Raw genomic sequence first — 55,000 nt, 5'->3', positions numbered from 1 at the left:
AAATGAGGAATTGATTACTCCCATGCAGAATTAAGTAAACATTTTTTGGAAGATTATGTTTATGGACAAGCCCGTCGCAGCGTGCAGCGCAGCTGACGGGTTCTATTTTTGCATCACTTCCTTCAGAACTTTGCTGTAAGTTTGAAACTGAAGGGGATTAAGCATTTATGACAGATTGATTTTGTATTTTTCTTCTATTGGTGAAGAAGCCTTATTCGGTGCAAGGTGTCCTATCTGAAATACTTTTTCAATGAATTCAATACTTTGATCCACTGAAGTGTTTTCATTTTTTAAATGGCTGGCAAAATGGTTTGTTAATTTTTGAATAATTCTTGAACTGATTAAATCCATCTGTGCATCATCAAAATGGGCTGTTTTCTTTTTTTGAAAAGCAAATTCTGCCGATACAATATCATTTAGCTTGGATTTTAAGGCATGGATAGTTGGAGCACATTTTCGGCCGTTCACCCAGGTATTCAGTTCTAATTTCAGATCATCAATAATGGCTTCTGCAGCAGGAATATGCTGTTTTCTCTTTTCCAGCGTGTCATCAGTAATTTGAGATAAATCATCCAGTTGTATTAAAGTTACGCCGGGTATTTCTTCTACATTGGTATCTACATTGCGCGGGATGGATAAATCCAGAATCAATAAGGGTTTCTGTAAAGCAAGAGATGTTTTGTCAATAGTGGGATTTTGTGCTCCTGTAGCTACAACAAGCACATCGGCCTGCTGCAGTTCCTGTTTTAAATCAGCATAATCTTTTACAATAACATTCAGCTTGCCAGCCAGTAATTCGGCTTTGTTTTTTGTTCTGTTTATAAGGGCAATATGGCTGTTTTTAGTATGTTTTACTAAGTTTTCGCACGTATTTCTTCCTATTTTCCCTGTTCCGAATAACAAAATATTTTTGTTTCCAATATCCGCCACATTTTGGATAATATACTGCACTGATGCAAAAGAAACTGACGTAGCACCAGAAGAAATTTTCGTCTCCGTTTTAACTTTTTTGCTCGCCTGAATAACTGTATTGACCAGCCGGTCCAGAAATGTATTGACCAAACCTTCCCGTTTACTATTGCTAAAGGCGGTTTTAATCTGGCTGATGATTTCAAAATCACCCAAAATCTGACTGTCTAAACCTGTCCCTACCCGGAACATATGGCTGACAGCTTCTTCATTCTTATATATATAAGCAGCCTGCTGAAATTCTTCTACAGAGCCATTGCTGTTCTCGCAAAGCAGTTTGATCAGTTGATAAGGATGATGGGCAAAACCATAAATTTCAGTTCTATTGCAGGTAGAAGTAACAACCAATGATTCTATGCCTTCTGCCTTAGCCTGCAGCAATAAATCAGATTGTGCCTGGGCATCTAAACTAAATTTTCCTCTTATAACTGCATCTGCTTTCTTGTAGCTTAGCCCTAATGCGTAAAAAGTAGTGGATCCGGACATAGTAAAATTTTCCATATTTATGGTTTCCTTAAAAAGTTCAAAAATTAGTAACTGCAGATTTATATAACAGCGCCGGAAGTGCTTTTTAGATCACTGTGGAATAAATGGATTTAAACTGCGGTTTTATATAATTTACTTATATTATAAAGCTGACAGATTTTGAAAAATATTTATGTACTTCAAACAGTATTGAAATATAAAACGCTGCCTGAAAAAGGCAGCGTTTTTGAGAATAAACTTATTTTTGAACTATAGGGGTTCTCAATGATTCCAAAACAGCAACTATATCAGTATAAAGTTCTGTATTTGAAGCAACGCCATTCGCATTGGCAGCAGCTCCAACATATCCTTCAAATTTTGTATAATCTGCATTGCTGGATTTTGTTCCCATACGAGGATTTTTTGCAGGATCATGAGCTGCAACCATGTTCAAACCAGAATATGTATTTACAGCATTTGTTCCTCCCGTATTAAACGAAAAGAAATCAGTCAGATTATCTGATAATTTAGCAATATTGGTAGACTGGGTAGTTCCCGTTTCTGCCAGTAAAGGAGCAAAATGTGCCTGCAGATTGCCTGATGCGTTCGATTGGATATCAGCAACAATCAATCCGATAGTTGAATTTACCACTTTGCGGAAACTCAAACGTCCCTGTTCAATCATCTGGCCGGAATTATCAGGATCAGAAACCATTTTAGTTCCGCCTAATCGCTCATAGATAGAAGCCTTAACCGGTGCAGGGCTTTCATCGTCATTACTGCTGCAGGAAATCATAGCTGCCGATGCAGCAATTAGTACACTAAGTGTAAGTTTTGAATAAACTTTCATAAATTTAAAGTATTAAAGGGTTAATTAAAAAAACGATTTATTTTTTGAGACAGTCTATAGCTCAAACTATTTTGATTCATTGGGCATACTTCTTTGTCTGCTAAATTTGCCGGCAGTATATAACGCTGCGCATCATAACTTCCTTTAGCCATCAGCTCATTGAAAACTTTCTCCGAGTTTGTAATTTTATTATTATGGAAGTACACCACAACATTTCTTTTAACAATGATAGAGTCTGATGTCAGACCTTTTATGCTTCTCAGGTCGGCACAGATTTTTCTGGCCTGCAGAGAATCGATGTCTGATTTAAAATCGATTCTGCTTACCTGAAGATTTGGGGTGTCATAAACTGGGGGTTTGGCCGTTATAATGTGAAAAAGCAAAATCGCGGCAAACAGTACAAATATTCCGCTGAGAATTAAAAGTCCTTTTTTGATTATTTTATTAGTTTTCATAATTTTTATGGTTTTAAAATTATCTACGTGCACTTCATCGCTGCGGTTTTAGAAATAATAGAAAAACAATCAATTTAGAATCATTTTAAATACAGAAATTACCTAATAATTTAATTATAAAGAAGATACTAGAAAACCCTGGCAAGATTAAATCCAAAAAATATATCTCCTTTTGTCCAGTCGCCAGTGGTTCTTCCCAGATACCCAGCCTCATCAATTGCCTGTGAACTGGTAAAATGCATTTGGAAAACATGTCCGCCGGTTTCTAAATCAAAACCTATAGACAGCGGATTTTTATAAAGTGAATTTGGCGCTCTGTTTAAATGCGCCGCATAATCCATATTTAAGGACCAGCGCTTAGCGAATTTATATCTTCCTCCAAATCCTATGGCATATTGGGAATTGCTTTGGTCTACATCATCAACAAAGTTTTGATGAAAGAATGACGGCACAATTTCTAAAGACAGCTTTTCAGAAAATTTTCTGGAAATTAACAGCTGTGCTACATAAGTCAGCCTGTCTTTAAATTGAAGCTTCGGATAAAGGCTTTCTTTTAATGTGTTATTAATAGACAAACTATTAAATCCGGCAATAGTAACAGGAAAGCCGTCTTTTATTTGAGGAAACAGCATATATTTTGTTGCAAAGTCATAAGCAAATTCACTTCGGGCTGCACTTACATTAAGTCCATTTGTTACACCGTAAATAAATTTAATCTGCGTATTGGCATTATCGAGTCCATAAAAACCTTCAAAACCATCTTTAATAGAGCCGAATCGGTGTGCAACAACAAAATACAAATCGCCTTTTGCGGCCAATTTTGTAGATTCGAGATTAACGATTTTTAAGGCTTTGAATGCAGATGTCACTTTTTCTTTTGCAAAAGGAGTTTCTACTCCAGACAATAAATCGGTTTGGGAGAAGGTTAACAGCGGAAATAAAAAAAATAATAGAATAAAGTTTTTCATGAGGTTAGTTTTAAATTGTTATTTGTATTAGTGTACAACTGAAGATTGGTCTATTTTAAATTCCTGGAGCAATTCGTCATATCCTAAAAAACGCCCTTTAATTTTTAGGGTTTTTCCAGATATAATATTTTGCGGCAAACATTTTTTGAATGTCACAAATACTTTTTCGCTCATAACAATTCCATTACTGGCTTTATCAATACTTGTTACTCGTGCACATAGTTCAATTGTTTTGTCCTGATATTTGATGTAAGCCAGCCTGTCGTTTGAAGTAAACTCTCTTTCCAGTTCGTTAACGGTTACAACATAATCGGCAGTTTCTGATTCTATATTTCTATGCCCTTTGTAGATGTAGAGGTACGCTGAAATTCCGATTATTATAAAAAGGAAAATTGTAATTAGTATTTTTTTTCTCATAACTGGTTTTTAGTATTTCAAATTATCTACGTTAAAAAATACCTATTGGATTTAAATCATTAAATATGCCTCTTGCCAAATCTGTATTATTCTTTTCAACGTATATAATTTTGAAATGCCTGATGATCCTTAAAAAAATCATGCATTTATTTATAACTAAAAACCAATCTTATGAATTTAAAAACCCTTCTGGCCATCTCATCATTAGCTTCAATTTTTGTAAGCTGTGCCAACGATGATCCAAGTACTTTAATTGACTCTACACCAATTAATGGTTTGGCAACATACAACCAAAATGTAAAATCTATTATTGATAATAACTGTGTTGTATGCCATGCGGCAGTTCCTAAAAATGGAGCGCCGATGTCTTTAGTTACTTATGAACAGGTTAAAAATGCAGTTTTAAATCGTGGACTGCTTACACGAATTTCTTTAGAAAATGGAGATAGTTCCTTAATGCCGCAAGGTGGCCCAAGATTGCCTCAAGCGACTATTGACATTATAAATAAATGGAATCAGGATGGATTATTAGAAAAATAATCTATAACAGCAACATGAAGAAAATCATAATAATGCCAATGCTATTGGCTTCTTTTATTGTTTTTTCACAAGAAAAAATAGTAACCAAATCTGCAACAATAACTCTGGAAGCTTCAGTACCTTCTTTTCAGCCGGTTGCAGGAACTAACAGCAATGTAACTTTTGTTTTGAATCCCGCAACTGGAGAAGTAGCAAGTCTGGCTTTAATGAAAGGATTTGAATTTGAAATGGCATTAATGGAAGAACATTTTAATGAAAATTACATGGAAACCGATAAATATCCGAAAGCTATTTTTAGAGGGCAAATAGAAGGATTCGATATTAAAAGTCTTACAGAAGATTATAAAGATTACACCGTAAAAGGAAAGTTAGAAGTGCATGGAAAATCCAAGGATATAAGTGCCGATGCAAAAATTACAAGATCGGGTTCCCGAGTCACCTTTATATCTGATTTTGAAGTAAATGCGAGTGATTTTAACATTCCAATTCCAGCGCTTATTAAATATAAACTGGATAATAAAGTCAAAATTCAAATTATTGCAGTTTTAAAATAAGACTGCATAAAACAGAATGATTTTATAAAAAAATAAAGGCAAAATAATGAAAAAAACAATACTTATTGCAATGCTGTGTGTTTGCGCCATTGGCGTATCACAAGAAAAAATGATCAGTAAATCGGCAAAAGTCATTTTTGAAGCTTCCGTTCCTTCTTTTGAAGAAGTTAAAGCAGTAAATCAGAATGTTACTTTTGTTTTGAATCCAGCAACAGGAGAGATTGCAAGTTTAGCCCTGATGAAAGGTTTCCAGTTTAAGGTTGCTTTAATGGAAGAACACTTTAATGAAAATTATATCGAAAGTGACCAATATCCAAAAGCCGTATTTAAAGGAAAAATACAAGGGTTTGATCTTCAAAGCCTAACAGTAAATCCCAAAGATTTTATTATTAAAGGCAAATTAGAACTTCACGGTAAATCCAGGGATATAAATACTGCTGCAAAGATAAGCAGATCACCATCAGGTGTCAGCATTTCATGTAATTTCAGCGTAAATGCCAGTGATTTTAATATTGAAATCCCAAATTTGGTTAAAAGCAAGCTTTCCAATAAAATAAATATCCAGGTTGCCGCAGTCTTAGAAACCAATAGACAATAACCTCCTGAACACTATCTTGAAAAGTCAGTAATTTTTATATAAAAAAAATGGAGGAAGAAATACAAATTGAGGACGGCCTTACCCTTATCCGTTTCCAGAACGACAGTCCAGAATCTTTTTCTGCACAGCACGAAATAGGTGCCGGCCTGATACAGTTTCATTTCGGACTAAAAGGCAATGCATTTATTTTGTCCAGTCAGGATCATTGCACTTTAGAATTGAAAGAGGAAAAATCACTGATTTTGTGCAATCTGCAGCAGCAGTCATTGCTTAAGTTAAAACTTTCTCCAAATTCATGGGTTATTTCTGTTATTGTTTCGATTAATAAATTTCACTCGTTATTTTCCGTTCAGGCAGATTATATTTCTATTTTAAGCCCCGATAGGAAGAAAAAAAAGTATTATACCGAAGGGAACATCAGTCCTTCTATGGCTGTTGTTTTGAGCCAGCTGTTTCATTACAGCCTTCATCCTTCCCTAAAGAACCTTTATTATAAAGGAAAAGGATATGAATTATTGAGCTTGTATTTCAATAAAATGGAAGATCCAAACGCAGTGCAATGTCCTTTTTTGATTGATGAAGATAACGTTCTGAAAATCAAAAAAGCCAGAGAAATACTTATCGCCAATATGGCCGAACCGCCAAGACTACAGCAGTTGGCAGATGAAATTGGACTGAATATGAAAAAATTAAAAATAGGCTTCAAACAAATTTATGGTGATACGGTTTATGGTTTTCTCTTTGATTACAAAATGGATTTTGCCCTAAAACTATTGGACAGCGGTTCTTACAATGTAAATGAAGTCGGCCTGAAAATAGGATATAGCACCGGAAGCCACTTTATTGCGGGATTCAAGAAGAAATTTTCCACAACCCCAAAAAGATATCTGATGTCCATTAATACCCATCATAAAAACAGTATCGCTTTTATAGATTAGAGCATAAATAAAAATATATTAATTAATTTCTAAGAAGCGGCAAGCACTGAGTTTGAGGAAAAATTAGAACAAATCTTAAAACAAAAAAGATAATGAAAGGAGTATTATTAGTAAATTTAGGATCTCCCGAAAGTCCCGCGCCAAAAGATGTCAAACCGTATTTAGATGAATTTTTAATGGATAAATACGTGATCGATGTTCCGTATTTATTAAGAGCTTTACTAGTTCGCGGCATTATTTTAAGAAAAAGACCAGAAGAATCTGCGCACGCTTACGCAAAAATCTGGTGGGAAGAAGGTTCTCCATTAGTTGTTCTTTCAGAAAGAATGCAGCAAAAACTACAGCCTTTAGTAAATGTTCCCGTTTCCTTAGCAATGCGTTACGGAAGCATGACCATCGAAAAAGGACTTCAGGAATTGAGCGATAAAGGAGTTACAGATGTAATGCTTTTTCCACTATATCCACAATATGCGATGGCTTCGACTTTGACTATTTTGGTAAAGGCTGAGGAAATTCGCAAGAAGAAATTCCCGCACATGACATTTACTGATGTTCCAGCATTTTATAATAAACCAGATTACATCAAGAATTTGGCCGATTCAATTCAGAAACATGTAGTTGGTTTTGAATATGATCATTTGTTGTTCTCGTATCACGGAATTCCAGAACGTCATATCCGCAAAACCGACGTAACAAAATCGCATTGTAAAATTGACGGATCCTGCTGCACCACGCCATCTCCGGCGCACGAATTCTGCTATCGCCACCAATGTTATGAAACTACAAGACAAGTCGTTAAATTATTAGGTCTTTCCGAAGATCAATACAGTCTGACATTTCAATCGCGTTTAGCGGGAGATAAATGGTTAGAACCTTATACTGATGTTGAAATTGACAGCATGCCGGCAAAAGGAATCAAGAAATTGGCAGTTGTTACTCCGGCTTTTGTTTCAGACTGTTTAGAAACACTCGAAGAAATCGCTATGCGTGCCAAAGAAGATTTTGAAGCAAAAGGAGGAGAAGAGTTTTTGGCAATTCCATGTTTGAATGACGACGACCAATGGTGCCGGACAGTGAGTAAATGGATTAGGGACTGGTCTGAATAATCCTCAAAGGGCACTTCTATCAATCCATTAAATTAATCTGATGAGATTTGAAATATTTCTGATATGCTTTATACAACTGATTAATTCCTAAATCTATAAAAAATAAAGAGATCATATTACAAAATACAGACTGGAGCTGCCTTCAATTTTGCCACAAAAGATTAAAGCGGTTTTAAAGATATTTTACCATTCTAAGTTTTGTGGCAGAATTGTGGCACATAGCACTTTTGAAAACCAAATAGTCAACAAAACCAAAGATTAAGCTGTTTAGGTTCGAAACTTTTAGATAACACTGGTAAGAGCACTTAGGAGTCCCCGCGAGATATATTCTTTTCAGAAACAAAAAATAAATTTTTAACCGGACCCAATAAAGCTTTGGCCCAGTGCAGAAAGAAGACCTTCTTTAGTACCAGTACAAAGCCATTAAAAGAATTGGGCTTCTGGACATAGAGGTCCGCCCCCTTATTAAAGGTATCTTCAATATCTGCAGGATGATCCCAGGTGGACAGCATAACGGCAGGAATGTCCCGAAGCTCTTTATCTCCCTTTATTTCTTCCAGCGCCTGCTTTCCTCCTTTAACGGGCATATTGACATCGATAAAAATAATATCGGGATCGCTCTGGGATTCATCCCTGAGGGTATCGAGGAGCTCCTGCCCGTTTTCAACGGTCGTTACCTCAGAAGCAATCTGCGCTTCATCCAGGGCATCGATAAACAATTCCTGGTCGTCTTTATCATCCTCGGCCAGCAGAATTTTTACCGGCTCTTTTTCTTTTGGGCTTTCAGCATCCGGATTCTCAGCACTTATCATATCAAGCGGTTTTGTAATGTCCAAATGTACTAAAAATGTCCAAATGAAATTATATGCTGCAAAAGATGCTCCCAGGATCTCATTTTACAAACCCTTTTAAACTGCAGAATATTAAAAATAAGACTATACCAGTACAATTCCCTGCCGTAATACAGTCCGGTGCCAGCCCATGTTGTCCGCTGTATCCTTAAATTAGTTTTTTAAGCATTCCATCAAATATAAAACCATGGAATGGCAAGACAGAATACCAATATATTTTGCCCATAAGTCCGCGCGGCTTAAAAGTAGCAGCCTGATATAAGGTATTGTTGATTATTTTAAATTCCAGCCAGGCTTCACCCGGAAGTTTCATTTCGGCATATAAAATCAATTTACCTTCCTTTTTATTGGCGTATACAACCCTCCAGAAATCGAGTGCATCTCCTGCATGTATTTCCTTTTTATGTGTTCTTCCCCTTCTGGTCCCCACACCGCCAAAAATCTTATCGATGAACCCACGCAAATCCCAAAGCCAGTCGGCATAATACCATCCTGTTTCTCCGCCTATTGACCAAATTCTTGCAATTGTATATTCCCTGTTTATAATTGTTCTTTTTCTTCTGTCTATATAACAGCCTTTTTTAGGAACCTTTAAATATTGAGAAACATTTCCTTTGAATTGCCCGCTTACTTGTGAATCTTTCCAGCTTGAAATAATATCATCATCACTAATCTTTTTCAAAGCCCTTTCTAATGCCTGTCTGTAAGAGATAGGTGTAACTGCCAGTAAACTATTAATCCTGTTATCGCTGCAGACGACTTCCACTTTCATACTGCTGACCAACGCCGAGGCCAGCTTAAAAGAAGTTGACGTCACAAAATACAGCCAGTAAGACGATAATTTTGGAGTCATCACCGGTACTGTATAAATATATCTTTGGAGTTTTTTTGCTTTGGCAAACTCCAGCAGCATTTCTTTGTAGGTCAATATATCAGGTCCCCCGATATCAAAACTTTCATTATACGTTAATGGATTTAACAGTGATCGGATTAAAAATTCTAAAACATCGCTGATCGCAATCGGCTGGCATTTCGTATTGAGCCATTTTGGGGTAATCATAATGGGGAGTTTATCCACCAGATCGCGTATTATTTCAAAAGAAGCACTTCCTGATCCTACTATAATTCCCGCTCTGAGTACAGTTGATGGAACTGCTGCGGTTTTTAAAATTTCTTCTACAGCCTTTCTTGAGGATAAATGTTTGGATAATGATTGGTCATTTACAATTCCGCTCAGGTAAATAATTTGTTTTGCATTTGTCTGGTTTATTTTTTCAATGAAATAATTTGCAGAAATACTTTCCAGTTCATCATAATTAGAAGCTCCTGACATCGAGTGGATCAGGTAATAAGCGGCATCTATATCATTGGGAATATTCTTCAGACTTTCCGGATCCAGAAAATCAACTTCGATAACCTTTATTTTATTTTTAAACTGTTCAGGAAAACAAAACCTGTTTTTATCCCTGACACAGCAGATTACTTCATTTCCATGATCAAGTAACAAGGGCAAAAGCCTCTTGCCGATATAACCTGTAGCGCCTGTTAAAAGAATTTTCATTTTTGAGCTGTTTTACAATTTAAAGCTTACCAAACCATAATCCATTGAGAGAACCTGACCTGAAATTGATGCTGCATCTTCAGAGATAAGATATCCTGCCATACGGGCAACCTCATGGGGTTTGAGGTAATTTTTCAAAGGGTGTCGTTCGATCATATTTTCTTTCATCCGGTCGTTTCTTAAAATAGATCCGGACAAAGAAGTTTCTGTAATAGTCGGCGCAATACCATTGATTCGGATTAACGGGGCAAGTTCAGCGCCGAGTGATTTAACGAGTCCCTCAACGGCAGCTTTCGCTGTTGCTACACTGGCATGAAAAGGCATTCCTAATTTTGCCGCAACAGTACTGAATAAAACAATCGAAGGATTTTTTCCTTTCTTTAATGCAGGCAGATAATGCTGAATCACTTTGACGGCGCCCACCACATTAATTTCAAAATCATTTCTGAAATCATCAAGACTTAAGCTCAAAATGGGTTTCAGGTTTATGGACCCCGGACAATACACCAGGGCATCAATACTTTCAAATTCAGGCAAAGGATCCCGGAGCACATCAACTGAAAAATGAATTAAGTTTGGATGGGTAATATCGGGAGCTGCCCTGCTGATATTAATTACCTTATAATTTTCCAGCTGCTGCACTAAAACACCATTACCGATTCCTTTACTGCCGCCAACAATTACAATAGTTTTCATTTTTTAAAGATTAGAATTAAAGAACCGTTCTGATTGTTTCTGCTATGATTTTCAAGAAAATAAGATATTATTTATTAATTATCAAAAAAGCTAAAGGGGTATTTCATATAAGATGATATCTTAATGTTAAAGGTAATAATTGTTTAACTATTTTAAATAAATATTAAACAAAATAAAAATTATTTTATCTAAATTAGCTATGCTCTGCTTAATTCCCTATTGGGAATCCCTCAAAAAATACAATTATGAAAAAATTAAAACGGCAATTTCCCGATCGTGACCTGGACCGAATCATTGAAATGGCATGGGAAGACAGAACCCCTTTTGAGGCCATTGCATATCAGTTTGAGCTTCAGGAAGCTGATGTAAAAATTTTAATGAAGAAGGAACTCAAACCCGGCAGCTATATACTTTGGCGTAAAAGAGTAGAAAACTGTCAAACCAAACATAAGCGGAAACGCAGTGACGCAATTAAACGCTTTAAGTGCAGCGAGCAGCGGGTCATTTCCAATAACAAAAAATCGAAGCAGAAACAATAGAAACAATCAGCTGTATTATTGGAATTATGATACAAAATGCAGAATTCATGTAACCATAAACATTTAAAAGCCAATAGCTTCGCCATTAAAACTATACCAATCAAATCTAACGCTATGTACCGTAATCCAGGGCTTCTACAAAATATAATTGATGCTATCCCTCTTCCCGTCGGGGTGTATGTGGGAGATAATTTAGAAATTGCACTGGCCAATGATGCCATGATCAAAACATGGGGCAAAGGAAATGATGTACTTGGAAAAACCTATCTCAGTGTCGTTCCAGAAATTGAAAACCAGCAGATTCTCGATGAGGCGCTTGGCGTTCTTAAAACCGGAACTGCCTTTCATGCTGTAGGAAAAAAAGTAGATTTGGTCATGCAGGGGATTATGACCGAACATTACTTTAATTATAGTTTTATTCCGCTCTTTGACGAGCATGGAAAAGTCTATGGCGTGCTTAATACCGGCGCCGACATCACAGATCTGCACAAAGCAAAAGAAGAAACCCTGAAATCGAATGAAAAATTAACCATAGCCATAGAAAGCTCCGGGATAGGAAGTTATGAAATAGACCTTGAGACCAAAAAAATCAAGACTTCAGCAAATTTCAATACGATCTGTTCCATTGGAAGCGAAACAACCAATGACGATTTAATTGCAAAACTTCATCCAGAGGACCTCCCGGCGCGCGAAAAAGCACACCAGCAGGCTGAGGCAACCGGAAAAATATGCTATGAGGCGCGGATTTTAAATGATGACGGCTCCTACCGCTGGGCTAAAATCAATGGAAAGATTATCAAGGACAAGGACGGGTCTGCAAAGACCATCATCGGGATTGTTCAGGATATACACGAGCATAAGGAATTTCAGGAGGAACTAAAAAAGCAGGTCGCAAGCCGTACAAATGAGCTCACGCGTTCTAATAGCGATCTGATGCATTTTGCCAGTGTAGTGAGCCACGATCTTCGCGAACCGTTACGAAAAATTAAATTTTTCAATACCCTTTTACGAAATGATATTGAAGACAATGTTAATGACAAATCTAAAAAATACCTTCATAAAGTAAGCCAGTCTGCCCAGAGAATGGAAAACATTATAGAAGGAATTTTGAACTATTCGACCCTGGATAAAACTTTACAGCATATCGAAACCATAGATCTCAATGAGGTGATTGAAGATATAAAAATAGATCTAGAACTGATTATAAAGGAAAAAGGTGCTATTTTAGTTACTTCTGATCTTCCCGAGATTCAGGGAGCGCCGATTTTAATTAACCAGCTTTTCTATAACCTCCTGCAAAATGCCTTAAAATTTTCCAAAGCGGACCAGCCTCCAAGAGTTATAATAACAAGCAGTATCATCAATAGTAACGGCCATGATTTTGTACAGATAAAAATAAAGGATAATGGTATTGGAATTGATGCAGAATTTGCAGAAAAGATTTTTACGGCATTTGAAAGACTTCATTCCAAAGATGAGTATGAGGGAAACGGCCTTGGACTTGCCCTGTGCAGAAAGATTGCCGAAAGGCATAATGGTAAAATAACTGCAGCCGGGGAAAAGGACAACGGCGCTGAATTTACGGTTACCCTACCCTTAAGGCAAACAGAGGATACAATTTAAGAAACTTTCTTTGTATTTATTTTTCATTGTGCATTATTGCTAACTTCAGATGGAGTTTATAATGGTGATGGTCCAATATTGGTTAAGATGTGTTTCTACAAATTATGTAAAATAAATTTATTTAGCTTTACAGCTAATCACCTAACACCATTTTCATATATCAAAATATTAGGATCTTATAAGATACAACTGGCAGCATAGATCTGAGATGATCTTCTGCATTTTAAAGAAACCCTAAGCCATAGCTTGACGAAACCGGTAAACAGATCTTGAGCTCATCATAAAAGCAGAAAGGAGAAAACTAAAGCTCATCAGCAAATCTAAATGAGCAGTTAGATCCTTAGCTCTTTATAAATTACAATTTTGCCTATGACATCAAAATCTAATTTATAATCAACAGTAAATTGGTAATTTTTATACGTTAATACAATGTCCATAGCATTATAGATAATAAAGTCTAAATTTAAGACTGGTTCTTTAGACAAGATGAGATATAAAGGCAAAGAGTTTTTTTGGTAATTACTTATTAATTCGTATGCCAATATTTTCTGTATGACTTCTTTCCACAAATTGATTACTTGGAAAATTTATTGGTCTTTCAATTATATAGGATTGCTATTGATGTAGTTCTACCTTATCAAATGGAATTGCCTGAATAGTTAATTACGCTTCTGGAAGCTCAAAAAATGCTTAATGATGAAGGAATGAATGTGACATTTGAAGAAGCAACAGATATTTTGAAATTTCTTGCTAAAATAGCAGATGTAGCAGTACGAAAATTTTTAAATGAAAAAGAAGAAAATTTATAACCAATTTAGATTTTTAGCAATCTATTTTAATATTTAAAATCTTGATATTAGTAATATTCGTGAGGATCGGTCGAAATTTTATTAGCATAAAAAGTTCGTCAAGTTATTGCTTTAAGTTTTGTGGCAGAATCGTGGCACATTTGGATTTTAAAAAGTTAAAACTTCAGCAAAATAAGGCTCTAAAAAGCTTAGGTTCGAAACTGTATTAACATCCTATTGTCTTATATATTTCTTGTTGTTCAACCGATGCCAGAAATTGAGTTATTTCATGGCTTGTTTTTTTGAAACTATAATTATAAGGAAAAAAAGAATTAAATTTATAGTTTATGAAAAAGACAAGAAACAAGCACACCGGAATTTAAGATTCTCATATCCTCCTTGAGCATCATCCACCTTCAGACGAAACCCGCCAGTTCCCTCTTTTTTTCCTGATTAAAAAAGCTTTTTTTACCTTACGTACTATAGGACAAATTTACCCTAATGCTGCTTCGATTCCTAACAGTTTATGATTTTAAATTACATATTTTTTATATCCATCACACTGGCACTTCAAAACAGCATACAGTATCAGCTGCGGATCCGCACCCCGGTTAATTCTTTTTTGCCTCTCGCTGAAAGTCCCAGTTCCCGCATATAATTTCTAACCGTTTTACTAGATATCTTATGCCCGGCATGCCTTAGTTCCACAGCAATTCTTTCGCTCCCGTAACGTCTTTCAAATTTAAAGAAGAGTCTGGTTATTTCCTGATGCATCAAGATCTTTCTGCGCTTTGTTTCATTAAGCGGATTTTTTTTCCATTTATGATACCAGTACCTGCTGGCTCCTAAAACTTCGGTCATTAACCGGATGGAGTAGCGCTTTTCATTCTGCAGGATGAAATCATGAAGCACGTCTTTCTTCTTCGAAATGCAGCTGCCGGCATTTTTCAAGATTTCAAACTTCAGTTCTGCTTTTTTAATCTCTAGTTCCAGACTGGCAGCATAAAGGTCTGCAGCACTTATTTTATTGTCCTGCTTCATATTCTAATCCCTGTTTCTAAGTAATAATCGTTATTAAACTGCTCTATCGTTTTATTATTCAGAGAGGTGTGAATTCTCTTTGTATTATACCAGTTTTCAATAAATTCATATATTTCCTGTCTCATCTTTCTGCGGGTAAATAAGTTATTTCTCGGATCTATTAACTCTCTTTTCAGCGAACTGAAAAAGCTTTCCGATACAGCATTGTCACAGCTGCATCCCTTACGGCTCATGCTTTTTATAAACCTATAAGAAGCCAGCTCCTTAGAAAAGGCTCTGTTGGCGTACTGAACGCCCCTGTCAGAATGAAAGATAAGTCCCTCCGCAGCAGTCCGGTTTGCTGCAGCCATCTTCAGAGCCGGCAGAGTAGTGTTTTTGCCAGCGAGACTTGAGCCCAGGTTCCAGCCTATTATTTTTCGGTCATACAGATCAATAATAATGGTGAGATATAAAAAACCTTTTGTAGTCTGAAGATAGGTAATATCAGATGCCCATACCTGGGAGTGGGAATGCACCTGAAAGTTTCTGTCCAGGATATTTGGAGCTGTGTAATAAGTATGCTTAGAAGCTGTAGTAGGCTTAAATTTTCTTTTTTTAATGCGGCGCAGCCCTAACTCCCGCATGTAAAAAGAAACCCTTTCCTGACATATTACATAACCGAGTTTATGCAGTTCCTTTGTAATTTTATTGCGTCCGTAATATTCCTTAAAATGAAAAAAAATTGATTTAAGATCTTCCTTAAAAAGAGCTGTCCGCTGCTGTTTTAAAGAAATTCCGTTTTTCTTCCACCTGTGGTATCTGCCGTAACCCACATCCAAAATGCTGCACATTTTTAATATGGAATAACTGCGCTCATTTTCTCTTATGAACTCATAAATCATTAAATTTCCCTGATAAAGATATGGTGATGCTTTTTTTAAAATTTCATATCTCAGGGCCGCTTCATTTAATTTCTTTTTTAAATTAAAAACTTTATGATCATCGGGATGATACCTGTCATATCCTATACCTGGAAAACTTCCCTGTCCGAATTTTTGATATTCTTTTCTCCATCTGCACAGCATGCTGGATCTTATTCCAAGTTCATCTGCTGCTGCTTGCAATGTATTTTTTTCATCGATTAATCCAACAGCTCTCTCTTTAAAAATGCGGTCATATCTTTTATATATTTTTGCCATAACTTAAAAATTTTTATCTGATTTCCGGTCAGTTGAAAACTAAGTTACTAAAATACATCATACTTTATCTTGAGCTGCTTTTAATTTTGCCGCAACAAGCTAAGAGTTTTTTTTATTTGAATTTATTTAGACATTTTATACAATTTAAAAAAAAGGACAAAACAATCAATTTTATAAAAAATTACTTATATTTACAGCATAAAGAATTACAGTAGCAAAACAGCAGGACAAATCATTAAAAATCAAAACATTAGCAAAATAAATTAACAGTTTTATTTTTATGGCAAAATCGTGGCAACAACAGTTTTAAAATAAACATAACGCAGCAAATAAGCGGGATTCCAGACTTAAGTTCGAATCCTGCTCTCCCCACAAAACCTGTAAATCTTTTGATTTGCAGGTTTTTTTATGCTGTTTTTTATATTTTTTTAAGCCGCCCCAAATCTCTGTGGCAAAATTGTGTACTTTCAGAAAAACAATTCTTTCCTGTTGTATTTGAATTCGTATATTCGGCCTTTATTTTGAAAAAAGAGAATGATTGCAAAATTGAATGAAAAAAAATCCTACCCATGGATTGTTGTTGCCTTACTATGGTTTGTTGCTTTATTGAATTATTTAGACCGACAAATGCTCTCCACTATGAAATCAGCAATGATGGATGACATTCCTGAATTGGCTAAAGCTGAAAATTTTGGTCTTTTGATGGCTATTTTCCTTTGGATATATGCGTTTATGAGCCCTGTTTCCGGAGTTATAGCAGATCGGTTTAACCGAAAAAGAATAATTATAGGAAGTCTTTTTATTTGGTCAGGGGTGACTATGACAATGGGTTACGCCACAACTTTCAATCAGATTTATATTTTGCGTGGCATTATGGGTTTTAGCGAAGCTTTTTATATTCCAGCTGCATTATCCTTAATAGCAGATTACCACCAAGAAAAAACACGCTCTTTTGCAATTGCGATTCATACTACCGGAATTTATTTAGGACAGGCGCTAGGTGGTTTTGGAGCCACTATTTCTAAGCATTTTTCCTGGCATTTCAGCTTTCACTCTGTAGGTTTACTGGGTGTCGTTTATAGTTTACTTCTTATTTTTTTTTTAAGGGAAAAGAAAGCCTACTTTTTTGATCCTTCAAAAAAATCATCTGTTAACCATGAATTCAAGCAAATGTTTAAAGGATTGGGAATATTATTCGGTAATATCTCCTTTTGGGTTTTACTCTTTTATTTTGCTGCGCCAAGTTTACCGGGCTGGGCGGCCAAAAACTGGTTACCCACCTTATTTACTGAAACTTTACATTTAGACATGTCTCTTGCGGGACCAATTGCAACGATAACCATTTCTATGTCTTCTTTTTTTGGTGTTTTAATTGGTGGTGCTATTTCAGACAAATGGGTGATGAAACATCTTAAAGGACGAATTTACACCAGTGTTATTGGATTATTTCTTACCATTCCAGCATTGTTTTTATTTGGTTATTGCTGCAATATAGAGGCTATTATTTTTGGCGCTATCCTTTTTGGACTTGGATTTGGAATATACGATACAAACAATATGCCTATTCTTTGCCAATTTGTTGCACCTCGCTACAGGGCTACTGGATATGGAATTATGAATTTTGTAGGTATTTCGGCAGGAGCTGTTATCACCGAATTTTTAGGAAAAGCAGCTGATAATGGAGGAATGAGACAAGTTTTTGTACTACTCTTATTTGTAGTGGTTACTGCAATTGTTTTACAACTGGTGAGTCTACATCCAAAAACTGTAGATATGACTAAAGGCAATGAGGTTACAGAGAATTGAGATCATTGAAGAAAAGGAAAAAAAACATCTGTTATAATTTAAAGTATATACTAAAGAATTAATATATAATCTTCGTTGGCACATCAAAAAAAGTATCTAACATAAACGAATCGTTCTAAAATAATTTCAGATATAAATTAAACAATTACAATAAATCTACTTTCACGCTATTAATTTTTCCTTCAAATTTAAAAGGTGCTTTTTTATAATAACGGATAGAAACCGGCCCTCCTAAATCTTCACCAACATCAAAAGTTTCGCTGGCTGTAAAGGCAACTGGAACAGTACGTTTTACTTGTCCTTTTGCGTATTCTTTGCCGTCAACATTAATTACGATATCTGCGGGCGCTCCAGGTTTTGCAATAGTAGTTAAAACTTCGATTTTATGTTTACCTGCGGGAATTTTTGTTGATGATTCCACATTATAACGTTCAATAATCAGCATATTATATTCGTAAACTAATTTTCCGTTATCCATAAATAAAGTGACGCCTCCGCCAGAACCTCCAAGCGCATATAAAACTCCCGAAGCATTTTCTTTAATTTCGACATCAGCCACTACTTTGTTGCTTTTTTTACCTAAACCTGGTGCGCTGAATTCGGGCATACGTTTAGTGGTTTCATCAAAAGTCCATGAAGTATAAGGCGCTTTAATAACATCTTCTGGATGAATACGGAGCCAAATTCCTGCACCAATTGGATAATCTTTATTCTTTTTGGCTTCTTCATTAAAAACTTCCTGCAGTTCTTTTAGCTTCTGCGGATTTTTAGCAGCTAAATCATTATACTGCGTATAATCTTCTTTGATATTGTAGAGTTCCCAGACATCTTTATTTGAATCCCATTCAGCCAAACCCTTTTGGGCAGGAATCCAAGGATAAAGCGGTCCAAAGGTACAGGCATACCAGCCATCTTTGTAAACGCCTCGACTTCCGTTATTATCAAAAAACTGAACTTTAGATACTTCTTTAGCTTTGGCATCATTAAAAGTATATTTAAAACTCACTCCGTCAATTGGCATCTGCTCAAAACCATTTACCACTTTTGGCGCTTTGATATTCAAAATATCATAAATAGTGGGTACAATATCATTTATATGATGAAATTGACTTCGTGGTGTACTATCGGGTTTGATCATTTTTGGCCAGCGAACCACCATTGCATTTTGTGTTCCTCCAAAATGGGAAGCTACCAATTTAGTATGTTTAAAAGGCGTATTTCCAGCCCAAGCCCAAGCAGCGTTATAATTATTTTCTAAAAGAGGTCCGCCAATAGCATCTAATCCGCCGAGTTTGTCTAAGGCATCTAATTGTTGTTGAATAGTACTCGAAATTCCATTCTGAGCCAATAATTCACTTATAGAACCATTTTGCCCTTCGGCACTTGAACCATTGTCGCCCCAAATAAAAAACACGATGGTGTTATCTTTTTGTCCATTCGCTTCAAGCGCATCCAAAACACGTCCAACTTCATGATCGGCGTGCTCTACATATCCAGCAAATACTTCCATCATTCTAATTTGAAACGCTCTTTCAGATTGCGGAATACTTTCCCAAGAAGCCATTGTTTTGTCTCTTGCAGTCAGCATGGCATTTTTAGGAATCCAACCTAATTCTTTTTGACGTTTAAACACTTTTTCGCGATAAGTGTCCCAACCATCATCAAATTTTCCTTTGTATTTGTCTGCCCATTCTTTAAAAATATGATGTGGCGCATGACCAGCGCCTGGTGCAAAATAAAGCAAAAACGGTTTATCTGCGGCGTACGATTTATGTTGCTTCATCCATTCAATAGCATGATCTGCCAAATCAGTTGTAAGATGGTATTTTTCATCTTTTGGAGGTTCAACGGGTGTAAAATCGTTTATTAATCGTGGTTCATATTGCGAAGTTTCTCCAGCTAGAAATCCATAAAAATGCTGAAATCCGTAATTCACCGGCCAATAATCAAATGGTCCTGCAACGGTTGTTTGGTTTGCAGGCGTATTGTGCCATTTTCCAAATGCAGAGGTGCTGTAACCGTAATCTTTTAGAACTTCGGCAACTGTTGCAGCTTCTTTTGGAATAATTCCGGTATAGCCATCCCAATCAACAGCTCTTTCTGCAATAGTTCCGTTTCCAACATGTGTATGATTTCTTCCTGTCAATAAAGCAGCACGGCTTGGCGAACAGATTGATGTAGTGTGAAATTCATTATAAGCAATTCCCTCTTTAAATACTTTGGTCAAAGTTGGTGTATTGACACCTCCGCCAAAAGTGGAAGGCGTGCCAAAACCTAAATCATCCATTAAAATAATAATGATGTTTGGCGCATCTTTTGGCAAGTGATTCGGCTCTTCTCTTCGTTTGTGAGTACTTTCAGCCAGCGTTTCGTTAGCAACACTTGCAGTTGGAACTGGTGGGAAAGGCAACACATCCTGCGCATAGATTTTAAAATTGCTTCCTGAAACTAAAACAAACAATAAAAATATGCTGTTGCAATTGATTTTCATTAAATTATAAAATTCTCTCATGATACGCAGATTCTAAAGGTTTCAATACTTCTACACTTATATTTTATTTTGAATACGTAATTTTTGTTTTTCCAATTTTCCCATTAAATGAAAATGGCGCCTGATCAAAATAGTCTAAAGAAACAGGAGAATCTAAATCGGTTCCAATATCAAAAGTCGCATTTGATGTAAAATGAAGCGACATAGCCGTAGGAACTGTTCCATGCCCAACTGTTGCTCCATTTACTTTTAATGTCACATTCATAGCACCGCCAATTTTATCGACCAGTTTTGATTCGACTTCGATTTTTACTTTGCCTTTTGGCAGTTTATCTTTTGATTTTATTTTAGTTCGCTGTACTTCAAACAAATTAAATTCATAATTTAAATAACCTTCTTTCACATAACACGTAACGCCTCCTGAAAATCCTGCAAGCGCATACAATACTCCGTTTGCGTTTTCAGGCACTTCCACATCCATGCTTACGGTGCTGCTCACTTTTCCCAATTTTGGAGCTGCAGATTCCGGCATTCCTTTTATAGGCGAATCAAAAGTCCATTCTGTCAATGGCGAAGAAGGTGCGTCTTCAGGATGATAAAGCGCTGTTGACCATAATCCTCCACCAATTGGAAGATTCTTATTTTTTGCTGATTCGGTTAAAAATAAAGCTTTCATCTCTTCCAGTTTTTTGGGTTCTTTAGCTGCTAGATCAACTGCTTGCGACCAATCCTGATCCAGATTATATAACTGCCAAGTATCAGTAAGTGGTGACCATTGTTTAATGCCTTTCGGGATTCCTCCTACCCAAGGTTCTCTTGGGCCTCTGGCACTTGCAAACCAGCCGTCTTGATAAATTCCTCGGCTTGCCATAATATCAAAAAACTGCGTGTGTCGTGTACCTGGCGCTTTTGGATCAGTAAAAGTGTAGACCATGCTTACTCCGTCTAACTCATCTTGCGGAAAACCATTTACTACTTTTGGAACCGGAATTTTATCAATTTCATAGATCGTTGCGGCAATATCAATTACATGATGAAACTGCGGTCTTGGGGTTTTATCATGTTTGATTCCTTTTGGCCACGAAATAGCCATTGGCTGACGCGTTCCTCCAAAATAAGCACCCTGCAATTTTGTTCCCTGATATGGCGTACTTGTTGCCCAAGCCCATCCCGCATTAAACATATTATCGGTTTTTGGTCCGCCTAAAACGTCTAAACCTCCTAATTCATTTAAAGCCGTAATATGTTGTTCTATTTTAGTCGGAATTGCATTTTGAGCTAATTGTTCGCTGATTGTACCATTTAAACCTTCTGCAGATGAACCATTGTCTCCCCAGATATAAATGATAATCGTATTATCAAGTTCTCCCAGTTTTTCAATTTCGTCGATAACTCGTCCTGCATTAAAATCAGCATGTTCTGCAAAACCAGCCCAAATTTCCATAAGTCGTCGTTGAAAAGGTTTTTCTGATTCTGGTATATTTGCCCATGATGTCATCGATTCGGCTCTTGGCGTAAGCAAAGTATTCTGAGGAATCCATCCTTTTTCTTTCTGACGTTTGAATACTCTTTCGCGGTAAGCGTCCCAGCCATCATCAAATTTGCCTTTATACTTGTCTGCCCATTCTTTCATTACATGATGCGGGCCATGTGCAGCACCCGGTGCCCAATAGACAAAAAAAGGTTTTTCTGGTGCGTATGCTTTTTGTTCTGTCAGCCACAAAATCGCATCGTCAGCCAGATCTTCAGATAAATGATAATAATTGTGTCCGCCTGAAGTTTTTGGATGTTCTACGTAAGTAGTATTTCGTACTAAAGTAGGTTCATACTGCGAAGCTTCTCCTGCAAGGAAACCATAAAAATATTCGAATCCGTAACCTGTTGGCCAATAATCGAATGGACCTTTAGAAGTAATTTGCTCTTCGGGTGTATTGTGCCATTTTCCAAATGCTGCGGTATTATAACCGTAATCTTTTAATATCTCGGCTATTGTAGCAGAACTCTTTGGAATTGTGCCGCTAAAACCATCAAAATCATTTGCAATTGCCGCAATTTGACCGTTGCCAACACGAGTATGATTGCGTCCTGTAAGCAAAGAAGCGCGTGTAGGCGAACACATGGCTGTTGAATGAAAACGATTATATGAAATTCCTGTATTGGCTACCCTCGATAATGTTGGCGTATTTATTTCTCCACCATAAGTCGAAGGAGCGCCCGGCCCTGCATCATCCATTAATATTATCAAAATATTTGGTGCATTTGCAGGAAGATGTTTCGGCTCTGTTCTTTTTTTATAACTCGATGTTTCAATTGTAACTCCAGCTTGTGAAGCAGATGGAGCAGGCGGAAAAGGCAATACATCTTGCGCATTTACAATAAAAACGGATAAAACATTTATGCTAAAAAAGAAAAACAGCTTTACATATTTTTTAGTTTCCATAATACAGATTATATTATTTGAATCTATGTTTTAGAAATATTTTTTTTACACTATTTCAAGTCAATATCCACTTTATCAATTATTCCCGTAAACTTAAACGGAAGCTTGTACGAATTTGCTACTGGAGATCCCGTATCTTCACCAATTCCGAAAGTATCGATTCCAAAACGAGCTGCAACGGTTTTATCAATTCGTCCTTCACCGACTAACTTATCGTTAATGTACAGTTTTCCAGTTCCGCCTTTTCCGGTTCCGCCGCCATCATAAGCAAAATCAAATCGTACCGTGCTTTTTCCAATTGGAAGCGATTCTTTCGAAGTAATCACATAACGCGCATCATCAAAATAATTATAATGATACACTAGTTTTCCGTTTTGCACATACAATACAAATCCTGCCGAACTTCCTCCAGAAGCCACAATAACTCCGTTATCAATTTTCGATTTCAGCACAATTTCAGCTGTAATACTGTGCGATTTATTTTTGGTGTTTGGAGAAGCGGTTTCAGCCAATCTTACTGCTCCTGCGTAAAAAGTAAAATGTTTACGCTTAGGATCTGATGGAGTTGGTTTTGGCGAAATTAATCGTCCAGTTCCTCTGTCATCTAGTGGATACACATTATATTTTTTTGCTTCTTCATCAAATATCTTTTTAAGTTCTTCTAACTTTTCAGGATATTTTTTAGCCAAATCAACCGATTCGCTGTAATCATCGTCGATATTATACAATTCCCATTTGTCTTTATCCCAATTTCCTGGTGCATAATCCTGTCTCCAAGGGAAAGTGTGCTGTGTTGCCGCTACCCAACCGTTATCATAAATAGCTCGGTTACTGAAAACTTCAAAATATTGTCTAGTTCTAACTGGTTTGGCATTTTTATCGGTGAAAGTCGATAAGAATGAAACTCCGTCCATAGGTTTTTGCTCGACGCCGTCAACAGTTTTTGGAGCCGGCAAATGAGAAGCGTCTAAAACAGTAGGAAGTACATCAATTAAATGCACAAATTGGCTACGCATTCCTCCTTTATCTTTTATCACTTTTGGCCAGCTCACTACCATTGGGTTTCGGCTTCCGCCAAAGTGAGAAGCGACTTGTTTCACCCATTGAAAAGGAGCATTTCCTGCCCAAGCCCATCCAACAGGATAATGAGGCTCCGTATTAGGGCCTCCAATTTCGTCAAGATGTTTTAGGTTATCTGCCAAAGGAGTTGAAATACCGCTTAATGCTTTTATTTCGTTGACTGTTCCTTCCATTCCACCTTCAGAGCTTGCTCCGTTATCACCTACTATATAAAATATCAATGTATTATCAGCATCTGGAAGTTTGCTGATGGCTTCTAAAAGTCGTCCTGTTTCATGATCAGCAAACGAAAGATAACCAGCGTAATTCTCCATCAAACGCGCAAACAGTTTTTTCTGATCTGCCGAAAGTTTGTCCCAAGGTGTAACCCAATCAGGTCGTGGAGTCAATTTTGTTCCCGGAGGAATAATTCCCATTTTCAATTGGCGTTCGTAAGTTTCTTGTCGAACAACATCCCAGCCTTTATCAAACTGTCCTTTAAATTTATCTCTCCATTCTTTTGGTGCATGATGAGGTGCGTGCGCCGCTCCTGGAGCAAAATATAGCATAACTGGTTTTTGGGGCGCAACCGATTTGCTGTATTCCAGCCAATTAATTGCTCTATCCGTCATATCGGTCATAAAATGATAGCCTTGTTCTGGTGATTTATCTGGTTCTACAGCTTTGGTATTTTCAAAAAGAACTGGATAATATTGGTGTGTTTCTCCCGCATTAAATCCATAAAAATAATCAAACCCTAAACCTGTAGGCCAACGATCAAAAGGACCTGTAACAGAAGTTTCCCAGTCTGGAGTGTTGTGATTTTTTCCAAACCAGCTGGTACTGTATCCGTTTCCTTTTAATATTCTACCCGATGTTGCAGTAGTTTTAGGAATCATACAATTGTAACTTGGAAATCCAGTTGCCCATTCGGCTAAGAAACCTGAACCTGCATTGTGATGATTTCTTCCAGTTAATAATGCCGCACGAGAAGGTCCGCAGATTGCAGTAGTATGAAATCGGTTATATTTTAAACCGTTTGCTGCTAGTTTATCTAATTCAGGAGTTGGAACTGGGCCGCCAAAAGTACTTACTTGCCCAAAACCAACATCATCCAAAAGAATAATAATAACATTTGGCGCTCCTTGTGGTGGTGTAACCAATTTTGGCCATTCTTCTTTTGAATCTTTATACGTTTCTCCTATTTTTCCACCAAAAGGAGGTTCTGGAATTGGCAGTATAGTTCGGTCTAATTCTCCGGAATCTGTTTTTTCTGTTACCGAATCATTTTGTTTGGATTGAGTGCAGCTGAAAAAAAATATTGCAAAAATTAAGAGCAATTTTGGGCTAATAAACGATTTCATATTTCTTAAGATTTTGAGATACCCACTAATTTACAAACAAGGGTATTACAAAATCTTTTATTGATGTTGCAGATTATAATTTGCAACCAATTTTTATCATACGAAAATTAAGTTTAAAATCAGTTTTATGCCATTGTTTAATAAAAAAACTCTGTAAAGGGTGGTTTTAATAAAGATATGAAGGTTGATCCTTTTAAATTTGGAGCAACCTCTTATTTTAGAATAAACGCAAAGCAAAAAACACCCGCTTTTTTTAATTATAAAAAAATGAGGTGATAAACATTTTTATATGAAGTTACGAATGTAATTTTTTTTAAATTCTCAAAGATAATTTTGATGCAAATGTATCACAACTAAATAATTCAAAATAAATCATTTAGACTTTTCTAAATTAATTTAAGAGATTCTATTGGCATCAGCAATCCAATTGTAGGTTTCTGTCTGTGCTCGTCTTGGTATTATATGATCTTCAATTTCCAATTCATTTAATCCTTCGCTATTTATTGTTCTTCTTTTCGTATTATCTTCTAATTGAAGCTGAATTAACTTATTTATTTCCTGAATATGTTTTTCATCATGTAAAGGAAATGCCACTTCTATTCTTCTATTTAAATTTCGACTTAACATATCCGCAGAAGATAAATAAATTTTTTCCTGACCGTTATTTCCAAACTTATAGATTCTGGAATGTTCTAAAAACATATCTACAATACGGTAGATTTTTATATGCTCTGACACTTTTCTAATTCCAGGCAAAAGCGTGCATATTCCACGTACTATTAATGTAACTTCAACTCCAGCCTTATCCGCTTCAATCAGTTTATCAATAATATCTTTTTCATCTAGTCCATTTACTTTTAAAAATACAGAAGCCGGCTGTCCCATTTTTTTGTTCTTTATTTCCGTATCTATCAGTTCCAGCAATTTTTCTTTCATATTAAAACCTGCGGCTAAAATATGTTTTGGTTCAGTACTTTTTTTCTTGGTTTTTAAAAAGGTAAAAATCTTTTTTAAATCATTAGTATAGGCAGTTTCAGCAGTAAAAAAACCAAAATCTGAATAGATATTTGCTGTGCTTTCATTAAAATTTCCTGTTGACAAATAACCATAATTCTTTTTATTGCCGAATTTATCTTTCATCGTAATCATGGCCGCTTTGGCGTGCACTTTTAAATTGGGAAGACTTTGAATGATTTTAATTCCGGCATTTTTCATTTCTTTAGACCAGAATAAATTATTGTGTTCATCAAAACGTGCTTTTACCTCAACAAAAACAGTTACTTTTTTTCCATTCTTAGCTGCGCTGATTAAAGCATTTGCTATTAAAGATTGAGAAGAAATTCGATATAGCGTAATTTTAATCTCCGTAACATTTTTATTAATTGCTGCTTGATTAAAAAACTGAAGCACATAATAATACGATTGATACGGAAAATGAAGTAACTGATTGTGCTTCTTTATGACATCAAAAATTGATGCCTTATTTTCAAAAGGCAGATGTTGAAGATTTGGATAAAATTTTCCCTGAAGCTTTGGTTTTACAGGATTTGGAAACTTAAATAAATCGAAAAAATTATGATGGCTTCCGCCTTTAATCATTTCACTTTTGTAAAGTTTAAAGGCTTTTTTACAGATTGAAAAGGAATCTGCATCCATATTGGAATCGTATAAAAATCTTGTAGCAGAACCTCGTTTGCGTTCTTCGACTTTTGCTTCAATTTTTGCTATTAAATCGCCTGAAGTTTCGTCTTCAATCAGATAATTTTCATCTCGGTTTAATTTGATGGCATTACAGGAAATGATTTTATCAGCTGGAAATATCAATGATAAACAATTTCTAATTATGGTATCGATTGAAATAATATACTGTCTGTTTTCCACGCTTTGCAACTGCTTAAAACGTTCGAGTTTATCTGAAGGAATATTTAAATAAGCAAAATTATAATTGCCTTTACTGTCTTTTAATTTTACCAGAAAATACAAACTTCTGTTGTTTAAAAAATAAGTTTTGGGCTGATTTATTGTAACGTAAACCACTTGTATATACGAAAGAATAATGCTTTTAAAATAATATTCAATCTCCATTAAATGCACAGGCAATAATTCCTGATATTCATAATAAATAATATCGTTTAAAGCCAATTCAGTTAGGATGGAATAACTCCATATTTTTCCAAATCTATTTTGCTGTCGATTTACTTCTTTTAAAACATCCTCTAAAAGATCACTGTTTTTCTTAGTCTTCTTTTTGTGCAGTTTATTGATTTTGACTCTGAAAAATTCATCTAGATTTGAGGAATGAATCGCCAAAAATTTGATTCGGTCATATACTGCATTATTTAAGTCTTCGGCTTCATCCAAAATACAGTTGTTGAAAGAAAGCCAAGAGATTTCTGAAGGAATAAGATGGTTATGCACGTTTTATATTTTGATGGTTAAAACTGAATTAACAATACTAACTTCGTAAATTTAAGTCATTAATTTTTCTCTACTTCATCACAAAAACAAGCAATTAACTAAAAAATAATCTATTGCTAACATCGTGCACTAATACCTAACCTATTTCTGACATCATTTTTGGCAAAAGTTAAGTATGGTTTAAGAAATCAAAAAAAGTAGAGAAGCACAAAAACCTCCAAGATTTAACCTGGAGGTTTTATAACTATAATTTAGTTGAATAAATAAAATTAAAAATTTAATAAAGGCGGATTTTTTTGCACTTCAGAAAGTAGTTTTCGGTTCCCTTTGTTTATCGCCGTTCGTACTCTTTTTTTCTTTCCTTCATATTCCTTAATACATCTTTCGAGTTCGCCGTAAAGCTTATTGTATTTCTCATATAACTTTTCCAGTGATTCCATCCCTTCTCGGATTTCTGATTCTTGTGATTCTTCTAACACATAAGAAAATACAGCAGACATCGCTTCAAACTTATTGAAAGCCGCTGTGATAATCCGGTGTTCTCTGGAACTTATTCCGTTCATCCTTAAATTTCCTTTATTAAATTAATTATTCAAAAAAAATATTGTTTTACAAAGTCAGTTTTTGCAATACTTTTTCAGGATAATCCGTAATTATTGCGTCTACCTGAAGCTGTATCATATTGTCAATTGCTTTATCATCATTAACAGTCCACGGAATGATTTTCATCTTCAGTAATCGAAGTGAATCGACTGCTTTTTGGTTGAGTAATTTATAATGCGGACTGTAAATTTCTGGCTTAAAATCAAGCAGTAAAAGATTTTTTGACACACTGCCTTCACCAACTAGATAGGCGATTTTTGTTTTAGGATATCTTTTATGCATTACATTTAATACAGCTGGATCAAAAGACTGAATATTGATCTTTCGCTCAATTCCTTTGTCCTTAATGATTTTCATTACCAAATCAGTAAAAGCTCCTGGTTCTGGCTGTCTTTTACCATAATCTGATTTTTCAGATTTGATTTCGATATTGTATCGAACTGGTTTCAAATTGTTTTTAGCAATATATTCTTCAACACTATCAATCACTTCTGACAATAAAGGCTTGTATGTTTTTTGTTTTTGCTGCATCGGAAAAGCAGTATTTCCTCTCGAACCGCTGTCAAACTTTCTGATGCTGTCATACGTCATTTCATAAAGGTTATAGCTCTTTTCTTTTTCTTTTATAATTGGTTTTCCTTCGCTGTCAAGCATATATTGCGAAGACATAAATACCTCATGAGAAACGACTACTTTCTGATCTTTAGAAATCACAACATCCAATTCGACAACGTCTGCACCTTTCTTAACAGCACTAATAAAAGCAGGAATAGAATTCTCTGGAAAATTGCCACGGTCACCGCGATGTCCCTGTACTTCTATCGTTCTTTTTGCTGTAACTGTCTTTTGGCTTCCGCAGGAATATATTGCTGCTACCGCAATTAAAACACAAATTATCTTTTTGAATTTTAGCATCCTATTTCACTTTATCTATTCTGTAAGTGGCATTTGCAGTGTGCGTTTTACCAAACATATCTGTTGCTTTGATTTCAATCGCATGTTCTCCAATAGCAAGATCAGAAGGAATGTTTCCTCTCCAAACATGAGTGCTTTTTTCAGGATCAGAAGAACGTTTTCCCGGCATTAACACCTCAGACAATTCCCATTCATAAACCAATTCAACGTACGACGGATCTTGTACTTCTACATATTCCATTTCTTTCCATTCTCCTTGATCTACGCGATACACCACTTTATCTTTTTTACTTCCCATAAAAAAATTGGCAAATACACCAGATTTGGTACGTTTTCCTTTTGCTACGACTTTTGGAGCGAAAACTTTCATTTGATAGTTCTCTGGTTTTCCAGCTACTTTATAATCAACGGTATATTTATTTCCATTAAAATGAATAAAAGCATACCCTTTTGGAGTTCCATCTCTCATAACCGAAATTGGAATTCCCGTCTCATCCAGTTTTCCAGAATACCAGTCACCCGATGTGGTTCCGATATTATAATGATGATGCGGCGTTTCCTGTAACCAGCCGTCTTTCTTTTCGAAAAAATCTTGTCTTTGTAAATGCGTATGTGCCGAAAGGGAAAGTGTATTCGGGAAGTCTTTCAACAATTCAAATAATTTTTGACGGTCTTCATCTCTGAAAGAATCGTCTTTACTATCAGGTTCGCTTATGGGAATATGGAAAGCCAGAACAATCAAATTGTCTTTTGGAACCGTTTTAAGGTCATTTGCTATAAACTGCATTTGCTCTTCTGTAAATCCTCCCCAATATCCTTCATGATCTCTAGGATCTGGATACAAAACATCATCCAAAACAATAAAATGTACTTTGCCGTAATTGAAGGCATAATTGGCTGGACCAAAATGAGCTTCGTAAGTTTCATCTGCCAATTTATCTTCTTTGGCGTCAAAATTTAAATCATGATTTCCTAAAAGATTGTACCACGGAATTCCAACTTTCTTTACTGCCTGAATATACGGATTGAATAAACTAAGGTCATTTCCAACCAAATCTCCCATACTTAATCCAAACGGAATATTTTTAATACCTTCGACTTCGGCAACAATTCCTCTTGTAAAAAAATCAACTTCTTCTAAAGTATAAGGTTGCGGATCGCCAAAAACAAGCGCCGTAAAATCATTGGTTTCTTTCTGCGGAAGCAATCCGAAATTTACAGATTCCGGTAATTTTCCTGTTGGAGCAACTCCATCAAATTTCCCTTTAGGAGAACCCGCTGGTTTATGATTATAGAAAAACTGAGGCAGATTATCTTTATTAACCTGAATCTTGTACCCCGAAGGTTTGATTACAGCAATTATTGCATCGCTTTGCAGTGACAGTTCGTAGTTTCCTTTTTTATCAGTTAAAACTACTTCACGTCCATTGGTTACGGCAACATTTGCAATCCCTTTTTCTTTTTTCTCTTTTTTACCGTTTTGATTTAAATCTTCAAATACGATTCCCTTTACGCTTGTCTGTGCGGTTAAAACGCCACAAAACAATAATGCGCTGTATATAAATGTCTTTTTCATTTCTTATTATTTTATTTATCCCACCAAACTTTTGTATTGATATTATCGCCTCCTACCATTTCAACTGCCTTGTGATAGTTTTCAGTGTTTTTAATCTGCTGATTGTCTGGATAAGTGAATCTTGACGGCATAACTCCATTGTTTAACATGGCAGTTGTTGTTGGCAATACAGGAAATCCTGTTCTACGATATTCAAACCACTGCTGATAATCAGTAAAATACAAAGCGTAGTATTTCTGCAGCATGATTCTTTCCAAAGTTCCATCATACTGTGCTTCTGGTTTACTAAAATAAGTTGTTGGAGTTGTTGCTTTTAATTGCTCTATCCCGGCTCTCACTCCTTTTTCATAATGTCCAGCAGCGTCTGCAATAAGACCTCTCTGTGCTAATTCTGCTTTAATAAATTCAACCTCAGCATAAGTCAAAAGAAAAATCTGCATCGGATTTTGCACCTGTGTGTTCAAAAGTGTCGAAGCATTATATTTGAACTGAGAATCAGAACCCGCATAAGCACTTGTAATTCCTTTAAACCCGATTGGAGCATTGGTAACCAAAGCTGTTGCTCCTGTTGCAATTATAGCTCTTCTCGGATCTTCAAGCGTATTTAGATTATCAATAAAGAAAGAAGCCATTTTGATGTTCAAATTGAAATCCTGAGGTCTTCCCCACGGAGAAACATTCGGCGATACACCTGTTACTTTCAAAATAGCACTTTCGGCAGTATTGGTAAAAACAGGATAAACTTCAGGATGATCTGCCATATAAGCGAGTTTTTCAAAAGCACCAATTTCTGTTCTGTTTGAAACTCTTAGCAATAATCTCATTTTTAAAGAATTGGTAAACTTCTTCCATTTTAACACATTATTTTGAAACAGAATATCTTCGGTATAAATCATTGCTTTACTTGTATCATAAAGCGTATTGGCTCTTTCTAAATCAGCTAAAATGGTTTCATAAATAAACTCCTGTGTGTCGTACTTTGGATATAAGATTCCATCTTCTCCGCGTACTGCTTCAGTCATTGGAACTGGCCCAAAAAGATCTGTAAGATTAGCATACACCAAAGCATTCAGCGTTAATGCCACTGCTTCATAATTGCCATCTCCCGCTTTTACCGAAGCCATTCGCATTTCTCTAATATTATTCAGCCATTTGTAATAATTATTCCAGGCCGAGTTTCCAATATTATTGCTTACATCATAACGATGCAAACCTCCTGTAATACTTGGAAAAGGAAGTGAAACCTTCATTAGGTTGAAAGTAACATCTACACTCTGTGATGCATTCTGTGAAGCTACTCCGTAAATAATTGGATTAATTAAAGTGCCCGGACTTATTTCGGTAATAAGATTAGGGTTTTCGTTCAGCTCTTCATAACTTCCTGTACAAGAAATAATCAGTCCTGTTAGCAGTAATAGTATTGCAGTAATTTTTATCTTTTTCATTGTCTTATTATAAAGTCAAACTTAAATTGAAACCATAAGTAGCTGGAGACGGCATCTGCCCCATTTCAATACCTGGTAAAATGGTATCTCCGTTTAACGCTGCTGTTTCTGGATCGTAAATTGGAAAATCTGAAACAGTTGCTAAATCTCTTCCGAAAAGTGAAAACTGAACTGACTGAAGTCCTGTGTTTTTCAGCCATCTTTTTGGCATAGTATATTGAAGACTTATTTCGCGAAGTTTTCCAAAAGAAGCATCAAAAGAGTTGGATTCGATATTGGCTCTTCGGTAATAACGAGTATACCAATCTGCCGTTTTTACTTGTTTTGTATTTGGCGAATAAGATCCGTCTGCATTTTGAACCACACCTTCACCAATGATAAAGCCGGTTTCTCTGCCCATACTATTTGAATTTAATTTTCCTTGTTCAGAAAGCTTGTGATGGGTCTGCGAATAGATGATTCCTCCATATTGCCCGTCTAAAGTTACATTCATAGTAAAGTTTCCGATTGAAAAGCTATTGGTAAAACCCGCTTTCCATTTTGGACTCGCATCACCGATATACTGAATTTCTTCAGGATATGCTGGAAGTCCTGCATTATCGTAAACAATTTGTCCATCAGGAGATCTCACGAATCCAAAACCGTAAATGGCACTTGTTGTTCCGCCTACTTTTGCAATGATAGAAGCTGTTCCTCCTGTGCCAATGATCTGCTGACCATCGATTCCTTCCGGTAATTCCATTACTTTATTCCAGTTTCTTGACCAGTTTACAGTTGAATTCCATTTAAAATTATCGCCATCAATAATTTTTCCGCCAAGAGTCAATTCAATTCCTCGGTTTCTCACTTTTCCTCCATTTAAAACCGCGCCGCTGTAACCTGTTGAGAAATCCATCGGAATATCAATAATCTGGTTTTTTGTTACACTTTCGTAAACCGTAGCGTCTGCTGTAAGTCGGTTTTTAAACATTCTAATTTCGAAACCTGTTTCAAAACTCGTTGTAATTTCAGGTTTAAAATGGTCGTTGTATAAAACCGTTAAAGTCTGCGCAGAACTTGGGAAAGCACTTTGTCCGTAATATTTTTGGGTTTTATATGGTTCAGTATCATTTCCTACCTGAGCGAAAGAAAGTCTGTATTTTAAGAAATCAATTGATTTAGGAAGTGAAACCATTTCAGAAATAACCGCACTTGTATTAATCGACGGATAAAAGAAGGAATTGTTTTCAACTGGAAGTGTACTCGTCCAGTCATTTCTTCCTGTAATATCAACAAAAAGCATATCGGCATAAGACATCGAAACCAAACCATACAAACTGCTCATTTTTTTGTAAGCATCCCCTAAAGTTAAAATTGGTGCGCTGGAACCGTTTGAAAGTTTATAAACTCCAGGAACAACCAAACCTGTAACCTCTGCTTCTGTTCTTCTGTATTTATAACTCATGGCATTTCCTCCGGCTGAAGCAGCAAGCGAGAATTTGTTACCAAAATCTTTTTTATATGAAAGAAGAAAATCGGAGTTAATTTCTTGTTTGAAAACATCTTGTCTTTCGTAAAATCCTTTCGCATATCTGTTGATACTGTAAGGTCTTTTCTGTTCTCTTGTCTGATTGTATGTGTTCATAGCCGAACGAAGCATTAATTCCAGATTTGAAGACAAAGTGATGTTGGCAAAAATATTACCTACAATCTGATCACTATCTAATGTATTAGTTGCCTCATAAGCAATCAAATAGGGATTATCTATAAAAGAGCTGAAAGGATGCAACTGCTCGATTTGCTCTTTACCTTTCACCCAAATTGGACGATACCAATCCAAGTCGATATTAGGCTGCTGAAAAATCATAAAATAAGCTATAGAACCATTGTTATAACCTGTAGAAGGTAAGTTGTCACTATTTCTTGTATTATAATTTATTGCTGTTCCTAACTTGATTCTATCAGACACTTGATAGTTAGCATTGACAGCAGCAGTAACTCTATCAAAACCTGTATTTGGCATGATCCATTCATTTTTTTGATTTCCAACAGAAAGACGCATTGATCCCTTGCTGTCACCTCCTTGAATAGAAACATTATTATTTAAAGTCACACCCGTTCTCCAAAAATCTTTTCGGTTATCTCTATAAGATTGCCAAGGAAGTCTTTCTGCGGATTGTCCCTGCAAAGCTGGATCATATTGATAGAAATTTTGTCCCGCAAAAGCTGGTCCCCAAGCACTGCTGGTTCCGCTGGTTGAAGTTCCATCTACAGAATTTCCATAAGAATAATATTGATTCCCCGAAGCATCTGGAGAATTTCCTGTTCCTTGTCCGTAACTGTACTGATAATCCGGCCATCTCTGAATTACATCAAATGTTGCTCCTGTGTTGAAAGAAATTCCTAAACCTTTATTTTTCTTTCCAGATTTTGTAGTAATAATTAAAGCTCCGTTTGCTGCACGACTTCCATAAAGCGCAGTTGCACCTGCTCCTTTCAGCACTGTAACAGCATCGATATCATCCAAATTAAGATCAGAAATTCCGTTTCCGTAATCAATTGGCGAATCTTCTCCCATATAAGCACTGCTGGATCCTGAAGTGGTCATCTCTGCATTTACGGGAACTCCATCTACAACGATAAGTGCATAATTTCCTTTTGGACTTAAGGATCTGTTTCCTCTAAGCGTAATCTGCTGTGAGTTTAACGGCCCAGAACCTGTAGATGTAATGCTTAAACCTGCTACTTTTCCTTTTAATCCCGATGACCAGTTGTTTGGTCTTCCCTGCGATAAATTATCAGATTTGATAGTCTGCTGCGAGAATCCTAAACGTTTTTCTTCTCTCTTAATTCCTAAAGCCGTTACCACCACTTCATTAAGTTCGCTTGTACTTAATTTCATCACAATGGTAATTGGGTTAACACTAGCTTGAACCTCTTGAGAAACATATCCCATATAAGAAACGACAAGTACAGCCGAAGCATTTACAGCAAAGCTGAAATTTCCTTCCATGTCTGTCATCGTATTCGTTTTTGTTCCTTTTTCAAGAATGGTGACTCCCGGCATTGGCATACCGCTTTCGTCCAGAACTTTCCCTCGCACATTCATTTGGGCACGAAGATTTTTGGTAACTGTAATAGTGTTGTTTAGTTTTTTAAATGAAAGACCTGTTTTTGCTGCAACTTTTGCAAGCACTCCGTCAAGGCTTTCTTTTTCTGCATAAATGGAAATACGCTGTGAGCTTCCAGATATCTTTTCGTCAAAAAGAAAGGTAAAAGATGTTTTCTGTTCTACTGCGCTGAAAAATTCTGTAATTGCCGCATCTTTTAGATTAAGGCTAATCTGCACATCCTTACCCGACTGTACAGAGGCAAATCCTTTAAAGGAAAAAATTAATAAAATCATTAAGTAAAGATTTTTCATCTTTATATACTTATTGAAAAAAAATTGTAGTTTCGTATTCATTACTATTAGGCTATAAATTTTATTTTTAGTCTTTTAAAATCGCCCGTTTCCGTTGCACCGGAAGCGGGTTTGTTTTTTCTGTTTTTTTATGGTGTCTTTTTTCTTATAGTGATATGGTTTTTGGTTGTGTAATTTATTTTCAGTTGTTTTAAATAGGCAATACTTTCCAATACATTTTCCAGTTTTTCATCTTTAAATTTTCCTGAAATCGTAAGGTCATTAAGTTCTTTATCTTCAATATCAATACTTACATTATACCAGTTTTCAATAATTTTAACCGTTTCTGAAAGCTTGGTGTTTTTAAGTATAATAGTATTACCGATCCAAGCGATTTTATCTTCGCTGTTTTCTGTAGAAATTTGAAAATCAGAATTTTTAATTAAATCAGCCTGTTGGTTTTTAATAAGCAGTACTTTTTTACCTGTTGGCGAGCTCACTTCAACTTTCCCGCTGATAACGCTTACTTTGGTATCGTGATGGTTATAGGAATTGATATCGAATGAAGTTCCAAGCACTCTAACTTTTACGTCGTGTGTCTGTACTATAAAAGGACGTTTTACATCTCTAAAAACTTTAAAATAAGCCTGTCCAACCAATTTAATATTTCTTGTGGTTTCAAATTTTTCTGGATAAGTAATGCTGCTGTTTGAGTTAAGTACGATTACACTTCCGTCTTCAAGGAAAATTTCTTTCTTTTCTCCTTTGGCGGTAATTTGAGTAATTGCTGCAGGCTGGAAAATAAATTGAGCTGCGGCAAATGCAATCGAAAGTCCGATAACGAAAACTGCTGCAATTTTCAACATTTTTCGAGTTGTATATTTTTTTGGTTTTACCTGTAATTCTAAAAATATCTTATTAAGAATTACATCTCCTTTGGCATCAGAAATTTCTATTTCTGATGCTTGTTCCTGCATCTTATCAAAAAATGATTCAACTGCTATTTTTTCTTCAGGTGTGCAGGTACCTTCTTCGTATTTTTTTGCTAGCTGCAAAAAGATTTCTTTTTTCAAAATTATGTGCTTTTATATACAAGTCACATTTTTTGATTCGAACAAGTAGTCCAAAATGCAGGCTTAACGTTTTCTTAAAACCAGTGTTTTTTAGTTAACATAAAAGAACGCTGCCCAGTAAAAAAGAAGATAATTATAAGATGTATTATTAAGACGAAGCTGCTTCAGAGCATTGCTGATATGCTTCTCTACAGTATGAATAGATAAATTGAGTTTTGCTGCAATTTCAGCATTTGTAAAATGATCCATACGGCTGAGCAGAAAGACTTCTCTGCATTTGGGAGTCAATTTATTAATTTGGTCGTTGATGTTTTTCTCCAAATCGATATATTCCAAATCATTTATAGTAAGACTCGGATCTGGAATACTTTCTAATATTTCTGTATGTTGTTGGTCAAATTTCAGGTTTCGAATTTGATTCGCAATCTTATATTTTACTGCTCTAAGAAGATAAGCTTCAAGGTTTAGTATTACGGTGCTGGAGGCATTTTTCCAAAAACTTATGAAGATTTCCTGAACGATATCTTCGCAGATTGCTTCATCTTTATAGATTTTGAAAGCATAAGTATAAAGCTTTTTCCAATATCGGTTAAAAATAATTGAAAACGCGGCATCATTCCCTTCAAAAATTAATTTCTGAAGTTCATCGTCAGCCATTTTCAAAAGATCTTTTTCCATGAGAGATTAAAAAAGCAAATGAAAAGCAACGGATAAAAAATACCTAAGAAGTTAATTTAACTTTGTGTTAAATTAAACTATTTGAAAAATCTGGAAAGAATATCTTTTTTCTAATTAAACAATATCGAAAAGCCTTTTGTATATTTTATAAATAAGTCAATTCCAATCAAGATCAGGATAATTACTATGAAAATGATAAAATAGGTAATCCTTTGGGCTTTTTTATCGAATTCGAAAGTTTTAGGATTTATAAAATAATCTGTATAAACAGCTTGAGAAACTTTTAAATTGGGCGAAAACAGAGAAACGCCATGTAAAAAATGACCAATAAGCTGATACTTGTTTTTGGGAATGTAAGTCATCCCATCTGCCGGCTTTGAAAAATGAATGGGAATTTGTTTACCTTCTTTAAAACCAAAAATATAACTCGGAGAATATTTTGTTCCAATCTTTCGATCGATATCACTTACATAGATTTCTGTACTGCGCTCCAGTTCCTTATACAAAATACTTTCAACAGCGCCATTGTATTGATGATGATGTATGCCATTGTGATCTACCGAAATAGAAATTATCTTTTTTAGTTTTTGATGTTGGTAATTCCTACAAAGAGCCCAAACTCCCCAAAGCAGTAACGGAAAATATATCAGGTCGAAAATCATTTCGCCATTCGATAAACGACTATTATGTTCCAGCTGAATGCTTAAAGGAAGTACTGCAAATAAAAGCAGCATTGCAAAACACAAAAGCCCGAACAGCACATAAACTAATAGGGTAACTGGCACATTACGTTGAGAAGTTACTTTGGGGAAGTTTTCTTTATTATAAATCATTACTAAGATATTCTTTCTAAAATTTTAAGTTGGCACTACAGCAAATCACAGTACAAAGTTTTCCTATTACATCTGAATTTTATCTTATTGTTTTTGAGTCAGACTATTGATCAAATACATTTTTTTTGCATCGGGAGCGTACAATGCAAATCCAAACGGTGATTTGTAAAACTTCGAACTTATAGGAGTAACTGCTGCTTTTGGTTCGTTGACGGTATAAATTCGTGTTTCGTAACCGTCATATTTTTCTTTTTCAATTATCATTTTGGAAACGCTGAAAAGAAATGGCTTTTCTCCAATCATAGTTTTAAAAAAACCTGTACCGCGCCAGCCTACAGCTTGTGTTGCAGGCGATCCGCCTCCAATAACATGATAATACTGTATTTTATCTTCTTCATGAAAATACTGCAGCTCCACTTCTTTTTCTAATGTCGATTCTCCAATATTACTATAATAAAGCTCTTTCTGATAGCGAATAGCACTTTCTGAATCTCTCTCTGATTGATAACCGGCTGTTTTCTGCCATAAAACATTCCATTTTTTATCCAGATAATAATAAAATGCTGTCGTATAAATATTCCCGTCAACATAAGAACGTACGAAATAATACTGACTTTCTTTTCTGATTTTTTCTTGAGCGTTATTTAGTTCTTCATTTGTCAATACGAAATCTGTATTATGCTCTTCAAATTTCTGTCTTGTCGTACTTCCATCAAACGGCCAGCTTGTATAATAAGCATCTTCTTTTTGAGTAGAAACCATAAAACCATCTATCAGTACTGTCCAAAATCCGTCATATTTTACATAAAGAGAATCTGTAATCAATCCGTTTTTATCAATCTTGTAATATTGCTTGTCTCCTTTATTTGCTTCATCATTTCCTATCTGACATCCAATAATTACATTGTCATTAACAGATTGATAAGCCTTGATTGGATTGGGAGATGCCGAAAGTGAAATATCAGTACTGCATATTTCTTTTATGGAGAAAGCAGCATGCTGATAAGCTGAAGAAATTGGTTGATACTCTTGATAAACTACTGGAAGTGGCTCTTGCTTTTTTTCGTAAATCCCAGAATCTTTCTTTTTGAAATACCAAATCCCAGCCAAAACAAATATAACGACAACAATAAATAATATCATTTTTTTCATTTTCTAAAGAGTTAAAAATAGAACTTTCAGCTCGTTTAAGCAAAGCTTATTATTATCCTATGAATGGAGCACTGAAAGGCTATTCACACAAATATATCACAAACAAATCCTATATCTCCTAACTGTTTTATAAATTTATTCAATATCGCTTTTCTAAAAAAATTATTTTATACCTATGAAAATGCAATCTATTTTATATGAAAAAAGAAAGTCCATCCCCAATCAGGAATGGACTTGTTCTAATCAATATAAAAAAACACTCACTAAAATATATACCTATTATCTTCCACCTGGTCCAGTGCTTCCGCCTATTTTGGTTACCATAGAGGTCAGCGTAAAACTTGATGACACTGTAGGGTTGCTAAATGTTCCTGATAAATATAATCCGTTAAAATCTGAAGCACTGCTTACACTAGATGCTGTAACCAATTTATAAGTTTTACCCAAGCTGAATTTACTACCAGACAATAGTAATGTTGTAAAATTAACAGGTGATTTAAATGTCATAATCTCAGCGTTGTCACTATCTAAAACACTATAAGTAGTTCCTGCATTTCCGCCAGCCAAAATAGCCGAAGCCTGGGTAGATACAGTAGCAGTTGGCGAACTGGTTGCTCCTCCTGCACCAATCAACAATCCTCCAGTAATCTTGAATGTATTGTTATCACAGTCAAAACCTTCTTCTGGACTTTTAGCACCAATAGCGAAGACTCTTCCGCCAGTTACTGTCAGCGTACCATTAGAATCGATACCATCATTTGTGGTACTGTAGGCAACAATATTTCCACCATTGATGTAAATGGCATCACCAGCATTTATTGCATCATCGACAGCCTTAATATAAATCGTTCCGTCGTTGATTGTCAATTTACTTTTACTTTCTATTCCTTCACCACCTTCACCAGTTGTTGTAATTGTAATTGTTCCTCCATTAATTACAACATAAGGATCAATCGTATCGTCGGTATCGTATGAAGCTACTATTCCGTCATCGGCTACAGTAATCGTAATCGTTCCTGCATTGATAATAATATGTCCTTCTTCGGCCTCTATACCATCACTTGAAGCAGTTATGTTCAGAGTGCCTCCATCAATATAAATACCATCATTGGTATGAATACCGTCTGAAGCCGCTTTGGTGATATTAATTGTACCGCTTTGCACACGTACATAATCATCTGAAACAATACCATGTTTATTATTACCAACAATATTAAGCGTACCGCTGCCTGAAAAAATAAGCTGTCCTTCGCTGAAAAAAGTTCCTTTTTGGTCTTCAGTAGAAGTAGCATAAGTTGCACCGTCTTCTAAAGTGTTTGTACCGCTTAATATAATAAAAGCACGTTTTCCTGATTGAATATTAATCGCCGGTCCATCATTGTTTTTAATGGATACGCCATTCAGCGTCAGTTTATATTTTTTGTCGCTATAAATTTTGAGCATACCATTGGTTGTAGTTCCTGTAACTTCATAAGCCACTTCGGCAACTGTAGAAGTAATCGTAACATCTGCTCCTGAAATGGCAACAGTTACTCCTGTCACTGCATTTTCTGCCGTAGCACTGGTGCCGTTGAATGTAATTTTTACGGTAGAACTAAAAGTAGAATTCGCAATTAAATCATCTGCGTTTGCGCCGGTTTCTGAGGATCCTTCTGCCGTTCCCTTTGCTGTCGTTGCGCTGATTGTAATAGGATTATTGGTTGTAACAGTCGTGTCGTCCTCTGTATCATTATCTTTTGAACAAGAAATAGTAAGAACTCCTAAAAATAGACTGAAATAGAAATATACTTTAGTTTTCATATTATTGGGGTTTATAAAATTTATAATTACGTATTAAGCATCTAACCAAAAGCCAATATCATTAATGCAGTTTTTAATAATATAAGCTCAGATGCAGTACTTTAATAACAGTTACCAATGCAATAATATGTATATTCAGAAGCTCTAACAATAAAATGAGGTAAACGCATATTTTTTAGTGGTAAAAGAAATGGCAAGTCTTCTAAAATAAAGCATTGCTTTTTAAATTTTGCAATCAAGTATTAAAATACAAAACACTAATTAGAAATAAACATCATGAATATCAGTATATACTCCTCTTTCTTTGATTCCTATTTACCAAATTAATTTCTAAACCATAAACAAAATGCATTAAGTTTCAATCAACTTAAAAAACACACCGTTTTATTTAAACAAAATTTCGCGTTTAATTTCTTGAGTGAATCCCTTACCTTTATAACCTGTCTTTTAAAAACCACATAATGACCGAAATTTTCAAAGTCTTTCGAATCACCGAATCAGAATCAGAAAAAATAATGCAGTCTGTAAATGAACCGCATTCTCATGATTTTGAAGAACTTATTATTGGCAACAAAGGACAGTTGGAGCATTTTATAGATTTTAATTCCAAACTAATTGATGCTCCCTTCATCAGTTTTGTCACGCAGGGAAAAATTCATCGCGCCAAACCGCTCATAAAAGACGGCGAATGCGATATGTGGGTTTTAAGATTTAAAAGTGAATTTATTGCCGAAACGACTTTCAGCCTTTATGCTTCTTTTCATGATAAAGCCAACATTAGTCTACAAAGCAATCAATGTTTTGAAAAACTGGATATTCTCTGTAAAATGATTTATGATGAGTATAGTCAAGAAGCGCCGGATCTTGCCGTTATCCGACAATTATTAAGCGCCTTGTTTACCATTATAGAATCGGAAAGACGCAAATTGAACTTGGATAATGACGAATCTAAGAAGATTCACAGTTCTACTTTTAAAAACTTCCTTCGATTATTAGAAGAACATTACAAGGAATCCAAAGACGTAAATTTCTATGCCGAAAAGCTTTTTATGACTTCTCGTAACTTAAACCTCATCTGTCAAAACATTTTACAGCAGAGCGTTTCTGAAATCATAGAAACCCGAAAACTTACTGAAGCCAAAAATCTTTTAATGACTACGGATAAAAATATAGCTGAAATTGGTTATGAACTTGGTTTTAATGAAAAAACCTATTTTACACATGCCTTTAAACGTAAAGCAGGCATGACTCCGACTGAGTTTAGGGATGAAATGCAGAAACTGCTTTCTTAAAAACACAACCATTCTTCCGAAAATCGTTACCCCATTCGTTGTTATTAATCTGAACTTTGTAATCACAAAAAAAGATTTTTCTTAAAAACGAATTATAATATAAAATGAACCGTAAAGATTTTCTAAAAACTATGGCAATACTACCAATTGGAGCTGCTGCAATGAAATTGAGCTCTCTTAAAACCGTTTCAGATTCTTTCGCCGCAACAGAAAGAATGCCCGTTTTATTTCTTGGACACGGAAATCCGATGAATGCTTTGGCGGATAATAGTTTTACACAAGGTTTTCAAAATATAGCCAAAACACTTCCAAAACCAAAAGCAATTCTATGTATCTCTGCACACTGGGAAACCAAAGGAACTTTTGTAACTGCAATGGAAAAACCAGAAACCATTCATGATTTTGGAGGTTTTCCGCAAGCACTTTTTGATGTTCAATATCCTGCTCCAGGAAGTCCAGAACTGGCTTTAGAAACCCAAAAAATAATTACCTCAACTTCTGTAGGGTTAAGTAATGACTGGGGGTTGGATCACGGATGTTGGACAGTGGTAAAATTCCTGTATCCAAATGCTGATATTCCGATTATTCAAATGAGTATTGATTATACGAAACCGGCTTCTTATCATTATGAATTAGGAAAAGAATTAGCTGCTTTAAGAAGAAAAGGTGTCTTAATTGTTGGAAGCGGTAACTCCGTTCATAATTTACGATTAGCAGCCTGGGACAAAATGATGGTTCCAGGTTATGCTTTTGAATGGGCTCATATTGCAAATGAAAAAATGAAAACGATGATTCTAGAAAACGATCATCAATCTCTGGTAAACTTTGACAAACAAGGAAAAGAGTTTCAATTAGCGGTGCCAACTCCAGAACATTATATGCCGTTATTATACACTTTATCACTTAGAGAAAAAGATGAAAAGGCGACTATTTTTAACGATGCCATTTTAGCGGGATCACTCAACATGATGTCGGTTAAAATAGATAAAGCATGAGTTTAAACAAACCGTTTTGGATTTCTTTCGGAATCCTTATTTCCATTTCAATCTTTAGTTTTACGATTATGAATTCAGATACAAAAAATACAAAACTGCACTATTTAATTAGACAGCCAAAAATTAAAACAGAAAATCCACCCTTGTTGATTCTGCTTCATGGTGTAGGCGGTAACGAACAGAACTTATTTTCTTTTGCTCCTAATCTGCCAGAAAAATTTGTGGTGGTTTCAGCTCGAGGTCCATTGACTTTTGGAGCGAATAGTTTTGCTTGGTTTCAAGTAGATTTTTCTACAGGAAAACCTCAAATCAACGAACAGCAGGCAGAAAATGCTAGAAAAATGCTCATCGATTTTATCGAAGATTTAAAAACAGAAATCTCTTTTGACTCTAAACAAGTTTATTTAATGGGATTCAGCCAAGGCGGTATTATGAGTTACAGCGTGGCTTTGACTGCTCCAGAAAAAGTAAGCGGAATTGCTGTAATGAGCGGCAGATTACTTCCAGAAATCAAACCTTTTATGGCTGATGAAAAACGTCTGGAAAAACTCAAAATTTTTATTTCTCACGGAAAACAAGATGCCGTTTTAAATTATCAATATGCAGTAGACGCTTTAGATTTTCTTAAAACTAAAAATCTAAATCCTGAATTTCATTCTTACGAAGAAGGACATACCGTAAATCAGCAAATGTTTGATGATGTTAATCTTTGGCTTACAGAAAATATCACAAAATAAAAAAAAATTACTGCAATGGCAAAGTGATCGTAAATATGGTGCCTTTGCCAACGATAGAACGAACATCAATCGAACCATTGTGCAGGCTGATAATTTGTTTTACAATAGATAATCCGATGCCATAACCATTTTCATGATCTTTGTTTTTGCCTCGATAAAATAAGTTGTATATTTTTTCAAGATCGGCTTCTGGAATTCCTATTCCTTCATCTGAAAAGGTTAATGTAATTTTTTCTGATGAAGCGTTAATCTCTACATTACAAGAATGATTTTCAGAATATTTACAAGCGTTTTCCATGATATTTGAAAAAGCAATCTGCAGCAGATATGGATTTCCAGTATAATTATAAACACTGCCATCGGTGTCGCCCAAATTGGTGTAACTTATTCCAATCTTGTATTTTACCTCTTTCTTATTTATCAGATTTAATTTGGCATCGACCAAAATTTCATCGATTCTGGTTGGCGACATCTTGATTTGTGAGACATCATAATTCGCCCTTGCAAAATCTAAAAGTGCTGTCGAAAGCTGCGATACATGATTGGCTTCTTCTAAAGCATTATCCAATGATTTTTTATAATCGTCAATAGTTTGATTCAATTCTTTTCCCAGTTCAATTTCGGCAATCAAAATAGAAAGAGGCGTTCGAAATTCATGTGAAATAGTGGTCACAAAATTTCGATGATTGTTAAAGGATTTTTCTAATCTGTTGAAAGTCGTATTAAAAGTCTGTGTCAGTTCATAAAGCTCGTCTTTGGCTTTTGGAACCACAATTCGTTTGTTCAAATTATGTTCGGAGATATCCCTGATTTGAAAAATAATATCTTTCAACGGTTTTAGGGTATAATAGGAAAACCCAAAACCAATAATGAAAACCAGAACAATCGAAATAAAATATACATAAAGTACATTTTCTTTAAAAGCATTAATGTGGTTCAAACCGGTTACATCTATTGCTCTTCCAACAATATAATATTCTTTATTATTGTCTTTGTATAAAATACCTCGATATTGGTATTTTTCATCTGCCCAGTTTAAGGATTTATTCTTTTTTATAGTCTCTAATATTTTTTGATTGCCAAGCGGTGGCATATTATCCGAAAAATAAATATTAAAATTGCTGTCATAAACACTTATATCGGCTTCGTTTAATACCTTTTTATTTTTAGTATGCAGAAATTTAATGAGGTCTTTGTTGATTTGGGCATCAAATATAAACTCGGCACGCCAGGTTATTTTATAATCCAGACGATCAAAAAATTCATCTTTTCTGTTTTTTTCGGAAACAAAATAGACGCTGTACGCAAATACGAATAAAATAAAAGCCGTTAAAATAGCATAAGCAAGGGCAGTTCGGGTTACTAATTTCATATTTTATTGCTTAAAATAAATCCCATTCCTACTTTGGTATGAATTAGTTTCTGATCAAAATCTTTGTCTATTTTCTTTCTCAAATAAGCAATATAGACATCTATATAATTGGTTCCTGTATCAAAATTATTTCCCCAGACATTATCGGCAATTTCATCGCGAGTAAGCAATCGTTCCGGATGCTGCATCAGAAAATGGAGTAAATTAAATTCTTTCGGAGTCAGATTAATTGTTATTCCTTGTCTGTAAACTACTTTGGTTCGTTTGTCCAGAACAAGATCATTATACGTGATTTGAGAAGTTTCTTCAACAGTATAAACAGCATCATTTTTACGCTGTAATAAAGCTTTAACTCTGGCATAAAGTTCTCTTATTTCAAAAGGTTTTACGAGATAATCATCTGCGCCGGCATCAAAACCTTCAATCTTTTCATCAATGGTTCCTAAAGCGGTAAGCATAATGATTGGGATTTTTTTTCCGGATTGACGGATCTTTTTACAGAAAGTAATGCCATCCATTCCAGCCAGCATAATATCGGTAATGATTAATTCAAAATCAATTTTCTCTAAAAGGATAAGTCCTTCCTCTGCTTCTTCTGCAATATATACCTGATATCCCTGACTCTCTAATCCTCTTTTCAGCAAAGCCGAAACCCTGCTGTTATCTTCCACAATTAAGATCTTCATCTATGTCTTTTCCTTTTAAAATCGAAATCAAATTTACGACAATATTTTCTTTTTCTAATAGCAGGTTAAAATGGCTCACATTTCAAACAAATACAAAACACCCTGTTTTACAATACTTTAAATAAAAAAAAGAATCAATTTCTAATAACATTCTATAGCCTTTCTAATACTTTTCTAATAACCCAAAGTGTATCCTGAATCTACCTTTGTCGAGTCAAAAACAAGTAGTGATCACTACCAGAACAAAATGTAAATTTTAACTATACATGAAAACAAATTATTTAAAAATTGGATTGTGTTTTTTTCTGCTTGCAGGATTTATCAATACAATTAATGCTCAAAAAAAGAATGATTTTGGAAACCCAACTTTAACCAAATATTTAAACGATGAAAAAACACGTTCAATCTCATTCAGTGGTTATACTGAAATCTGGGCCCGCTACTCTGAACTTAATCCGGGAAGTTTGGTAAATGGCGAACAAGTTAACAGTATTTCTGATTTATCATTACGAAGAGTTAGGGTAAAAATGTCTTATCAGCCTACAGAAAAATTCACGTTTGTATTACAAGGTGGTTTAACAAATGTAAACGTCGCTTCTAAAACTACTCCTGCATTTGAACTTTTAGACGCTTATGCTGAATATAAATTTAACGATATAATTGCTGCCGGTGCAGGACGTTCAACCTGGAGAGGTTTATCCCGATTCACCACTGGACCTTTGAATACTTTATTGTACGATCTGCCTTCTTATGCAACGGGAAATGCTGGTATATCAGACGAAACGGTAAGAGAATTGAGTGTTTATGCTAAAGGACAAATAGGAAAATTAGATTATCGTTTGGTTATTGCCGATCCTTATACGAATGTAAGCGCTGATCCGCAATATAATCTTGCAACGTTTAGCAAAACACATCCAAATAAAGATTACTCCGGTTATTTTAAATATGAATTCTTTGATTCTGAAAACAATTCTTCTCCATTCCATTCTGGTACTTATAATGGTAAAAAGAAAGTTCTGGCGTTAGGAGCTGGTTTTGAATACATGCACAATGCATTATGGCATTTAGATGAAGCAAAAACGACTATTAATGATGACGAAAAAAGTTTTGCTGTCGATCTTTTCTATGATACGCCAATTAACAAAGATCGAGGTACTTCTTTCAGTGCTTATGCCATGGCAATGAACAATAATTACGGGCCAAATTATGTGCGTTATTCTGGAGTTAGCAATCCTGCAAGCGGTGTAAATACTTCTGTAAGCAGTCTGAATGGAGCTGGAAACAATTCTCCTGTTATAGGAACCGGAAACACTTATTATGTACAAGTCGGTGGAACGCTTCCTTATTTCAACAAAGCCAAAAACAGTCTCCAGTTACAGCCGGCGGGAAGTGTAATGCTTTCTGATCTTGACGGACTTCACGATAAAGCGTTGACTTATGATGCGGGGATTTCTTTACTCATGAACGGCATGTCTTCAAGATTAACTTTTGATGCTCAAAATCGTCCTATTTATACTTTGAATGATGCAAACTTAGCCACAGTTTCAGATCGAAAATGGCAGTATGTTTTAAAATACAGAATTGACTTTAATTAAAACTTTACGATTATGGAAAGACGAAATTTTATTATAAAATCGGCGAGCGCGGGAGCACTTGCATTGACTGGAGCAAAAGTATTGGCTAATACTTCAACTGAAACAGAATCACAGCACAAAACGGTTTATTTTCATTATCTGCTTTTCTGGCTTAAACCTGAACTTACTTCAGAACAAGTCGAAGATTTCAAAAACTTTTTTGAAGGACTTAAAAAGCTTCCGTATGTGAAAAATGTTCGTTACGGAAAACCTGCCAATTCAACGCCTAGACCTGTTGTGGATAATTCTTTTACGTACAATGCTTCAATGGAATTTGATTCATTAGAAGACTTAGAAACCTACGGAAAACTGGATGCTCATCTTGCTTTAGTGGGCAAATACAAACCATTCTTCAATAAAATGATGGTTCACGATTCTGTATACATTCAATAAAAAATTTTAAACACATAGCCCCGATAGCTATCGGGGATAGTTATTTCTTTATCTAAAAAAGAATAGAGAAAGAAACTAGTTTCTAACACATAGTTTGCTATGTATTTTGATGCAAATGAAATGCCTTTGCACGGTTGCTTAATCTATGTTTCTATGTGTTTAAAATTAATTACAAAAAATAATTATTACTTTTAAATTTAATACCAAAATGAAAAATCTATTAAAAGGATTTATCCTAACTGCATTTCTTATGGCAGCAAACAGCAATTATGCACAAGAGCACAAAAAAGTTCAAGTGAAAGCTTTGGAAGAAGCAGCTGAAATTCCAGCGTACCGACTTATTAATAAACCTGATGGTTCTTGTACTTTCGAAAAAGGTTCTATTCCATCCTTAAAACACATGAATACCGCTTCTTTCTGGTACAGCAATAAAACAGAAGAATGGGAAAAAAATGCCCATCCAGCACCGAGAAAACAATATGTAATTACGGTAAAAGGCAAAATTAAATTTAAAGTATCAGACGGAAGTACTTTCATCATCGAGCCTGGAGTAGTTTTACTTGCCGAAGATCTTAAAGGAAAAGGCCACAGCTGGGATATGGTGGACAGCGATGTTTGGGAAAGACTTTATATTCCGATTACCGAAAATTCAGATGATCTTTTTAAAGCGGAATCCAATTAAATGAAATATTAAGCGACTGCAATAAAAGATGGATTTATTGCTAGTAAATGAGGTGTTTGATTCGTCAAGCACCTTTTTTTTGACACAAAAACAACTTTTAATTAACTGTATATCAAAAATTTATTTATCTTTAACATTCCCTCATCTAAACACAGATTTACAATCTGAACAGCCTGACCATCTAAATTTTATAATTATGAAGTGGTTCGTCAATTTAGGATTTCCGTTTAAAAACAAGGTTGCAGTACAAAATCTTGAACAAGACACAGCCGACTTAGAAAAAGGGAAAGAGCTCTATCTTTCCAGTCAATTTTCTGAAGCTTTATCTTATCTCGATAATGCTTTAAACTCAGGTTTTAATAGTACGGTTTATGAATTGAGGGCAAAATGTTTCCAGCAGTTAAATTATCATTACAAAGCCATTGACGACTTTGATAAAGTGATTGAAGACAATCCGTTAGAGTTTTCTTATTACTACAGCCGAGCAGTTTCAAAAAATGCCGTTTCTGATATTACAGGTCAGATTGAAGACCTTCAAAACTGCATTTATTACTACAAGAAAAATAAAAATATAGAAAGCCGTATTTTACAAAATCTTGAAACCGATTTAATTACCGCTGGAAATTATATTGAGAGCGTAAAAAATACGATTACCTCCGTTCCTAACAATTCTTACTTAGAAATAAAAAATCTGATTAACGAATGTCTGCTTCAGATTAAAAGAATCAGGCTTCGAACCAGAAGATTTAAAACACAAAGATTCAAATCTATTTCGTAGGCACAACATTATAAGTCATTCCTTTTTTAGTATCAAATGTTGCCGTATAACCAATAGATGATTTTTTACTTTTAACGTTTAGTTTTTCAATTATAAATGGTTCAGCAGACCTTACAGAACAAGTGCCTCCAATATTAGACACAATTTTTGCTTGAGTCAATTTACCTGCATTCCATTTAATATCTACTTTAAAATTACCTTTTGCAGTAATGCCTTTAATTTCTCCGTCTGTCCAAGCATCTGGAAGCGCTGGAAGCAAATGAATTTCTTTATTCTGGCTCTGCATTAACATTTCGATCACACCGGCAGTTCCTGCAAAGTTTCCATCAATCTGAAAAGGCGGATGCGCATCAAACAAATTTGGATAACAACCTCCGTGTCGTTTGTACTTAGGATCATTATCTTTTGTTAACCTTAATTGATTTTTGAATAATGTATAAGCGTGATTTCCGTCTAAAAGTCTCGCCCACATATTTACTTTCCAAGCTAAACTCCAGCCTGTTCCATCGTCGCCGCGCAGTTCTAATGTTTTCTTTGCTGCTGTGGCTAATTCTGGTGTATTGAGTGGCGAAATTAAATTAGCTGGATGCAAAGCATACAAATGAGAAGTATGCCTGTGATGCGGATCTTCTTCTTCAAAATCTTTATACCATTCTAATAATTGTCCTTTACTTCCAATTTGAAAAGGCAGTAATTCAGTAGCTGCTTTATTTACTTTTTCTCTGAATTCTGAATCGGTTCCTAAAACTTTAGAAGCTTCAACTGTATTTTCGAATAAATCTTTAATAATTCCAATATCCATTGTAGAAGCCGTCGTTACAACACCTTTCTTTTTGCCATCGTAATAAAACATATTTTCTGGCGAAGTCGAAGGCATTGTGACCAAATGGCCTTTTTTGTCTTTCTGCAGCCAATCTAAACTAAATTCTGCAGCACCTTTTATAATTGGATATACTTTTTTCAAATAAGCTTTATCGCCAGTATATTCATAATGTTCCCATAAATGTCTGCTCAGCCAGTTCGCTCCCATATACCAGTTTGCCCACATAGGGTCTCCTTTTCCAAAATCGCCCACAGGATTCGTCATCGCCCAGATATCAGAGTTATGATGCAAAACCCAGCCGTTGGCATGATAATAACTTTTGGCGGTTTCGGTTCCTGTTACAGAAGCATTTTTAATGTATTCGTCAAGCGGAAAAAATAATTCAGACAAACTTCCTGATTCTACAGGCCAGTAATTCATCTGTAAATTGATGTTTGTTGTGTAGTTACTGCTCCAAGGCGCACGAAGTTTATTATTCCAAATTCCTTGTAAATTGGCTGGTGCGTTGTGTGTCCGAGAAGAAGAAATCAACAAATAACGTCCAAACTGAAAAAACAAAGCTTCTAATCCAGCATCTTTTTCTCCTTTTGCATATTCTTCCAATCGTACATCTGTTGCAAGATTAGATTTATTGGTTTCTTTTTCATTCAACTTTAAGGAAACCCTATTGAAGAGTTTTTGAAAATCGGCTATATGCTCTTTTAATAAACTATCGTACTTTTTAGCAATTGCCTTTTTAATCGGAGCTTCAGCGAATTGATGTTCGTCTTTTCCATCGCTGTCAGGGCATTTATCAAATTCGTTGAAACTAGTTGCTGCCGAAACGAAAAGCAAAATCTCCGAGGCATTTTTAATCACTAATTTATTTCCGTCAGCACTTATTTCTCCGTCTTTTATGACAGGTTTAATAATCAGTTCAAAACGCATTCCTCTGCATCCTGACGCATCTTCGTAAATCACTGGTTCTTTGTTGTAATCAATATAATTTGGATCAGAATGTGATGGCGCTTTTCCTTTTAAAACCAAGGTCTGATTTTGTACTGTTCTTTCATTTTTCAAAAGACTTGAAGCATCCAGTGTCACAGATAATTTTTTAAGTTGATCTGCTGAAAGTTTAATCACGATACATTGCGCAGGTGCCGAAGCAAAAATTTCTCTTTTGTACTTTACACCGGCAACACTAAAATTGGTAACTGCCAATCCTGTCTGTAAATCTAGACTTCTATTATAATTCTCTGTTTTTTGTCCACCAAAATCTTGTTTTAAAATAAGATCTCCCAATGGCATAAAACTTTCGCTGTAGGGGCCTTGCATGTTTTTAGTCAAAGTATAGGCTTTCTCAAAATCCTCATTCGTTAACGCTTCTCTAATTAATGCTAGATTCTTGAAAGCATCTGGATTTACATTTTTCTGTACCGGTCCGCCACTCCACAAAGTAGCTTCATTGAGCTGAATTAATTCGGAATCTACTCTTCCAAAAACCATTGCGCCAAGTGTACCATTCCCTACCGGCAAAGCTTCTGTCCATTCTACAGCTGGCTGTTGGTATTGCAGTTTTAAATCTTGCTGTGCAAAAACAGAAAATCCTGTTAATGCAAACAATAAAAAAAGGCTTTTTTGAAGAGAATGGTAAGGCATGTGTTTTTATTTTTTAAATGATAAGATAAATCAATGGGCAATTTATATGTATTTAATTATCAACAGAAACCTGACAGGTTTAATCGTGCGAATAAAAAATTTTATTTCAACCCTTTATTCGTATGAATACTAATTTTAGATTGTTTTCAATTTCAAAACAGTTACAGAATAAGCAGGAAGATTCAATTGCTGCTTTCCTTTTGTTATTTTGTATTCACTTTGTTTTGGAGTAATTTTTTTAGGTTCTGCAAACGTATTTTCATCTTGTAAATTTGCGCTTACCAAACTAATTATACTTCCTTTTGATCCCAGTTTTGCTCCTTTCAAGTCGATACTCACTTCTGATGCTGTTGATGCTGTATTAACCAATTTCACAATAATTTCTTTACTGTTTACATCTTTTACTGCTGAAGCATATAAATTATTCTGACCAATTAAAGCTTTTCCGTCCTGAGTAATATCCAACAAATCTGTTCCTTTATTGGTGGAGAATAATTGCTGTACATAATAATTGGCTGAACCGTGAGAATCCAAATTATTGAACCAAATCATATCTGGTGTCCATTGCCAAGCATCTTCGTGTGCCATCAAAGGAGCGTAAGATGTTAAATGAACTACTGCAGCATTTCTTTCCAATCCTGTTATAAAAGCCGCTTCAGAAAAAGCACATTCCCAATTATTTCTGTTATTTGGATTAGCACCTGAAACACTTTGCGCTGCATATTCTCCAGCAAATATTTTTGGGCCTTTTCGGTCATATTTATCATAACGACCGGCATTTTCCCTAAACCATTTCGGGCTTTGGTAATAATGTTCATCAACTAACTCTGCATTCAGTTTTTTAAGTTCTTCCATTGCAAAATCAAAGTGTTCGCCATCTGGAGAAGGCCCGCTTCCTGAAACAATTATAATGTTTGGATATTTTGCTTTAATTGCTTTTTCAAAAATCTTATATCTATCAATATAATCTGGCCCCCATTGTTCGTTTCCAACTCCGATATATTTTAAATTAAATGGTTTTGGATGTCCCATATCATAACGGATTTTACCCCAAGTTGTCGTAACTGCTCCATTCGCAAATTCAATCAAATCTAAAGCATCTTGTACATAAGGATCTAGTTCGTCTAAAGGAGTCAACTCTCCTGTATTGTACTGACACGCCATACCACAGCTTAAAATTGGAAGCGGTTCTGCGCCAATGTCTTCTGAAAGCTGGAAATATTCAAAAAAACCTAATCCGAAACTTTGGAAATAATCAGGAGTTAGTTTATGGTTGAACTCTACATTCCAACGGTTCATTTTTGTTTCTCTATCTTCTACATTTCCAATCGATTTTTTCCATTGGTAACGATCAGCCAAAGTTCTTCCCTCTACAATACAACCTCCTGGAAAACGTAAAAATCCGGGTTTCATATCATACAAAAGCTGTACAAGATCTTTACGAAGGCCATTTTTTCTGTTTTTCCAAGTATCTTCTGGGAACAGCGAAATCATATCTAAATCTATCGTTCCTGTTCCTTCAAAAGTGATCTTCAGCTTTGCTTTTGCCTCGGTTTGAGTAGCTGTAATTTGAGCTGTATAATTTGCCCATTGCTCCGATTTTGGTATAATACTCGTTTCTCCCAGTACTTTTTGGTCTTTACCAATTAACTGCACAATGATTTTTTTGATGGCTCCTTTAGGATTGGACGCTTTTAAAGAAAGATTGTATTTTGCATCTTTCTTTACTCCCATTCCTCTGAAACCTTCATTTATTAAAGCATAACCTTTATCATTATTAATTTCAACTCGGCAAAAATTAGTATTATTGGATGCTATATTAATGGGCAGTGCACTACCCGATTCTTTGTTTAAAGATGACCTTTTGGTATTAGGCTGTTCCCATCCCATCAAAGGTTTTTCAAATTCGAAAGATCTGTTTTTAATCATTTCCGCGTATAGTCCGCCATCTGCAGCAAAATTGATGTCTTCAAAAAACAAACCAAACATAGTTGGCTGGATTTTAGTTATCGTTTTGGAAGCATCAACTTCTAAAGTCGCTTTTTGAGCATTTCCATAAATACTACTAAATAGTAAACCACTTATGAATAATGTTGAAATTACATTTCTTTTCATTGTATTGTTTTTATATTGAGAATATACTTGCAATATATTAATTAATCTTTTTAGAGCCTATGAAAAGTATCACGTCACAAAAGTTTATTGTTACTTTTACACTTATAATTCTTTCACAAGAATAGATCACTTCTTAACTGCCTCATACTTATTTGGAAAAGCCGCTTCTCCATCTAAATTGATGACTTTCAAAACATCAACATTTTTACTTTCAACTGCATATTTAAAATAATCTGGTTTGTTTTTACCCCATTGCACTGTGCAGTTCTGAACTTTGATACTTTCTGCAGTATCAAAATAGAATCCTGAAGTACTTCCTCTTACAAAACCTTCTACATTTGCAGGTCGTCTGTCGTATAATCCGCCAGGGAAAGAAGTTGTTTTGTCCATAAAAACACTCACATTATCAAAGACAATATTCTTGATTTTATCTTTTGATTCTCCGCTTACAAAAACACCGTTTTCTCCTGTACATTGAATATTAGAAAAATAAATATTCTTAATCTCGCCTACTTTTCCTTCTGTTGCTCCTTTTGGAAAACGCCAGTTCGCATCTTTATGATTCGCTTTTGCTCTGCTGAAAGCCGTTATATAAATTGGTTCTGCTTTTCCCCACCAAGTATCGGTATTTAATTTGCTTTCGATAATGATGTTAGAGAAAATAACATCGCTTACTGTCCCTT

The 55,000-nt window shown here is 35.3% G+C and carries 45 protein-coding genes (1 of these 45 cut by a window edge); 16 read left to right on the top strand and 29 right to left on the bottom strand.

The window, feature by feature from the left end:
* Positions 1-165: 165 nt before the first annotated feature.
* The 5 genes from hemA to GSY47_RS07445 all read right to left on the bottom strand — a co-directional run bounded on the left by hemA (position 166) and on the right by GSY47_RS07445 (position 4,124).
* Positions 166-1,470: a glutamyl-tRNA reductase gene (gene hemA / locus GSY47_RS07465; RefSeq protein ID WP_184160490.1), complete on the bottom strand. Its 1,305-nt coding sequence runs from the start codon at positions 1,468-1,470 to the stop codon at positions 166-168.
* Between the two features lie 223 nt (positions 1,471-1,693).
* A complete protein-coding gene (locus tag GSY47_RS07460) occupies positions 1,694-2,284 on the bottom strand; it encodes a globin family protein (protein ID WP_184160488.1) in 591 nt (196 codons plus the stop codon).
* A gap of 20 nt (positions 2,285-2,304) precedes the next feature.
* Complete coding sequence (locus tag GSY47_RS07455) at positions 2,305-2,739, bottom strand: hypothetical protein (protein WP_184160486.1); 435 nt, start codon at positions 2,737-2,739, stop codon at positions 2,305-2,307.
* Between the two features lie 128 nt (positions 2,740-2,867).
* Positions 2,868-3,707: a DUF5777 family beta-barrel protein gene (locus GSY47_RS07450; protein WP_184160484.1), complete on the bottom strand. Its 840-nt coding sequence runs from the start codon at positions 3,705-3,707 to the stop codon at positions 2,868-2,870.
* Positions 3,708-3,734: 27 nt separating this feature from the next.
* The gene (locus tag GSY47_RS07445) at positions 3,735-4,124 is read right to left on the bottom strand and encodes an OB-fold protein (RefSeq protein WP_184160482.1); all 390 of its coding nucleotides are present in this window, start codon (positions 4,122-4,124) and stop codon (positions 3,735-3,737) included.
* Between the two features lie 171 nt (positions 4,125-4,295).
* Between GSY47_RS07445 and GSY47_RS07440 the strand changes: the two genes are divergently transcribed.
* The 5 genes from GSY47_RS07440 (at position 4,296) to hemH (ending at position 7,860) form a co-directional block, all read left to right on the top strand.
* On the top strand, positions 4,296-4,664 hold the full coding sequence (locus GSY47_RS07440; protein ID WP_184160480.1) for a hypothetical protein: 369 nt from the start codon (positions 4,296-4,298) through the stop codon (positions 4,662-4,664).
* Between the two features lie 14 nt (positions 4,665-4,678).
* Positions 4,679-5,218, top strand: a complete 540-nt coding sequence (locus GSY47_RS07435; RefSeq protein WP_184160478.1) for a YceI family protein — start codon at positions 4,679-4,681, stop codon at positions 5,216-5,218.
* A gap of 46 nt (positions 5,219-5,264) precedes the next feature.
* On the top strand, positions 5,265-5,816 hold the full coding sequence (locus GSY47_RS07430) for a YceI family protein (RefSeq protein ID WP_219071217.1): 552 nt from the start codon (positions 5,265-5,267) through the stop codon (positions 5,814-5,816).
* Between the two features lie 47 nt (positions 5,817-5,863).
* Positions 5,864-6,754 (top strand): AraC family transcriptional regulator, encoded by an 891-nt coding sequence (locus tag GSY47_RS07425; RefSeq protein ID WP_219071216.1) that lies wholly within the window; start codon positions 5,864-5,866, stop codon positions 6,752-6,754.
* A gap of 92 nt (positions 6,755-6,846) precedes the next feature.
* Positions 6,847-7,860 (top strand): ferrochelatase, encoded by a 1,014-nt coding sequence (gene hemH, locus GSY47_RS07420; RefSeq protein WP_219071215.1) that lies wholly within the window; start codon positions 6,847-6,849, stop codon positions 7,858-7,860.
* A 305-nt stretch (positions 7,861-8,165) separates the two neighbouring features.
* Here hemH and GSY47_RS07415 read toward each other — a convergent pair whose 3' ends face one another.
* From GSY47_RS07415 to GSY47_RS07405, 3 genes are all read right to left on the bottom strand, one after another.
* The gene (locus GSY47_RS07415) at positions 8,166-8,672 is read right to left on the bottom strand and encodes a response regulator (RefSeq protein ID WP_219071214.1); all 507 of its coding nucleotides are present in this window, start codon (positions 8,670-8,672) and stop codon (positions 8,166-8,168) included.
* 187 nt (positions 8,673-8,859) lie between these two features.
* Complete coding sequence (locus GSY47_RS07410; RefSeq protein WP_184160468.1) at positions 8,860-10,272, bottom strand: SDR family oxidoreductase; 1,413 nt, start codon at positions 10,270-10,272, stop codon at positions 8,860-8,862.
* Positions 10,273-10,284: 12 nt separating this feature from the next.
* Positions 10,285-10,968: an SDR family NAD(P)-dependent oxidoreductase gene (locus GSY47_RS07405; protein ID WP_184160466.1), complete on the bottom strand. Its 684-nt coding sequence runs from the start codon at positions 10,966-10,968 to the stop codon at positions 10,285-10,287.
* 245 nt (positions 10,969-11,213) lie between these two features.
* Between GSY47_RS07405 and GSY47_RS07400 the strand changes: the two genes are divergently transcribed.
* The 3 genes from GSY47_RS07400 to GSY47_RS26275 all read left to right on the top strand — a co-directional run bounded on the left by GSY47_RS07400 (position 11,214) and on the right by GSY47_RS26275 (position 13,939).
* Positions 11,214-11,507 carry a TIGR03643 family protein gene (locus GSY47_RS07400; RefSeq protein ID WP_219071213.1) on the top strand — a complete coding sequence of 98 codons (294 nt, stop codon included), beginning with the start codon at positions 11,214-11,216 and terminating at the stop codon, positions 11,505-11,507.
* 114 nt (positions 11,508-11,621) lie between these two features.
* Positions 11,622-13,130, top strand: coding sequence for a sensor histidine kinase (locus GSY47_RS07395; RefSeq protein ID WP_184161238.1), 1,509 nt, complete (start codon positions 11,622-11,624; stop codon positions 13,128-13,130).
* A gap of 686 nt (positions 13,131-13,816) precedes the next feature.
* A complete protein-coding gene (locus GSY47_RS26275) occupies positions 13,817-13,939 on the top strand; it encodes a hypothetical protein (RefSeq protein ID WP_262902428.1) in 123 nt (40 codons plus the stop codon).
* 567 nt (positions 13,940-14,506) lie between these two features.
* Here GSY47_RS26275 and GSY47_RS07390 read toward each other — a convergent pair.
* The gene (locus tag GSY47_RS07390) at positions 14,507-14,959 is read right to left on the bottom strand and encodes an IS3 family transposase (protein ID WP_219071212.1); all 453 of its coding nucleotides are present in this window, start codon (positions 14,957-14,959) and stop codon (positions 14,507-14,509) included.
* A complete protein-coding gene (locus GSY47_RS07385) occupies positions 14,956-16,137 on the bottom strand; it encodes an IS3 family transposase (protein WP_219071211.1) in 1,182 nt (393 codons plus the stop codon). Before GSY47_RS07385 ends, GSY47_RS07390 begins: the two co-directional genes overlap by 4 nt.
* Before the next feature lie 534 nt (positions 16,138-16,671).
* Between GSY47_RS07385 and GSY47_RS07380 the strand changes: the two genes are divergently transcribed.
* A complete protein-coding gene (locus tag GSY47_RS07380; protein WP_179005187.1) occupies positions 16,672-17,943 on the top strand; it encodes an MFS transporter in 1,272 nt (423 codons plus the stop codon).
* A gap of 145 nt (positions 17,944-18,088) precedes the next feature.
* On the opposite strand, the gene GSY47_RS07375 is transcribed toward GSY47_RS07380, so the two are convergent.
* The 14 genes from GSY47_RS07375 to GSY47_RS07310 all read right to left on the bottom strand — a co-directional run bounded on the left by GSY47_RS07375 (position 18,089) and on the right by GSY47_RS07310 (position 41,172).
* A complete protein-coding gene (locus tag GSY47_RS07375; RefSeq protein ID WP_218651424.1) occupies positions 18,089-20,455 on the bottom strand; it encodes an arylsulfatase in 2,367 nt (788 codons plus the stop codon).
* 43 nt (positions 20,456-20,498) lie between these two features.
* Positions 20,499-22,874 carry an arylsulfatase gene (locus GSY47_RS07370; RefSeq protein WP_219071210.1) on the bottom strand — a complete coding sequence of 792 codons (2,376 nt, stop codon included), beginning with the start codon at positions 22,872-22,874 and terminating at the stop codon, positions 20,499-20,501.
* 50 nt (positions 22,875-22,924) lie between these two features.
* Positions 22,925-25,297 carry an arylsulfatase gene (locus GSY47_RS07365; RefSeq protein WP_179005185.1) on the bottom strand — a complete coding sequence of 791 codons (2,373 nt, stop codon included), beginning with the start codon at positions 25,295-25,297 and terminating at the stop codon, positions 22,925-22,927.
* A gap of 396 nt (positions 25,298-25,693) precedes the next feature.
* A complete protein-coding gene (ppk1, locus tag GSY47_RS07360) occupies positions 25,694-27,715 on the bottom strand; it encodes a polyphosphate kinase 1 (protein ID WP_179005184.1) in 2,022 nt (673 codons plus the stop codon).
* Positions 27,716-27,984: 269 nt separating this feature from the next.
* Positions 27,985-28,278, bottom strand: a complete 294-nt coding sequence (locus GSY47_RS07355) for a hypothetical protein (protein ID WP_179005183.1) — start codon at positions 28,276-28,278, stop codon at positions 27,985-27,987.
* A gap of 46 nt (positions 28,279-28,324) precedes the next feature.
* Positions 28,325-29,233, bottom strand: coding sequence for a glycerophosphodiester phosphodiesterase family protein (locus GSY47_RS07350; RefSeq protein WP_179005182.1), 909 nt, complete (start codon positions 29,231-29,233; stop codon positions 28,325-28,327).
* 1 nt (position 29,234) lies between these two features.
* Positions 29,235-30,809, bottom strand: a complete 1,575-nt coding sequence (locus tag GSY47_RS07345) for a calcineurin-like phosphoesterase C-terminal domain-containing protein (RefSeq protein ID WP_179005181.1) — start codon at positions 30,807-30,809, stop codon at positions 29,235-29,237.
* 11 nt (positions 30,810-30,820) lie between these two features.
* Positions 30,821-32,254 carry a SusD/RagB family nutrient-binding outer membrane lipoprotein gene (locus tag GSY47_RS07340; RefSeq protein ID WP_219071209.1) on the bottom strand — a complete coding sequence of 478 codons (1,434 nt, stop codon included), beginning with the start codon at positions 32,252-32,254 and terminating at the stop codon, positions 30,821-30,823.
* 7 nt (positions 32,255-32,261) lie between these two features.
* A complete protein-coding gene (locus tag GSY47_RS07335; protein WP_246611281.1) occupies positions 32,262-35,639 on the bottom strand; it encodes a SusC/RagA family TonB-linked outer membrane protein in 3,378 nt (1,125 codons plus the stop codon).
* Positions 35,640-35,785: 146 nt separating this feature from the next.
* Positions 35,786-36,691, bottom strand: a complete 906-nt coding sequence (locus tag GSY47_RS07330; protein ID WP_218651423.1) for a FecR family protein — start codon at positions 36,689-36,691, stop codon at positions 35,786-35,788.
* A 108-nt stretch (positions 36,692-36,799) separates the two neighbouring features.
* The gene (locus GSY47_RS07325) at positions 36,800-37,387 is read right to left on the bottom strand and encodes an RNA polymerase sigma-70 factor (RefSeq protein WP_179005174.1); all 588 of its coding nucleotides are present in this window, start codon (positions 37,385-37,387) and stop codon (positions 36,800-36,802) included.
* A 110-nt stretch (positions 37,388-37,497) separates the two neighbouring features.
* Positions 37,498-38,220, bottom strand: a complete 723-nt coding sequence (locus GSY47_RS07320; RefSeq protein ID WP_179005173.1) for a hypothetical protein — start codon at positions 38,218-38,220, stop codon at positions 37,498-37,500.
* An 84-nt stretch (positions 38,221-38,304) separates the two neighbouring features.
* Positions 38,305-39,372, bottom strand: a complete 1,068-nt coding sequence (locus tag GSY47_RS07315; protein ID WP_179005172.1) for a hypothetical protein — start codon at positions 39,370-39,372, stop codon at positions 38,305-38,307.
* Positions 39,373-39,651: 279 nt separating this feature from the next.
* A complete protein-coding gene (locus tag GSY47_RS07310; protein WP_179005171.1) occupies positions 39,652-41,172 on the bottom strand; it encodes a carbohydrate-binding domain-containing protein in 1,521 nt (506 codons plus the stop codon).
* Between the two features lie 461 nt (positions 41,173-41,633).
* Here GSY47_RS07310 and GSY47_RS07305 point away from each other — a divergent pair, with 461 nt between their 5' ends.
* From GSY47_RS07305 to GSY47_RS07295, 3 genes are all read left to right on the top strand, one after another.
* Positions 41,634-42,464: a helix-turn-helix transcriptional regulator gene (locus tag GSY47_RS07305; RefSeq protein ID WP_179005170.1), complete on the top strand. Its 831-nt coding sequence runs from the start codon at positions 41,634-41,636 to the stop codon at positions 42,462-42,464.
* A gap of 161 nt (positions 42,465-42,625) precedes the next feature.
* Positions 42,626-43,459: a 4,5-DOPA-extradiol-dioxygenase gene (gene ygiD, locus GSY47_RS07300; RefSeq protein WP_449267397.1), complete on the top strand. Its 834-nt coding sequence runs from the start codon at positions 42,626-42,628 to the stop codon at positions 43,457-43,459.
* The gene (locus GSY47_RS07295) at positions 43,456-44,196 is read left to right on the top strand and encodes an alpha/beta hydrolase (RefSeq protein ID WP_179005168.1); all 741 of its coding nucleotides are present in this window, start codon (positions 43,456-43,458) and stop codon (positions 44,194-44,196) included. The genes ygiD and GSY47_RS07295 overlap by 4 nt, the downstream gene beginning before the upstream one ends.
* Before the next feature lie 7 nt (positions 44,197-44,203).
* On the opposite strand, the gene GSY47_RS07290 is transcribed toward GSY47_RS07295, so the two are convergent.
* Positions 44,204-45,568, bottom strand: coding sequence for a HAMP domain-containing sensor histidine kinase (locus GSY47_RS07290; RefSeq protein WP_179005167.1), 1,365 nt, complete (start codon positions 45,566-45,568; stop codon positions 44,204-44,206).
* A complete protein-coding gene (locus GSY47_RS07285) occupies positions 45,565-46,254 on the bottom strand; it encodes a response regulator transcription factor (RefSeq protein WP_219071208.1) in 690 nt (229 codons plus the stop codon). The genes GSY47_RS07290 and GSY47_RS07285 overlap by 4 nt, the downstream gene beginning before the upstream one ends.
* A 266-nt stretch (positions 46,255-46,520) precedes the next feature.
* On the opposite strand from GSY47_RS07285, the gene GSY47_RS07280 reads away from it, so the two are divergent.
* The 4 genes from GSY47_RS07280 to GSY47_RS07265 all read left to right on the top strand — a co-directional run bounded on the left by GSY47_RS07280 (position 46,521) and on the right by GSY47_RS07265 (position 49,741).
* Entirely contained in the window at positions 46,521-47,849 is a 1,329-nt protein-coding gene (locus GSY47_RS07280; RefSeq protein ID WP_179005165.1) for a hypothetical protein, read from the top strand.
* A 12-nt stretch (positions 47,850-47,861) separates the two neighbouring features.
* Positions 47,862-48,281 carry a Dabb family protein gene (locus GSY47_RS07275; protein ID WP_179005164.1) on the top strand — a complete coding sequence of 140 codons (420 nt, stop codon included), beginning with the start codon at positions 47,862-47,864 and terminating at the stop codon, positions 48,279-48,281.
* 208 nt (positions 48,282-48,489) lie between these two features.
* Positions 48,490-48,963 (top strand): cupin domain-containing protein, encoded by a 474-nt coding sequence (locus tag GSY47_RS07270; protein WP_246611279.1) that lies wholly within the window; start codon positions 48,490-48,492, stop codon positions 48,961-48,963.
* 196 nt (positions 48,964-49,159) lie between these two features.
* Positions 49,160-49,741 carry a hypothetical protein gene (locus GSY47_RS07265; protein WP_219071207.1) on the top strand — a complete coding sequence of 194 codons (582 nt, stop codon included), beginning with the start codon at positions 49,160-49,162 and terminating at the stop codon, positions 49,739-49,741.
* Here the strand turns inward: GSY47_RS07265 and GSY47_RS07260 are convergent.
* From GSY47_RS07260 to GSY47_RS07250, 3 genes are all read right to left on the bottom strand, one after another.
* Positions 49,731-52,202, bottom strand: coding sequence for a glycoside hydrolase family 95 protein (locus GSY47_RS07260; RefSeq protein ID WP_179005161.1), 2,472 nt, complete (start codon positions 52,200-52,202; stop codon positions 49,731-49,733). The genes GSY47_RS07265 and GSY47_RS07260 overlap by 11 nt on opposite strands.
* A 135-nt stretch (positions 52,203-52,337) precedes the next feature.
* The gene (locus GSY47_RS07255) at positions 52,338-54,317 is read right to left on the bottom strand and encodes an alpha-L-arabinofuranosidase C-terminal domain-containing protein (protein ID WP_219071206.1); all 1,980 of its coding nucleotides are present in this window, start codon (positions 54,315-54,317) and stop codon (positions 52,338-52,340) included.
* A gap of 126 nt (positions 54,318-54,443) precedes the next feature.
* Positions 54,444-55,000 carry the 3' portion of a glycoside hydrolase family 28 protein gene (locus tag GSY47_RS07250; protein ID WP_179005157.1) on the bottom strand. 883 nt of this gene lie beyond the right edge of the window, so the window shows 557 of its 1,440 coding nt (coding positions 884-1,440); its start codon lies beyond the right edge, outside the window — the gene reads right to left on this strand; it ends in the stop codon at positions 54,444-54,446.

Source organism: Flavobacterium quisquiliarum, assembly GCF_019308285.1.
In the GTDB taxonomy this organism is placed as follows: Bacteria; Bacteroidota; Bacteroidia; order Flavobacteriales; family Flavobacteriaceae; genus Flavobacterium; species Flavobacterium quisquiliarum.
Note: the sequence above shows the minus strand (reverse complement) of the source record. Positions and strands in the feature narration are given on the sequence as shown.

What these genes read in the sequence shown, in the direction of transcription:
- GSY47_RS07385 (WP_219071211.1), bottom strand. Translation starts at nt 16,137, where the DNA reads ATGGCAAAAATATATAAAAGATATGACCGCATTTTTAAAGAGAGAGCT.
- GSY47_RS07375 (WP_218651424.1), bottom strand. Translation starts at nt 20,455, where the DNA reads ATGAGAGAATTTTATAATTTAATGAAAATCAATTGCAACAGCATATTT.
- GSY47_RS07435 (WP_184160478.1), top strand. Translation starts at nt 4,679, where the DNA reads ATGAAGAAAATCATAATAATGCCAATGCTATTGGCTTCTTTTATTGTT.
- GSY47_RS07265 (WP_219071207.1), top strand. Translation starts at nt 49,160, where the DNA reads ATGAAGTGGTTCGTCAATTTAGGATTTCCGTTTAAAAACAAGGTTGCA.
- GSY47_RS07455 (WP_184160486.1), bottom strand. Translation starts at nt 2,739, where the DNA reads ATGAAAACTAATAAAATAATCAAAAAAGGACTTTTAATTCTCAGCGGA.
- GSY47_RS07345 (WP_179005181.1), bottom strand. Translation starts at nt 30,809, where the DNA reads ATGAAAAAGACATTTATATACAGCGCATTATTGTTTTGTGGCGTTTTA.
- GSY47_RS07460 (WP_184160488.1), bottom strand. Translation starts at nt 2,284, where the DNA reads ATGAAAGTTTATTCAAAACTTACACTTAGTGTACTAATTGCTGCATCG.
- GSY47_RS07405 (WP_184160466.1), bottom strand. Translation starts at nt 10,968, where the DNA reads ATGAAAACTATTGTAATTGTTGGCGGCAGTAAAGGAATCGGTAATGGT.
- GSY47_RS26275 (WP_262902428.1), top strand. Translation starts at nt 13,817, where the DNA reads ATGCTTAATGATGAAGGAATGAATGTGACATTTGAAGAAGCAACAGAT.
- GSY47_RS07340 (WP_219071209.1), bottom strand. Translation starts at nt 32,254, where the DNA reads ATGAAAAAGATAAAAATTACTGCAATACTATTACTGCTAACAGGACTG.
- GSY47_RS07390 (WP_219071212.1), bottom strand. Translation starts at nt 14,959, where the DNA reads ATGAAGCAGGACAATAAAATAAGTGCTGCAGACCTTTATGCTGCCAGT.
- ygiD (WP_449267397.1), top strand. Translation starts at nt 42,626, where the DNA reads ATGAAATTGAGCTCTCTTAAAACCGTTTCAGATTCTTTCGCCGCAACA.
- GSY47_RS07445 (WP_184160482.1), bottom strand. Translation starts at nt 4,124, where the DNA reads ATGAGAAAAAAAATACTAATTACAATTTTCCTTTTTATAATAATCGGA.
- GSY47_RS07440 (WP_184160480.1), top strand. Translation starts at nt 4,296, where the DNA reads ATGAATTTAAAAACCCTTCTGGCCATCTCATCATTAGCTTCAATTTTT.
- GSY47_RS07425 (WP_219071216.1), top strand. Translation starts at nt 5,864, where the DNA reads ATGGAGGAAGAAATACAAATTGAGGACGGCCTTACCCTTATCCGTTTC.
- GSY47_RS07305 (WP_179005170.1), top strand. Translation starts at nt 41,634, where the DNA reads ATGACCGAAATTTTCAAAGTCTTTCGAATCACCGAATCAGAATCAGAA.
- GSY47_RS07410 (WP_184160468.1), bottom strand. Translation starts at nt 10,272, where the DNA reads ATGAAAATTCTTTTAACAGGCGCTACAGGTTATATCGGCAAGAGGCTT.
- GSY47_RS07400 (WP_219071213.1), top strand. Translation starts at nt 11,214, where the DNA reads ATGAAAAAATTAAAACGGCAATTTCCCGATCGTGACCTGGACCGAATC.
- GSY47_RS07355 (WP_179005183.1), bottom strand. Translation starts at nt 28,278, where the DNA reads ATGAACGGAATAAGTTCCAGAGAACACCGGATTATCACAGCGGCTTTC.
- GSY47_RS07380 (WP_179005187.1), top strand. Translation starts at nt 16,672, where the DNA reads ATGATTGCAAAATTGAATGAAAAAAAATCCTACCCATGGATTGTTGTT.
- GSY47_RS07365 (WP_179005185.1), bottom strand. Translation starts at nt 25,297, where the DNA reads ATGAAATCGTTTATTAGCCCAAAATTGCTCTTAATTTTTGCAATATTT.
- GSY47_RS07370 (WP_219071210.1), bottom strand. Translation starts at nt 22,874, where the DNA reads ATGGAAACTAAAAAATATGTAAAGCTGTTTTTCTTTTTTAGCATAAAT.
- hemH (WP_219071215.1), top strand. Translation starts at nt 6,847, where the DNA reads ATGAAAGGAGTATTATTAGTAAATTTAGGATCTCCCGAAAGTCCCGCG.
- GSY47_RS07295 (WP_179005168.1), top strand. Translation starts at nt 43,456, where the DNA reads ATGAGTTTAAACAAACCGTTTTGGATTTCTTTCGGAATCCTTATTTCC.
- GSY47_RS07415 (WP_219071214.1), bottom strand. Translation starts at nt 8,672, where the DNA reads ATGATAAGTGCTGAGAATCCGGATGCTGAAAGCCCAAAAGAAAAAGAG.
- GSY47_RS07310 (WP_179005171.1), bottom strand. Translation starts at nt 41,172, where the DNA reads ATGAAAACTAAAGTATATTTCTATTTCAGTCTATTTTTAGGAGTTCTT.
- GSY47_RS07290 (WP_179005167.1), bottom strand. Translation starts at nt 45,568, where the DNA reads ATGAAATTAGTAACCCGAACTGCCCTTGCTTATGCTATTTTAACGGCT.
- GSY47_RS07450 (WP_184160484.1), bottom strand. Translation starts at nt 3,707, where the DNA reads ATGAAAAACTTTATTCTATTATTTTTTTTATTTCCGCTGTTAACCTTC.
- GSY47_RS07335 (WP_246611281.1), bottom strand. Translation starts at nt 35,639, where the DNA reads ATGATTTTATTAATTTTTTCCTTTAAAGGATTTGCCTCTGTACAGTCG.
- GSY47_RS07320 (WP_179005173.1), bottom strand. Translation starts at nt 38,220, where the DNA reads ATGATTTATAATAAAGAAAACTTCCCCAAAGTAACTTCTCAACGTAAT.
- GSY47_RS07285 (WP_219071208.1), bottom strand. Translation starts at nt 46,254, where the DNA reads ATGAAGATCTTAATTGTGGAAGATAACAGCAGGGTTTCGGCTTTGCTG.
- GSY47_RS07350 (WP_179005182.1), bottom strand. Translation starts at nt 29,233, where the DNA reads ATGCTAAAATTCAAAAAGATAATTTGTGTTTTAATTGCGGTAGCAGCA.
- GSY47_RS07430 (WP_219071217.1), top strand. Translation starts at nt 5,265, where the DNA reads ATGAAAAAAACAATACTTATTGCAATGCTGTGTGTTTGCGCCATTGGC.
- GSY47_RS07255 (WP_219071206.1), bottom strand. Translation starts at nt 54,317, where the DNA reads ATGAAAAGAAATGTAATTTCAACATTATTCATAAGTGGTTTACTATTT.
- GSY47_RS07260 (WP_179005161.1), bottom strand. Translation starts at nt 52,202, where the DNA reads ATGCCTTACCATTCTCTTCAAAAAAGCCTTTTTTTATTGTTTGCATTA.
- hemA (WP_184160490.1), bottom strand. Translation starts at nt 1,470, where the DNA reads ATGGAAAATTTTACTATGTCCGGATCCACTACTTTTTACGCATTAGGG.
- GSY47_RS07395 (WP_184161238.1), top strand. Translation starts at nt 11,622, where the DNA reads ATGTACCGTAATCCAGGGCTTCTACAAAATATAATTGATGCTATCCCT.
- GSY47_RS07270 (WP_246611279.1), top strand. Translation starts at nt 48,490, where the DNA reads ATGAAAAATCTATTAAAAGGATTTATCCTAACTGCATTTCTTATGGCA.
- GSY47_RS07280 (WP_179005165.1), top strand. Translation starts at nt 46,521, where the DNA reads ATGAAAACAAATTATTTAAAAATTGGATTGTGTTTTTTTCTGCTTGCA.
- GSY47_RS07325 (WP_179005174.1), bottom strand. Translation starts at nt 37,387, where the DNA reads ATGGAAAAAGATCTTTTGAAAATGGCTGACGATGAACTTCAGAAATTA.
- GSY47_RS07315 (WP_179005172.1), bottom strand. Translation starts at nt 39,372, where the DNA reads ATGAAAAAAATGATATTATTTATTGTTGTCGTTATATTTGTTTTGGCT.
- GSY47_RS07275 (WP_179005164.1), top strand. Translation starts at nt 47,862, where the DNA reads ATGGAAAGACGAAATTTTATTATAAAATCGGCGAGCGCGGGAGCACTT.